The sequence below is a fragment of the Fundidesulfovibrio agrisoli genome, assembly GCF_022808715.1.
GTDB lineage: Bacteria > Desulfobacterota > Desulfovibrionia > Desulfovibrionales > Desulfovibrionaceae > Fundidesulfovibrio > Fundidesulfovibrio agrisoli.
The window spans coordinates 1-55,672 of the sequence record NZ_JAKZKX010000024.1 but is presented as its reverse complement, the minus strand read 5'-3'; the positions used below and the strand labels follow the sequence as shown (position 1 = coordinate 55,672).

Here is a 55,672-nt window from a genome sequence, read left to right as displayed (position 1 = left end):
AGCGGCAATGAGCACCATCACGCAATTCATGGACCTTCACTTCAGACATTTCAACGCCCGCGAGACCCTGGACGCGGCCAGGGACTGGAACGCCCTGCTGGCCGGCGGCGGCAAGATGTTCCTGACCATGGCCGGGGCCATGAGCACGGCGGAGATCGGCATCAGCCTGGCGCGCATGATCCGCCAGGGCAAGGTGCACGCCGTCTGCTGCACCGCGGCCAACCTGGAGGAGGACCTGTTCAACCTCTTCAACCACAACGAATACAAGATGTGCCCCAACTATCGCGACCTCTCCCCCGAGGCCGAGAAGGAGCTCTACGACGCGGGCTTCAACCGCGTCACGGACACCTGCATCCCCGAGGGCGTTCTGCGCCAGGTGCAGCGCGACATCTCCAAGCTGTGGAAGAAGGCCGCCGACGAGAACAAGCCCCAGTTCCCCTTCGAGTTCATCTACGACCTGCTTGACCAGCCCGGCATCGAGAAGCACTTCCAGGTGCCCGCCGAGCACTCCTGGGTGCTGGCCGCCAAGGAAATGGGCCTGACTATCTACACTCCCGGCTGGGAAGACTGCACCCTGGGCAATATCTTCTGCTCCGAGGTGATGCGCGGCAACGTGAAGAGCCACGCCGCCATCCGCCACGGCACCGAGCAGCTCCAGCACCTGGCCAACTGGTACATCAAGATGGCCGAAGAGAAGACCCCCATCGGCTTCTTCCAGATCGGCGGCGGCATCGCGGGCGACTTCCCCATCTGCGTGGTGCCCATGCTCATCCAGGACATGGAGATGGAAGACACCCCCTTCTGGGCCTACTTCTGCCAGATTAGCGACTCCACCACCTCCTACGGCTCGTACTCCGGCGCGGTGCCCAACGAGAAGATCACCTGGGGCAAGCTCGACATCGACACCCCCCGCTACATGATCAACTCCGACGCGGCCATCGTGGCCCCGCTGATCTTCAGCTACGTGCTGGGCGACTAGCGGGAGGGCAACGCCTCCGACCGACGATCGAAGAGGCCGCGCCCGCAAGGGCGCGGCCTTTCTCGTAAGGGCCGGAACCTCGAACCAGAGCGGCGGCAGACCGTGCTGATCAGGAGTGAAAGATGGAACTGCATACCTGGCTGGCGTTCGTGGGTGCTTCTGCGATATTGCTGGTGTTTCCGGGGCCGACAGTGATGCTCGTCTCCGGCTTCGGGCTGGCCTACGGGGCCAGGCGGGCCTGGTGGGCGGCCATCGGGGTCGTGATGGGCGATGCGCTGTCCCTGGGGTGCTCCCTGGCGGGGCTGGGCGTGTTCCTGCAGGCCAGCGCCACGGCCTTCACGGCGCTCAAGCTGGCGGGCGCGGCCTATATGCTCTGGCTGGGATACAGAATGTGGCGGCAGCGGCCGGAAGAGTCCCCCCTCGTGGCGTCCAGCGGCGGAACCGTGGGGATTGGGATCCGCACGCGCATGGTCGGGCAGGCCTTCGCGGTCACGGCGCTCAACCCCAAGTCCATCCTCTTTTTCGTGGCCTTCGTGCCCCAGTTCATCTCGGCCCAGGCTCCGCCTCTGCCGCAGCTGGCCACCATGCTGGCCACCTTTCTCTTCCTGGCCTTCCTCAACACCCTTGCCTACATCTGCCTTGCAGGCAGGCTGCGCCGCGTGGCCTCCAACCCCCGGATGCAGCGCGCCTGCGCGCGCACCGGCGGGGCAGTAATGGTGGGGGCGGGCGTCTGGACGGCGCTGCGGGAGGGGTGAGGTTTCTGCGCCATCCGCGCCGACTTCCTACTGCTTGCGCTCCCTGGTGTAGCCCACCACGCGGACGTTCTTGTTGGGGTTCTTCCTGGCGCGGGCCTCGGCTGGCGATCCCTGAGCCACGTAGACTTCCTCCTTGCGGTCCCGCAGGGGGGTGAAGACCTCGCGCACGAACTGCTTCTCGCTGCCCAGGTAGCCCATGCCTCCGGCCTTCCCGGCGGGGCAGACCGACATGCAGTAGCCGCAGCGGTAGTTCATCTTGTACATGAGGGATTGCCACATGGAGGCGATCTCCCGCTCGTTGAAGCGCTCGCCGAAGGCCGCCATGTCCTTGGAGGCGACCAGCGCGCCCAGCATGTCGGTGAAGCCCACGGAGTTGTCGCGGTAGGCGTGGGTCATGCAGGTCATGAGGTCGAAGGGCTTGTCCCTGCTGATGGCCCCCACCGGGCAAACGGCCGTGCACAGGCCGCAGCGGATGCAGGGGTTCTCCTCCAGGGGGCTGCCGTAGGCGTCGAGCCGGGCGTCCAGCAGCAGGGAGGTCAGGCGCACGAAGTTGCCGAACTCCGGGTGGATGACGAGGCGGTTGATCCCCATGTGCCCGAGACCGGCCTGCACGGCCATGATCTTGTGGCTCACGTGCCAGATCTTTCCGGGGTAGCGGCTCATGTCCATGGGGAAATCCGCCGGGACGGCCACGCCCCGCACCCCGAGCCGGTTCAAGCGGCGCAGCAGCTTGCGCGACACCTCGGCGGCTTCCTCCGAGGCGTTGTGGAACTCCGAGGAGGACATGTTGCGCACCCGGCTGCGCATGTTCTCCGGGTTGAGCGGAAACACCAGGGCCGCCACGGTGCGCGCGCCCGGGAAGACTTGCAGGATGTCCTCGCGCTCGAAGTCCAGCGCGGGGCGCTCCAGTTCCACGAATCCGGCGTCGCCCGCCCCGGCCTCCAGACAGAGGGCCTTGAGGAAGGCGGCCTCCAGCACGGGCGCGTCATCGGTTGCGGCATTGGCCGCCGGCTCGATTACCGTATGGGTGTCCGCTTGCATCTAGGCATCCTCCTCGGGCTGCGCGGGTGCTTCCCCGGCGGCCTCGGTCAATTCCCGCAGGCCGGTGATGAATTCGGCCAGGCGCTCCTTGCCGAAGCGTTCCTCCATGGCCGTCTGGGCCTTCTCCCAGTAGGGCAGCGCCGCAAGCAGGGCGGCTTGGCCCGCCTTGGTGATGCGCACCAGGTGCTCGCGTTTGTCGCGGCCTGGGGCGGTGCTCACCAGCCCCCGTTCCTCCAAAAGCTTCAGGTTGCGGGTCAGGGTGGTGCGCTCCGTGGCCATGATTTCGGCCAGCCTGCTCACGGTCAGTTCGCCTTGGGAGCGTGCCGCCGCCAACAGGGAGAACTGGGTGGCCTTGAGCCCGCTGGGCGCGAGCCAGGCGTCGTAGAGGCGGGTGAGCGCCCGGCTGGCCCGGCGCATGTTGTAGCAGGCGCAGGCCCGGCCGAGTTCGCCGGGGGCGGGGCCGTTGTGCGGGGTGATGTGCTGGTTCATGGCAGCCTCTCGTGAGCGTCGTTGAATGAGTGTATATACACATATTGCGGCGAGTCAACGGTACGGGTGAAGATTCGGCCGCACCGGGGGGCACGCCGATGGGAGGATCGGTGGTCGGGAAGGGCTCAGCGCCCGAAGTAGTGGGTGATGGAGGGGATGATGTCCAGATAGCTCAGGGGCTCGTCTCCCGGGTTCTCCACGCGGAAATGCAGCCCCTCGCGGACCAGCACAGTCGTCCCGGGGGTGAGTTCCGTCTTTCGCTCCCGCTCCAGCAGCAGGCCTTTTCCCGAGAGGATGTGCAACTGGTGCTCCCAGGGGGTCTCGCGCTCCGGGGTGCGGCCGCCCGGGGCCAGCGTGACCAGCCTGGTGCAGAAGCGGGGTGAGCGCTCCAGGTCGTCCCGGGTGAGCCAGCGCATGTTCATGCCCACGGCACCTGGCTCCTCGATGGGAGTTTCAGGAACACCACCTGGCGTCGTCACGGCGCAGAAGGCCTTCTCCGCGTGGAAGCGGGCGATCCTCTCCAGGTTCTCCTCGTCCTCGGCCAGCATCTCTTCGTCTCGCTCCAGGGAGGGCATCGGAAACAGGGGGCCTTCGGTGACGATGGCGCGCAGGATGTCGTCCTCGTCCAGCGGCGAGGGGTTGGGCGCGGGCGCGCCCTTGGCGTAGTGCACGATCACCTTGGAGCGCCTGTCCGGGGCGATGCCCTCGGTCATGGCCCGCACGTGTTCGCGCACCGCCTCGATGCTCCCGATGATTTCGGCCTGCTTGCCGCTGAACTGCGGCAGGAAGCGCAGCTTCCGGGTGCCGAAGTGGGCGTGGAAGTCCTCGCGGGTGAAGTAGCTCACGTCCCCCGGCGTCACGGGGTCGCGCTCGCGGAAGAACTGGGGGTGCGTCTCGCGGATGTAGAGCAGGAAGGCCCGCTTCTGCTCCTCGCTGTCGAAGAAGCTCTCCGTGGAGACGATCACGTTGCGCCGGGCCACGCGCGTAAGCTCCGCCACCACGCGCCCGGGGTCGCGGATGTGCTCGATGGTCTCGATGCAGAGCACCGTGTCGAAGGAGTCGTCCGCGAAGGGCAGGTCCAGGGCGGAACCCAGGGCCACCTCCAGGCCGAAACGCTCGCGGGCGATGGCCAGCGCGCCCTCGTCGATGTCCACGGTGGTCACGGGCGCGCCGAAGAGCGCGCGCATCAGGTGGGACTGGCATCCGTCCGCCCCGCCCACGTTGAGCACGCTGCCCGGGTCCAGAGAGTTGAGCAGCCTGAAGATGCTGAAGGTGCGGGCGTAGTGCACCAGATGCAGGGGGATGGTGTGCCTGTGGCCCCGCATGTAGCCGTAGATGGGGGCGTGCGCCTGCCGGTAGCCCATGCGCTTCCCCTAGAGGGACATGTTGTGTTTCTTGAGCAAGGCGTACAGGTGAGAGCGCGACAGGCCCGAGGTGTCCAGCATGGACTGGAGGTCCTTCCCGGTGTGCAGGATCAGGGCGTCCAGGTATTCGCGCTCCTTGTTCTCCTTGTAGGCCTTGAGCGAGGGCATGTGGCCCTTGGCCAGATCCCGCAGGAGGGGTTCGGGCATGGCCGCGGGCCGGTCGTCCTGCCTGCCTCGCTCGATGTTGGCCTTCATCACCTGCAGGCGGACCTCCGGGGGCAGGTGCTTGGCGTAGAGCGTGGGCTCCATGCCCGAGGCGGCCAGGGCCCGCTCCAGCACGCCGTAGAGTTCGCGCACGTTGCCCGGCCAGGAGTAGGCCATGAGCATCTCGGAGAAGTCCGTGCCCACGCCCTTGGTGGGCAGGCCGTAGCGCTCGCAGAGCGTGTCCAGGTGGTGCAGGGTCAGGGCCTTGATGTCCTCCTTGCGCTCGCGCAGGGGGGGCAGGGTGATGGTGAAGGTCTTCAGGCGGAAGAGCAGGTCCTGCCGGAACTCGCCGCGCGCGGCCATGTCCTCCAGATCGCGGTTGGTGGCAGCGATGAGCCGGAAATCGCTCTGCACCTCCGCGTTGGAGCCCACGGGGCGGAAGCGCTTCTCCTGCAGGACGCGCAGGAAGGCCCGCTGGATGTTCAACGGCATCTCGCCCACCTCGTCCAGGAAGAGCGTGCCGCCGTCGGCCAGCTTGACCAGGCCGGGCCTGTCCTGGTCGGCGCCGGTGAAGGAGCCCTTGCGGTGGCCGAACAGGGTGCTCTCGAGCAGGGTCTCGGTGAGTGAGGCGCAGTCCACGGCCACGAATTCGCCCGTGGCCCGGGGGGAGTTCTGGTGGATGGTGCGGGCCATGAGCTCCTTGCCGGTGCCGGTTTCGCCCATGATGAGCACCGGGCCGGTGAGGCGGCAGGCCTGGGCCACATGGTCCAGGCAGGCCTCCAGCCTGGGGCTGGTGCCCACGATGGCCTCGCGGCGCAGGGCCACGGTGGCCACCTCGATGCCCTTTTCCTTGTGGTACTTGAGCGCCCTGGTCAGCGAGAGCATGGTCTGCTTGATGGGCGCGGGCTTGACCAGGTAGTCCCAAGCGCCGCCCGCGATGGCCATCTCCGCGCCGTCCGGGTCGCCCAGGCCGGTGAGGATGATGACCTCCGGCGGGGAGTCGCCCCGCCTGATCTCGGGCAGGGCGTCCAGGCCGTTGCCGTCGGGCAGGCGGATATCAAGCAGGATGACGTCCACAGGGTTGGCGCGCAGCATGCCAAGGCCCTCGGCCAGGGTGCCAGCCCCCAGGAAGGTGAACCGCATGCGGCGGGAGAGGCTCTGGAACGTGTCGCGGATTTCCGCGTCGTCATCGATTACGAGTATGGTGGACATCAGGTGCGTCCGGCATCGAGGATGTGGCCGATCGCCCGGCCCAGGTCCTCGCCGTTGTAGGGTTTGAGAAGAACGGTGCGGATGTTGCCCGCGCGCTCGGCGGCAGTCAAGGCGCTGCGCCGCCCGGACACCAGGATCACGGGAAGCTGGGGATGGAGCGTTCCCAGGCGTCCGGCGAACTCCACGCCCGAGAGGGTGGGCATGTCGAAGTCCGTGACCACGATCTCCACATCACCGACCGAGTGGGCCAGATAGTCCAGGGCCTCCTGCGCGCCGCTCTTGGCCGTGACCGTGTAGCCCATGAGTTCCAGCACCCGGGGGATGACCTTGAGCTGGTCCTCGTCGTCCTCGACGAAGAGCACGTGCTCGTGGCCCTTGCGCATGGGCGCGGCCGTGGGCAGGGCGATCTTGGCGCGGCTGACCTCCTCCAGCTTGGGCAGGAAGATCTCGAAGCTGGTCCGCTGCCCGGGCTGGCTGGAGACCTTGAGCGCCCCCCGGTGCGACTTGACGATGCCGTGCACCACGGCCAGGCCCAGGCCCGTGCCCTCGCCCTTGGCCTTGGTGGTGAAGAAGGGGTCGAAGATGCGGTCCATGATTTCGGGGGGGATGCCCGGGCCGTTGTCCGTCACGCTGATGCGCAGGTAGCGCCCCGGCTGGATGGAGAACACCTCGGCCCCCACCTCGTCGAAGTCGGTCTCGTCGAGTTCGATGGACATGTGGCCGCCCCTCTCCCGCATGGCCTGGAAGGCGTTGGCGCAGAGGTTCATGACGATCTGGTGCAGCTGGGTGGGGTCGGCGAAGGCCATGGCCGGGTGCACGCTGATGCGCTCGTTGAGCGAGATGGAGCGCGGCAGCGTGGCCGCGAAGATGGCCAGGGCCTCGTGCACCACTTCGGCCACGTCCGTGGCGGTGAAGCCCTCCTGCGTGGGGCGGCTGAAGGAGAGGATCTGCTTCACGAGGCGTGCGCCGCGACGGGCGGCCTTGAGGGTGCGTTCCAGGTCCAGGGCGGTGTCCGAGTCGTCGGAGATGTCCATGAGCGCAAGCTCGGTGGAGTTGATGATGGATGTCAGGATGTTGTTGAAGTCGTGCGCGATGCCGCCCGCCAGGGCGCCGATGGCCTCCATCTTCTGGGACTGGAGCAGCTGCTTCTCCAGGCTCATCTTGGCCGTGACGTCCTCGGCGGTGCCCAGGATGCCCACCACGTTGCCCGCGCCGTCGTAGAGCGGCACGATGGTCATCTCCAGCACCACGGGCTCGCGCCCGGGCAGGTTGAGTATCCACTCCCGGCGGTGGATGGAGTGGCCGGAGGCCAGCACCCTGCGGTTGATCTCCTCCGAGGACTTGGCCTCCTCCTCCGGCAGGAGCTTGTTGAGCCTGCTGCCCACGATCTGCTCAGGGCCCTCCAGGCCGAAGAAGTCCAGGAAGGAGCGGTTCACGCCGATGAAGTTGAGGTTCCTGTCCTTCCAGTAGACGAGCTGCGGGATGTTGTTGAGCACGGTCTGCAGCATCGTCTGGGACTGGCGCAGGGCCTTCTCCGCCTCGCGGCGCAGGGTGATGTCCTGGATGGCCTCCACCACGCCCGCGATCTCGCCTTTGGCGTCGAGGTAGGTGGCCTTGCTGACGATGACGCCGTGGGGGCTGCCCGCCGCGTCGAGCATGTCCGACTCGAAGCTGATGACCCCGGGCCTGGCCAGCAGGTTGCGCTCGGCCGAGTCGAAGCGGGTGGCCAGCGGATGCACCGGGTTGCCAAGCAGTTGGTCGCGCTCCACGCCGAACCACTTCTCGAAGGCCAGGTTGCAGCCGAGGTAGCGGCCGTCCACCCCCTTGTAGGAAAGGGGCAGGGGGATTGTGTCCATGAGGATGCGCAGGAAGGAGAGCTGGTTCTTGATCTGCAGCTCCACCGAGCGCTTCTGCAGGATGGAGGTGACCAGCAGCACCAGGATGAACACCAGGAAGAAGAAGCCCGAGAGGCCGAACCAGACGATGTGCTTGTTGATGGTGTAGAAGCTCAGGGGCTCGTTGATGAGCGTGGACCCGAAGGGCAGTTTGATCTGCGGGATGCCGAAGCGCTTGAGCGCCTTGTAGTCGAACATGTAGGGGTCGTCGAAGGTGTCCACCACCTTGATCTTGGAGGGCGGCTCCCCGGCCAGGACCTGCAGGGCCATGTTGGCGGCCAGCGCGCCCTCGCCCTCGCCGGAGTGCAGCTTGCCGCCGATGATGCCGTGGCCGAGCATGAACTGCCAGGCGCTGTTGATGGCCACGGGCAGTTTGACGGAGAGTATGTCGCAGACGTCCTCCACCGAATAGACCTGCCCGTCGTCGTGCAGGTAGATGGGCACGAGGTAGACCATATCCCGCTCGGTGAGGTTCTTGGTCTCCTCCAGCACCTCGTTGAGGGTGCGCACCGTGATGCACTCCAGCGTGAAGTCGGTCTTGAATTCCGCTGCGGCCCGCAGCAGCTGCTTCTGGATGGCCTGGCCCGTCAGGGAGTAGTCCGTGACCACGATGACGCGGCGCACGTCGGGCAGGAGCTCCCGCACGAGCTTGAAGTTGGCCTTGAAGTCGGGGTTCTCCACCACGCCCGTCATGTTGCGGCGCGAGGCGATCATGGCCGGGTCGAAATCGTTGACGCCGCAGAAGATCACCGGGACGCCCGGGAAAAGCCTGTCCTGGCGCTCCAGCAGGAACTGGAAGGCGTAGTCGTCCGAGGCGATGATCACGTCGGGGGTGATCCCGGCGTACTTGTCGCGGTAGAGCCGCTCCAGGATGTCTCCCACGTCGGAGGTCACGAAGCGCTTGGTGTCCATGAATTCGATCAGCAGGTCGTAGGGCTGGCCGGATTTGTCCAGCGCGGTGCGGATGCCCACGAGCACCTGGTCGGACCAGGCGTAGCCGCTATGGTAGGAATTGAAGTAGAGGATGCGCTTCTTGGCGCCTTCGGCCTGGGCATGAGCCAGGCTGCACCCGAACGCCAACAGGAACAGGACAGTGAGCAGGGGGGATTTCATTGGTGTGCCGCCTGCACAGCCAGTAGACCACCTGCCCCCGGTTTATCAAGCTCCCGCGAGCGCCTCTTCGCCCCGGCAGGCGGCGCAGCCCGTGGCCTCCTCCATGAAGTCCAGGGCCAGGCGCAGGGTGGGCGGATGGTAGAGCATGCTCACGTGGCTGATGGGCGCGGTCTCGGCCTGGACCCAGCCGGGCTGGCCGATCTCCAGCGAGCCGGTGGGCAGGACCATGTTGTCCAGCGGGGAATAGATGTTGAGCTTGGGTACGGCGCGCGGGCAGGGCAGGGCGGCCAGGCGGCGCACCAGTTCGCCCCCGTGGGCCAGGCTGCGGCCCAGGCGGCCCAGGGCCAGCCCGGCCAGGGTGCTGCCCCCGTGGGGGGAGCCCAGGGCCACAAGGGCCAGCACGCGGGAGGCGCAGTCCGGGTCGGCCACGGCGGCCCGGGCCAGCAAGCCGCCCAGGCTGTGGCCCATCAGGGCCACCTGGCCGCCGCTTGTTTCCGAAGCCCGCGCGACGACGCCGCGAAGCTGTTCCGCCAGCTCCCAGAAGTCGTACTTGACGGTGTTGTAGCTCCAGCAGACGATGTTGGCGTAGCCCTGGCGGCGCAGCATCCAGCTGTAGACGTACCAGGCCGAGGCGTTGTGGTACAGGCCGTGGACGAGCACCACCGTGGGTTTTTCGCAATCCGGCCGGAACTTCGGACCCCGGCGCGGCTTCAGGAAGCCCAGCGGGTAGGAGGCGTAGATGAAGAACTGGCTGAAAACGCTGCCCATGAACGCCCGGAGTACGCAGAAGAAGAGCCCGGAGCCGCTGCTGAACGCCGTGCCGTGGGAGTGGTGTGGATCACGCAGGGCTGAACGCCAGTAGAGCGTGTATGAAATACCCGATATAACGGTGCCTGCGGCTAAAATGCACAGGATGAATGTCTGCAGCATGGAGCGCTCCGTCCCTGGGGTGGCCTTCCCGGGCGTTGTCCATGTCGATTAGGCGTTCATTGTTACGGTTTGATGACGAAAATGGCGAACGTGAGACAAATTTTGCTGTCTGGTGAAGTGGAGAGGAGGGGGCTTGCGCGCTTTGTCGAGAAACCAGTTGACCTTCCCGGAGTGTGCGCGTAAAAGCACTCTTCTCGTGAGGGCGGGCGGGTAGCTCAGTTGGAAGAGCATCGGCCTTACAAGCCGGGGGTCACAGGTTCGAGCCCTGTTCCGCCTACCACAGAGAAACGCGCGGGAGTAGTTCAGTTGGTTAGAACGCCGGCCTGTCACGTCGGAGGTCGCGGGTTCAAGTCCCGTCTCTCGCGCCAGTAAACAACAGCCAGATTGGCTGATCGGATTATGAAGGGCCGAGCGCACGCTTGGCCCTTCGCTTTTTGTGCGCTTGGGCCTTCGCCTGCGGTTCGCCCCCTCATTGGCTGTGGCGGCCTGGGGTGGGCCGAGCTACGGTATCAGCCGCGCCGGACCCTACCCCCACAACTCCGCACCGCCCTTGGTGGCCGGTCCCGTCGCCTGCTTGAACTGGGCGCAATACTGCCCCTGCTCGGTCACTGGCCATTCGCAGCGCTTCACGATCCTGCCGCTGCCGTCCGGGAGCATGCGCCCGGAGTGCTCGTCCGGCACGCACGGCGGGTTGAGGCGGCAATAGCCGCGCTGGGTGTGCCCGTCGAAGGGCAGCCAATACAGGCAGTTCCCGCACGTATGGTCTTCCATGGTGTCTCCCTTGTCGTCCTTCCCGGTTGCGGGCCTCGGGGCCGCTGAGAATCGCGTCCCTTAACGAGTAGTGCGGCGGAACGTTGCCTGTGGCAAGCCTTTTCCCGGAATCGGAAGAGCGCGCGGACAGTTTCATGGCTCTTCCGTTGACATGCGGCGGAACCGGGCATAGATGTCGATTCGACGTTTGTCGAAACGTTTTCCGCTCGGCCAGGGAGTCGTAATCGGCGGCGGAGGACCAATGCGGGCGCGCGCCCGCATCCCTGGAGCTGCGTTTATTAAGTTTGAAACTTATCAAATTGTAGAATCAAAAAGGAGCTCGCACATGCAATGGACAACCGCATCCATCCCGGACCAGACCGGCCGCATCGCCATCGTCACCGGGGCCAACAGCGGCATCGGCTATGAAACCGCGAAAGCGCTGGCCGCCAAAGGCGCTCAGGTCGTCCTGGCCTGCCGCGACCCGGAGCGCGGCGAGGAGGCCGCAACCCGGCTGGCGGCTGAAGTTCCTAGCGCACAGGCAGCGTTCATGCCGCTGGACCTGGCCGACCTGGCCACCGTGCGCGCCTTCGCCCAGGCCTTCGGGGAGCGCTTCCCCAGGCTGGACCTGCTGGTGAACAACGCGGGCGTCATGGTGCCGCCCCCCGGCGTCACCGCCGACGGCTTCGAGAGCCAGATGGGCGTGAACCACCTGGGCCACTTCGCGCTCACGGGCCTGCTCTGGCCGCAGCTGATGCTTTCGGACGCCCCGCGTGTGGTGGTGGTCTCCAGCATGGCCCACAAGTGGGGCTGCCTGGACGTCAAGCGCCTGGGCCAGCCCCAGCGCGGCTGTTGCTGCAAGGGCGGCTGCTCCTGCGGCTCTTGGAAGGCCTACGGCGACAGCAAGCTGGCCAACCTGCTGTTCGTGAACGAGCTGGCCTCCGTGGCGCGAGGCGCGAAGCCAGGCATGGTGGTGGCCGCCGCGCACCCGGGCTGGTCCGCCACCAATCTGCAGCGCACCACCCGCCTGCGCCGCCTGAACGGCTGCTTCGCCATGCGCCCCTGGCAAGGGGCGCTGCCCACCTTGTGCGCGGCCACGGACCCGGAGATCGTAAGCGGCGACTTCATCGGGCCGGACGGCTGCCTGCAGGCGCGCGGCTACCCCAAGAAGGTGCGCGGCTCCTGCCGCTCCAGGGATATCGGCCTGGCGCGCGAGTTGTGGGCCGCGTCCGAGCGGCTGACTGGCGTGCGCTTTCCCGGCGAGTGCGCGGGAGCATGATTTTTCATTTTCCCCGCGCAAGGGGCTTGACCTTTTTGGCCAGCCCCTATAAATCACGCTTCCCCGCGACGGTGAAAGCCGACGCGGGGCATGCGCGGGAGTAGTTCAGTTGGTTAGAACGCCGGCCTGTCACGTCGGAGGTCGCGGGTTCAAGTCCCGTCTCTCGCGCCACTGAGCCCACAGGGCCGATGGTAACCCCATCGGCCCTTTTTCTTGCCCTGCGCCCTGGCCGCGCCTATCCTTCCCGGCAAGCTATTCGCGAGCCCAGCCCATGAAAGACAGCGCCCGCTACTGGATCGAACACGACCTGGGCGGCCTGGAGTGCCTCCAGGCCTCCTTCGTGAACCACCGCTTCGCGCCCCACGCCCACGAGGAGTTCGTCATCGGGGTGATCCAGGCCGGGGCCCAGCGCGCCCGCTACCGGGGCGGCGACGAGATCATGCCCGCCGACACCACCTGCGTGATGAACGCGGGCGAGCAGCACACCGGCCACGGCGCCACCGAGGCGGGCTGGAGCTACCGGGTGGTCTACCCGCATCCCGCCATCCTGCAAGGGATAGCCAGCCAGCTTGCCGGGCGGCCCGTGGGCGTGCCCGCCTTCGACGAGTTGGTGATCCGCGACGACGAGCTCACACGCGGCCTCCTGGCCCTGCACGCCGCCCTGGATTCGGGCTGCGCCACGCCCCTGGCCAAGCAGAGCCTGCTCACCTGGGCCTTGGCCCGGCTGATCGGGAGGCACGCCTCGCCCCGTCCCCCCGCGCCCTCCCTGCGCAAGGCCCGACCGGGCATCCAGCGCGCCCGCGATTACCTGGACGCTCACCACGCCCGGGCACCCGGGTTGGATGAGCTGGCCGCCGTGGCCTGCATGAGCCCCTACCACTTCGTGCGCTCCTTCGGGGCCGAGGTGGGCGTGCCACCGCACATCTACCAACTGCAGCGGCGCATCGAGGGGGCCAAGCGCCTGCTGGCGGGCGGGGCCTCCATCGCGGACGTGGCCGCGGCCACCGGCTTCGCGGACCAGAGCCACCTGACCAACCGCTTCAAGGCTGTGGTGGGCGTGACCCCCGGGGCCTTCCGCAAAAAGAGCAAGAATCTGCAAGACGGTTCCGCCGCGAAGGATGCAGAAGCCTCCTGAACACACAGGAGGGTTTCATGCTCCGCGACCGTCTTTCCCTGCGCAACGCCCCGTTCCTTTGGCTGGGCGTGCTCGGCCTGCTCTGGGGGGCCAACTTCCTGTTCATGAAGATCAGCACCGCAAGCCTGGTCGCCTCCCAGGCCGTGTGGCTGCGCCTGGCTTCCGGGGCGCTGGCGCTCACGCCCTTCCTGCCCGCCGCGCTGCGGGCTGCGCGCCGCTCCCCCCGGCTGGCGCTGCACGTCACCGTGATGACCCTGGCGGCCAACGTGTTCACCTTCCACTGCTTCATGGAGGGCACGAAGCGGCTCGATTCCGGCGTGGCCGGGGTGCTCTCCGGCTCGGTGCCGCTGCTCACGGCCATGCTGGCGGCCGCGTTCCTGCCGGAGGAGCGCCTCACCCGCGCCAGGCTGGCCGGGCTTGGCGTCAGCTTCCTGGGCATCGTCTGCATCGTGGCCCCCTGGCGCGGCGTTGCCGCCTCCACCCTGGCCGGAGCGGGCTACATGCTCGCGGGCGGCATGGGCTACGCGGCGGCCTTCGTCTACGCCCGCAGGTTCCTCACGCAGACGGGCGTCCCGCCGCTGAGCCTGGCGGCGCTGCAGATGCTCCTGGCGGCGGTGCTTTATGCGCCCCTGGCCCAGTGGGAGGGCATGTCCCGCGTGGCGGGCTCCTGGCAGTTGCTGGCCTGCGTGGCCCTGGGCCTGGGCGCGCTGGGCTCGGGCGCGGCCTACGTGATCTATTACGGGCTGATCCACGCGGTGGGCGCGGTGGCGGCCTCCTCGGTGTCCTATCTGCCGCCGCTGGCGGCCCTGGCTCTGGGCTGGGCCTTCCTGGGCGAGCCCGTGGGCTGGGGCCAGATCGGGGGCGGGGGCCTGGTGCTTGGGGGCATCTACCTGGTGCGCCGATCTGTGAAAAACGGCACGAACAACGCCTCCGGCGGGGCTCGGATCATTGACAGGGGCGAGGCGCGAACGTAAGCCCTTGGGCTCCCACACGACCCCCAGCAGGAGCGCGAAATGAACAAAACCGTTTATTACATCATCGGCGACGGCATCGGGCCCGAGGTCTTCGCGGCCGCCCGCCCCGTGATCGACGCCGCCGTTTCCAAGGCCTACGGCGATTCCAGGAAGTTCGAGTGGAAGGAGCTTCTGGCCGGCGAGAAGGCCTACAAGCACACCGGCAACTACCTGCCCCAGGAGACCCTGGACACCCTGGCCAGCGCCGAACTGGCCATGAAAGGCCCCCTGGGCACCCCGGTGGGCGGCGGCATCCGCAGCCTGAACGTGACCATGCGCCAGGTGCTGGACCTCTACGCCTGCATCCGGCCCATCAAATACTTCCAGGGCATCGAGTCCCCGGTGAAGCGCCCCGACCTGGTGGACATGATCGTGTTCCGCGAGAACACCGAGGACGTCTACGCGGGCATCGAGTGGGCCTCCGGCACGCCCGAGGCCAAGCGCCTCATCGAGTTCCTGCGCTCCCTGGGCAAGAACGTGGACGAGACCGCCGGCGTGGGCATCAAGCCCATGACCCCGGCCGGGTCCAAGCGCCTGGTGAAGAAGGCCATCGAGCACGCCATCGCCCAGAAGAAGTCCAGCGTGACCCTGGTGCACAAGGGCAACATCATGAAGTTTACCGAGGGCGCGTTCAGGGCCTGGGGCTACGAGCTGGCCGCCGAGGAGTTCGCCGCCCAGGTGATGACCGAGCAGGAGGCCAAGGACGGCGGCGCAAAGCCGGTGATCCTCAAGGACCGCATCGCGGACGCCATGTTCCAGGAGGTGCTCATCCGCCCCGAGCAGTACTCCGTGATCGCCACCACCAACCTGAACGGCGACTACCTCTCCGACGCGCTGGCCGCGCAGGTGGGCGGGCTCGGCCTGGCCCCCGGCGTGAACATGAGCGCCAAGCTGGCCTTCTACGAAGCCACCCACGGCACCGCGCCCACTATCGCGGGCATGGACAAGGCCAACCCCGGCAGCCTGGTGCTTTGCGGCGCCATGATGTGCGAGCACCTGGGCTGGCACGAGGCCGCCCAGAGCATCCACAAGGCCATGGACGCCGCCATCAGCGCCAAGACCGTCACCGTGGACCTGGCCGGTCAGATCCCCGGCAGCACCACCGTGGGCTGCAAGGCCTTCGGCGAGCTGCTGCAGAAGAACCTGTAGGCCCGCGTTCCGAATAGCAAAAAGGCCGGGAGGGCGAGAGCCCTTCCGGCTTTTTTGCGCCCGAAAAAAAAGGAATCCGCCGGGCGGATTCCTTATATGGCGGTTAGAGCCAGGGTGACGGCTAGCGGGGGCCCGCGCCGCGCATGCAGGAGCGCAGCATCAGCTCCTGGAGGATGATGCGTTCGTACTCCAGCGGGGTGACGTTGACGGGCTCGGCGTTTTCGCCCAGGGGGCGGTCGAGCATCTGGGCTTCCTCCCAGAAGTCCAGCAGCTCGTCGTCAGCGAGGGTCTTGAGCTGGTCTTCCAGGGGATATTGGTCGTTGTCGGGAATGTATTGGCCCATAAAGCGTATATGCCTCCGCCGGAAGCTCCCGGCCCCGGCATCCTTATACCACCTGCCGATAATTGCAAGCGCGGGCTGCGCGGGGAGGGCCGCCACATGGGTGTTGCCTCCTCAAACGAATACGGGTAACGCTTCGCCCTGGCGCGGGCCCATCCTGCACGCACGATTCGTGCCTGCCTGCTCGCCTTTGGAGGTATCACAAGGATGGACGAGGTTCAGAAGAAGCAAGACGCGGAACTCATGCAGCTGGTGACTTTCAGCATCGGCGATGAGGAGTTCGGCGTGGATATCCTGAAAGTTCAGGAGATCATCCGCATGATGGAGATCACGCGGGTTCCGCGCGCCCCCGAATTCGTGGAGGGCGTGATCAACCTGCGGGGCAAGGTCATCCCCATCATCGACCTGCGCAGGCGCTTCGGCCTGGAGGCGCGCAGCCACGACAAGAACACCCGGATCATCGTGATCGAGATCAACGGCATGATCGTCGGTTTCGTGGTGGATTCGGTCTCCGAGGTGCTGCGCATACCCTCCAGCACGGTGGAACCGCCGCCGCCCGTGGTCTCCGGCATGGAATCGGAATACATCAGCGGCGTGGGCAAGCTGGAGGACCGGCTGCTCATCCTGCTCGATCTCGACAGACTGCTCTCCCATGAGGAGCAAGAGACGCTCTCCGGGGCGTAAGCGCAAACCCCAACCAACCGAACAGGCCGCCGTCCCGAGAGGACCGGCGGCTTTTCGCCGTTAGGCCCATGGCCAATTTACAACTGCCACTGAACGAACTGCTGTCGGGCAAGGCCCAGTCGCTCAGCGTCTACAAGAGCGGGCCGGGCAGCCTGGTCAGCCTCTGCCGCGACATCCGCGCCAAGGGCAGGCCCGTTGTCGTCCTCGCCCCGGGCGCGGCCGACATGGCCCAGCTCACGGCGCTCATGCAGCTCTATTTCCCCCAGGATGCCCCAGCCGGGCCGGAGCGCCCCTGGGCGGCCCTGCCGTCCTACACGCCCGCGCCCCCGGGAGCGGCGCTCTGGGCCAAACGCTGGGCCTTCCTGCAGGCCTGCGCCAGCGACGTGGAGCCCAGGATTCTCTGCCTCTCCGTGGACAACCTGCTGCCCAAGTGGCCGCCTCCGGCGGCGCTTGCGCACAACGTTCTGGAGCTGCGCGCCGGGGAGGAGATCTCCCCGGAGATGATCCTGGATCAGACCGTGCTCTGGGGCTACAAGCGCGTGGGCATGGCCTCCCTGCCGGGCGACATGGCCCTGCGCGGCGACCTGCTGGACATCTTCCCCCCCGGCTACGACCAGCCCGTGCGCCTGGAGTTCTTCGGCGACACCCTGGAGAGCATCCGCCTGTTCGACGCGGGCTCGCAGCGCTCCCAGGCCCCGCTGGAGCGCGTCTCCATCCTGCCGGTGGCCCCGGCCATCCTCTCGGAGGAGTTCAAGGAGCAGGCCCGCGCCAACTGGGCCAGGCTGGCCCAGACCGGCGAGCTCAACCGCTCGGCCCAGGCCCACATGGAGGACATGCTCCTGCGCGGTGACGGCAACATCTGGCCCGGGCTCTACTACGAGGCCCCCGTGCCCCTGGAGCGCTGGCTGCCCAAGAACGCCGTGTTCGTGCTGCACCAGTCCGCCAGCCTGCGCCCCCGCCTGGAGGAGCAGGAGCTGGCCTGGGTCACGGAGCTGGAGAAGCTGGCCGGGGCGCAGGGCTTCCCCTGGCCCAGGCACCAGCTGGTCTGGCCCGAGGCAATGTCGCGCCGGACCTGGATGGACAGGCCCCAGCTGGTGTTCGAGGATCTGGTCATCGGGCGCGAGAAGCACGGCACCGACCTGCCCGAGCGCCACATCGACAACTTCGCCGACCTGTTCTGGCGCCCCGACGAGGCCCGCCGTCCCTGGAGCACCCTGGTGGCCGGGCTCAAGCAGTGGCAGGAGGAGCGCAGGCAGGTGCTGTTCTCCTTCCACTCGCGCCAATCCCGCAAGAAGTTCCTCAAGCTGGCCGAGCACGAGGGCTTCGCCTTCTCGCAGGAGGCCCCGGCGGGGCGGCCCGGGCTCTACGCCCTGATCTCACCGTTGCGGCGCGGCATGGAGCTGGGCTGGAACAACTGCCTGGTCCTGCCGGAGGACGTGATCCAGCCCGGGGCGAGCAAGGCCGCCCGCCCCAAGCCGGAGAAGGGCTTCAAGGGCCTCACCGCCTTCGACGACCTCAACCTCGGCGACCTGCTGGTGCACCGCGACTACGGCCTCGCCCGCTTCGAGGAGCTGACCCGCCTCTCCGTGGACCAGGCCGCCAACGATTATCTGCTGCTGCTCTTCGACGGCGGGGACAAGCTCTACCTGCCGGTGGACCGCCTGGGCCTGGTGCAGCGCTACAAGGGCCCCGAGGGTACCGACCCCTCCCTGGACCGCCTGGGCGGCGCCCGCTGGAAGACCAGCCGGGAAAAGGCCCGCAAGGCCATCGAGAAGATCGCCCAGGACCTGGTGGAGATGTACGCCTATCGCCGGGTGGCCAAGGGCTACGCCTACGGGCCGGTCAACGAGCTGTACTGGGAGTTCGAGGCCACCTTCGGCTTCGAGGAGACCCCCGACCAGGAGCGCGCCATCTCCGACGTGCTGGAGGACATGGAGCGCCCCGAACCCATGGACCGCCTGGTCTGCGGCGACGTGGGCTTCGGCAAGACCGAGGTGGCCATGCGCGCCGCCTTCCGCGCCGTGCTGGACGGCAAGCAGGTGGCCCTCTTGTGCCCCACCACGGTGCTGGCCGAGCAGCACTACCAGAATTTCGTCAAGCGCCTGGAGGGCTTCCCCGTCAACGTGGGCATGCTCTCGCGCTTCGTGCCGCCCAAGCGGGCCAAGCTGGTCACGGAGCAGGCCGCCAAGGGCGAGCTGGACATCCTCATCGGCACGCACCGCCTGCTCTCGAAGGATGTGAGCTTCCCGCGCCTGGGGCTCATCATCCTCGACGAGGAGCAGCGCTTCGGCGTCAAGCACAAGGAAAAGCTCAAGACCCTCAAGAAGAACGTGGACGCCCTCACCCTCTCGGCCACGCCCATTCCGCGCACCTTGCAGCTTTCGCTCTCCGGCATCCGGGGGCTCTCCGTGATGGAGACCCCGCCCGCCGACCGCAAGGTGGTGGAGACGGCCCTGGTGGAGCGCGACGAGGCCATGCTGGCCAACATCGTGGGCCGTGAGCTGGAGCGGGGCGGGCAGGTGTTCTGGGTGCACAACCGCGTGCACAGCCTGGCCGCCGCAGGGGACTTCGTGCGCAAGATCGCCCCGGGCGCGCGCATCGGCATGGCCCACGGCCAGATGGCCGAGAAGGACCTGGAAGAGTCCATGCACAAGTTCTGGCACGGCGAAATAGACGTGCTGGTCTGCACGGCCATCATCGAATCCGGGCTGGATTTCCCCCGGGCCAACACCCTGGTGGTGGACAACGCCCAGATGTTCGGCCTGGGCCAGCTCTACCAGCTGCGCGGCCGGGTGGGGCGCTCGGAGCGCCAGGCCTACGCCTACTTCGTGGTGCCGTCGCTCGACCGCGTGCCCGAGCTGGCCCGCAAGCGCCTGCAGGTCATCCTGGACATGGACTACCTGGGCGCGGGCTTCCAGATCGCCATGGAGGACCTGCGCCTGCGCGGCGCGGGCAACATCCTGGGCGAGGCCCAGTCCGGGCACATCGCCAAGATCGGCCTGGACCTCTTCCTGGAGATGCTCGACGAGGAGGTCCGCCGGGTCAAGGGCGAGCCGCCCCGCGAGGAGGTGGAGACCGAGCTCAACCTGGGCATCCCCGCGCGCATCCCCGAGACCTACGTGCCCGACTCCAAGGAGCGGCTGCGCCTCTACAAGCGGATGACCACGGCCCAGGGCGAGGCCGAGCTGGCCGAGGTGCTGGCCGACATCCGCGACCTCTGGGGCCATCCGCCCGAGGAAGTGGAGAACTTCGCCGCCGTGCTGGGCCTCAAGCGCATCCTGACCAAACTCGGCGTGCGCAAGGCGGACGTCCACCCCGCCAAGCTGGCCCTCACCTGGGACGCCCAGGCCGCCTCGCTCTCGCCCGAGGCCCTGCTGGCCTGGATCGCGCCGCGCCAGGGCTGGGTGAAGCTGCTGCCGCCCGCCAAGCTGGACCTCCGCCTGCCCCAGGAGGGCGCCGTGCGCGAGAACCTGCTCTACGCGGCCAAAGAGCTTGCGGGGCTGGCTCCGTGATGCGCGGCCTTCTGCTGGCGGGCCTCCTGCTGGCGGCCGTGAGCCTCGCCGGGTGCGGCGGCGAGCCCATGGAGCCGGGCGTGGTGGCCCTGGTCAACGGCAGGCCCGTGAGCCTGAAGACCCTGGAGTTCGTGCACGGGCTCAAGCTCTACGTCCAGCCCGGAGGGGAGGGGGAGGAGCTCAAGCGGCTGAGGAGCGAATACGGGCAGGCACTGGCCGTGCTGGTGGTGGATTCACTGGTGGCCCAGGAGCTCGAAAAACGCGGCCTGGAGCCGGGCGAGGCCGACGTGCTGCGCGCCGAGACCGCCCTGCGCGACGGCTACCCCGGCAACGCCTTCGAGCTGACCATGGCCGAGGAGGGGGTGGAGCCGGCCATCTGGCGGGAGAGGCTGCGCGCCCGCCTGGCCATGGACACGCTCATCGCCCAGGTGCTGCGGCCGCGCGTGGTGATCGCGCCCATCGAGGTGCAGGCCTACTACAAGGAGCACTCCAGGGAGTTCGCCCAGCCGGCCGCCGTTAAATTCCTGCGGATCGAATCAAAGAACGCCGAGAGCCTGAAAAAAGCCTTGGAGGCGGCGGCCAAGGCCAAGGACCCCGTGGACCTGCTCACCGTCTTCGACGACGTCTCCATCCAGACCCAGGCGGGCACCGTGGAGAGCCTGCCCCGCAAATGGCGGGACACACTGGCCGGGCTCAAGCCCGGGCAGGCGGGTCCCATGGCTGCGGGCGGAGCGGGGTTCCAGGCTCTTTTGCTGCTGGAGCGCTCCGAACCCCGGGTGGAGGGCGTGGCGCAAGTCTATCCCCTGGTGGAAAAGCGCCTTGCCGAGGCCAAACTGGCCGCGGAGTTCTCCGCCTGGCTGGAAAAAGCCCTCTCCGGCGCGGTGCTGCAGATAAGCCCGGCCCTTGTTCCCGAAAAAGGCGGCGGCTAGAGGCCGCCTCGTTGCATAGGCAAACAAAACAGCATACAAGGGGCTCGCCGCAAGGCCGGTCCCGACTCCGGCCATCCAGCCTTCTTGGAGGATACCATTGTCCCTGTTCCCCCGTCTGCTTGCCGCCGTGCTGCTGTCCGTCTCCCTGGTTGCAACCGCCAACGCCGCCCAACAGGTGGTGGACAAGGTGGTGGCGCAGGTTAACGGCGAGATGATAACCCTCTTCGAACTCAACGAGCGCGTGCGCCTCTACGTCACCCAGGTGGAGAAGAAGCCGTACGACCCCAACTCGTCCGTCAACAAGGAGCTGCAGTCGCGCATCCTGGCCTCCATGGTGGAGGATATCCTGCTGCGCCAGGAAGCCGTCAGGATGAAGGTCAACATCTCCGACGCCGAGGTTGAGGCCCGCATCAAGGAAATGCGGGAGAAGGGAAAGATCAGCGAGGAGCAGTTCGTCCAGCAGTTGCGCCTGGAGGGAATGTCCCGCAAGCAGTTCGCCGACAGCATCAAGAAGGACATCCTCAAGAAGCAGCTCCTGGGCTACATGGTGCAGCGCAAGGTGCTGGTCAGCGAGGACGAGATCCGCAAATACTACGACGAGAACAAGGGCGACCTGCGCGTGCAGACCGGCCAGCGCGTGGGCCTCATCATGGTGGCCAAGATGGACGAGGCCAAGGCCCTGCGCCAGCGCATCGCCAGCGGCCAGATCAGCTTCGCCGACGCCGCGCGCAAACACTCCATCGGCCCCGGCGCCGACCAGGGCGGCGACATCGGCAAGGTCGAACTCAAGGACCTCGCGCCCGAACTGCGCCAGGCCCTGCAGGACACCCAGCCCGGCGGCGTGAGCCAGCCCGTGCTGCTCGACGGCAAGCCCGTGCTGCTGACCGTCGGCGGCGATGCCGCCGCCCAGGCTCCGGCGGCCTCCAGCGTGCCCTCCCTGGAGAGCATGCACGACGAGATCCAGGAGCGCATCTACCGCGTCAAGCTGGAGAAGCAGTTCACCGAGTACATGGACAAGCTGCGCGCCAAGTCCGTCATCAAAATCAATCTTTGATCCAACTGAGGCTGTTGTAAGGACTACCAATGACCCTCGAGGAAATGGGCGCGCTGCTGCGCCAGGAGCGGGAACGCCTGGGCATCAGCCTGGAGCAGGCCGCCACCGAGATCAAGATCAGCAAAAAGTACCTGGTCGCCCTTGAGGAAGGGCGCACCAAGGAACTGCCGCATCCCGTTTACGCCAAGGGATTCGTCAAGAATTACGCCAAGCTGGTTGGCCTTGATCCCGAGGAGATGGGCCGGGTGCTCTCCAACCATTACCGCGCCGACGACGACCATGTGCGCGAGGCTCCCCAGCGGCTGGAGCCGCGCGACATCCCCGCCCCGCTGAAGGAGCGCAAGCTGTCCGTGCCGTCCATCGCCACGGGCTCCGGTTTCCGGCCCTCGCTCTGGCTCGGGGTGCCGCTGCTGCTGGTGTTCGGCGGGCTGGTCTGGTTTTTCTTCTTCTCGAACTTCAAGGTGAGCCTCCCCCTGGAGGAGTTTCAGAAACTGTTCAGCTCCCCCGAGAAGGCCGCGCAGCAACCCGCACCGCAGGCCGCGCCCCAGGCCGCGCCCCAGTCCCCGACGGCTCCGAAGCCCGCGGACTCCGCCAAGCAGGCCCCGCAGAAGCCCGAAGCCGAGGCCAAGCCCCAGCCCGCCACGGGCGAGGGTGCCCCCGCGCGCGACGTGCTGGCCACCGGCAGCTCCGCGCCCAAGGCCCCCGCCGCGCAGCAGAGCGCCGCTCCCGGGCAGGACGTCTCCCCCGCGGCCCTGGCCGCGGAGGCCAACTTCGGCACGTCCGGCAAGCAGGGCGTGGAGTTGAACGCCACCCAGCCCGCGCGCCTGGAGGTCACCCTCGAGGACGGCCAGACCCGCACGTTCTCCCTGCTCAAGGGGCAGCGCCTGGCCCTGCGCTTCAACGACAAGGTCACCGTGCGCTTTCTGAACGCCGGGGCCGTCGCGGCCAAGCTCAACGGCAAGGACTATCCGCTGGAAGGCGGCAAGCTCGAAGGGCGGACCGTCACCTTCCCCTAGCGCATGGAATCCACGGAAAAAGCCCTGGTGCTCAAGGTCGGGCGGTTCAGGGAGGTGGACGCCTGGGTGCGGCTTTTCTCGCCGCGCAAGGGTGTGTTCAACGCCTTCGCCTTTGGCGGCTCCGTGAGCCGCAGGCGCTTCCTGGGCTGCCTGGACCCGTTCAACGTAGTGAATTTCAAGGTGAAGTCCCAGGGGGGCACAGGCTACACCTACCTGCTGGAAGGCTCGCTCATCGCGTCCCACCCGCGCCTGCGCCAGGACGGCGAACGCCTGGGCATGGCCGTCAACTGCCTGAAATTTCTGGATGCCGCTCACCTGGGGCTCCCCGGAAGCGAGGCGGCCTACGACCTGCTGCTTTCCACCCTGGCCGCCATGGAGGGCTGCGAATCGGTGAACAGGCTCATGCCGCTGTTCTTCCGGGCGCGCATGGCCTTCGACCAGGGCTTCAAGCCGGACCTGCACTCCTGCGCCCGCTGCGGCGTGCCGCTGGACGAGGCCCAGTCCACCAGGATGTTGGTGGAGCAGGGCAGGCTGTATTGTCGCGACTGCGCCCAGTACGGCAAGGGCGCGCAGGCGCACCTGGGTCGCGGGTCGCTCGAAGTGCTGCGGTGCGTGGCCGAGGGCGCGGCGGAGCAGTGGGCCGGCATGGCGCTGGACCCGCAGGCGCGCATGGAGTGCGGGCGCGCCCTTGACCTTTTCGTTGAATACCACCTGGGCTTGACCTGGGACCACGGCTCGTTTAGGCGCATCTGACGCCTTTTACTCCAGAGGAGTCCGCATGCATTTCCAAGACGTCATACTCACCCTGCAGAGCTACTGGGCCAAACAGGGTTGCCTGATCGTCCAGCCCTACGACCTGGAAGTGGGGGCCGGAACCTTCAATCCTTCCACGTTCTTCCGCGTCATCGGCCCCGAACCCTGGAGGGTCGCCTACGTGGAGCCCTCGCGCCGCCCCACGGACGGCCGCTACGGCGAGAACCCCAACCGCCTGCAGCACTACTACCAGTTCCAGGTGATCCTGAAGCCCTCGCCGGACAATGTGCAGAGCCTCTACCTTGAAAGCCTGCGCGCGCTGGGCATCCCCCCCGAGGCCCACGACATCCGCTTCGTGGAGGACGACTGGGAGTCCCCCACGCTGGGCGCCTCCGGCCTGGGCTGGGAAGTCTGGCTCAACGGCATGGAGGTCACGCAGTTCACCTACTTCCAGCAGGTGGGCGGCATCGAGCTTTCGCCCGTGTCCGTGGAGATCACCTACGGCCTTGAACGCATCTCCATGTACCTGCAGGAGAAGGAGTCCGTGTACGACCTCTCCTGGAACGGGCAGGTCACCTACGGGCAGGTGCACCATCAGGGCGAGGTGGAGCATTCGAAGTACAACTTCGAGCTGGCCGACGCCAAGATGCTCTTGAACTTCTTCAACTCCTGCGAAGCCGAGTGCAAGCGCCTCTGCGAGGAAGGGCTGCCCTGGCCCGCCTATGACTACTGCCTGCGCTGCTCGCACACGTTCAACATGCTCCAGGCGCGGGGCGCCATCTCCATCACGGAGCGCACCGGCTACATCGCCCGCGTGCGCGCCCTGGCCTCGGCCCTGGCCCGGCTCTACTCCGAGCAGCGCCGCGACATGGGCTACCCCCTCCTGCAACGCTAAAGGAAGCCATCATGCCCGTCTTTCTACTTGAAATCGGCTTCGAGGAGATGCCTTCGCGCTTCCTCGCCCCGCTTTCCGACGAATTCCGCCAGGCCGTGGCCGCCCAGTTGGAGCAGTGCAAGCTCGGCTTCACGGGCCTGCGCGCCTGGGTGACGCCCCGCCGCCTGGCCGTGATGGTCGAAGGCCTCGACGCCGAGCAGCGCCGCGAGGAGGAGGTGGTCACCGGCCCGCCGGTCAAGGCCGCCTACGACGCCTCCGGCAACCCCACCCCCGCCGCCCTGGGCTTCGCCAAGGGGCAGGGCGCGGACATGTCCGCCCTGTTCACCGTGGACACCCCCAAAGGCCAGTACCTGGCCCTGCGCAAGAGCACCGGGGGCGTCAAGGCCGCGGACCTGCTGCCCGCCGCCTGCCTGGCTGCCATCAAGGCGCTGAACTTCCCCAAGAAGATGCACTGGGGCAGCCTGGACTACACCTTCGGGCGGCCCATCCGCTGGATCGTGGCCCTGCTCGACGGCGATGTGGTTCCCTTCGAGGTTGCCAGCGTGCCCTCCGGTCGCACCACCTGGGGCCACCGCGTCATGGGCACCGGACCCTGGGAGCTGGCAACCCCGGCCGACTACCTGCCCACGCTGGAGAACAAGGCCGCCGTGGTGGCCGACCCGGCCAAGCGCCGCGAGCTCATCCTCGAGCAGTGCGAGAAGGCCGCCGCGGCCGTTGGGGGCAAGCCCATCATCGGCGAGAGGCTCCTGGAGGAGGTCTGCGGGCTGGTGGAATACCCGCTGGTCATCCTGGGCAACTTCGACAAGCGCTACCTGGAGCTGCCCCGGCAGGTGCTGCTGACCAGCATGGAGAGCCACCAGAAGAGCTTCGGCGTGGAGAACGCCCAGGGCGAGCTGCTGCCGCACTTCCTGACCACGGCGGGGCTCAAGCCCACCGACGTGGCCCTGGTGCGCAAAGGCTGGGAGCGCGTGCTCAAGGCCCGCCTGGAGGACGCCCGCTTCTTCTGGGAGACCGACCTGGCCTCCAGCTTCGAGACCTGGCTGGCCAAGCTCGAATCCGTGACCTTCCTGGCTCCGCTGGGCTCCATGGGCGAGAAGTCCCGCCGCATCGAGAGCCTGTGCGCGGCCCTGGCCCGCGAGGTTGACCACGCGCTCTCCGCGCCGCTGATCCAGGCCGGGCGCATCTGCAAGGCCGACCTTGTCTCCGAGATGGTGGGCGAATTCGCCGACCTCCAGGGCGTCATGGGCGGCGTGTACGCCCGCCGCAAGGGCGAGGACGAGGCCGTGGCCCAGGCCGTGGCCGAGCAGTACCTGCCCCTGGGGCCTGAGAGCCCCGTGCCCTCCAGCAAGGCCGGAGCGCTGCTGGCCGTGGCCGACAAGATCGACACCCTGGCTGGCTGCTTCGGCCTGGACATGATCCCCACCGGCGCGGCCGACCCCTACGCCCTGCGCAGGCAGGCCCTGGGCATCTGCCGCATCCTGGTGGAGCGCGGCCTTCGCGTGAGCCTGGCCTGGCTGGTGGAGCGAGCCTTCGAGGGCTACGACGGAGTGCGCTGGAAGCTCGAACCCGCCGAGGCCAAGGCCAAGCTGCTGGAGTTCTTCGGCTCCCGCATCAAGGCCCAGTACCTGGGCAAGGGCCTGCGCCCGCAGGTGGTTGACGCCGCCATCGGCGCGGGCTTCGACGACGTGTGGGCCCTGGACGCCCGCATGGCCGCCCTGGCGCGCTTCAGCGAGGGCGACGGCTTCGACCAGGCCGTGCTGGCCTTCAAGCGCGCGGCCAACATCATCCGCAAGCAGGCCGCGAGCGATGCCCTGGACGGCGTGGTGGACAAGGCCAAGCTGGTGGAGCCCGCCGAGGTGGCCCTGGCAGCCCTGCTGGAGGAGACTGCCGGACGCTTCGAGGAGCTCTGGAAGAACGACGATTTCGACGCCCTGTTCGGGCTCCTGGCGGAATTGCGCCCCGGTGTGGACGCCTTCTTCGACGGGGTGATGGTGATGTGCGAGGACGAAGGGCTGCGCAAAAGCCGCCTGAATATTCTGAAATCGCTGGTGGACCGGCTGGGCAGGCTCGCGGACTTCGCCGCGTTGCAGGTTTAGACGAAATCACTTGACAGCTTAACAGATCGCATCTATCAAGTCCGTCTTTGAACTTGATGCGAGGAGGGAGATCCCTTGGCCAATCATAAGTCCGCTTTGAAGAGGCACCGTCAGAGCCTTATCGCCCGTGCGCGCAACCGCGCCATGAAAACCCGTGTGCGCAACGCCGTCAAGGCCGTGCGCCTGGCCGTCGAGCAGAAGGATGCCGCCGCCGCCCAGGAGGCCCTCAAGGCCGCCACGATGATTCTCGACAAGGCCGCCTCCAAGAAGATTCTTCACTGGAAGACCGCCGCGCGCAACGTCTCCAGGCTGAATCTCGCCGTGAACAAGATCACGGCCTAGTTGCCCGCCATACCGACAACAAGCCCGCCGGCTATTCGCCGTGCGGGCTTTTCGTCGTTCTTGAAGGGGGAAGGGCGGAGGGAGGAGGGAGCAGGAGCCTCCGGCGGCCAGGGGCGCTGCCCCTGGACCCCGCCAAAGGGAGTTCCTCCCTTCGGTATCCCTTCCGGCTTCGCGTTGATGGCTGGCCGCTCCGGGAGGATGCGACACGGCATTGGCGGCAGCCCTGCTTTGTCGGGCTGAGGCGACACGAGCCGTACCGCAGGCCGGTGCAAGGTCTTGCTGCGCCGAGCCCGTGGAGTGCGCCCCCGGAGAGTGGCGTTGCCGCGCTAGCTCAGGCAGGCCAGTTGCCCCACCGGCCAGGGGCAGTGGCAGCAGGGCACGCGCGAGCCGATGCAGTCCTCCTCGAAGGGGGAACTGGCCGAGGTGATGTCGCTGCAGGGGCCGCCGTTGCAACTGGCGCAGTGTGGATATTCGTAGGCCAGGGCCTGGTCGCGGAAGTCCTTGTAGCCGGCCTCGTTCCAGATGTCCTCCAGGCGGGCCTGCCTGATGGAGCCGAAGAACGCAGCGCGCACGTGCTTGGTCTCGCCGCCCATGATGCAGCGGTAGTTGCGCCACAGGAAGTGGCACGGCGCAACCTGGCCCGAACGGCTGATGAAGGTGGCGCCTTCCTCCATGAAGTCGCAGCGTCTCTCCTGCCGTGCCGAGAGCGGCGGCAGGTTGATCTCCATGTCCAGCTCCCGCGCCACGGCGCGCGCGCCCTCGAAGGCTCGCTCCAGGTCGGCCCTGTCGGTGCGGTCCCAGTCGAAGAGGCTGCGAACGTTCATCCACACGCCGTTGGCGTTGGCGTCGCGCTGCATGAGCTTCACCAGGTGCACCAGGCGCTTGTCTCCATCGGATTTGTCCACCCGCCAGAGCACGTTGTAGTAGTCGTCGAAATTCAGCCCTTCCCCGGCCGCGATGGCCTTCCACTTTGAGAAGTAGCGGGCGGCCTCTTCGGGGTTGGGGTTGAACAGCGAGTGGTCCTCCGCCTCGCGGGTGTATGGGAACAGGTGCGACACGATGACGAAGCGCGCCCCGTGGTCACCCGCCCAGCGCACCATCTCGGGCAGGCGAGGGGCGTTCTCGCGCATGAGCACGATCTGCGCGCCCACCCGGATCGGGCGTCCGGCGCGCTCGCCGGCCAGGCGCAGGGCCTCGTAGGCGTCGGCCAGGGACTGCAGCCGCACCGCGCCGTGCAGGGATTCGCCGTCCGCGTCGTCGAGGGAGTCGATCGAAATGCATATCGTGTCCAGCCCTGCGGTAGCCAGCTCCAGGGCCAGCTCCTTGGTCAGGAGCAGCCCGTTGGACTGCATGGCGATCTCCGCGTCAGGGCTCATGACCTGGCGCGCGGCCGCGATCATGGCGGGAAGGTCGCGGTGCAGCAGGGGCTCGCCGATGCCGGCGAACACCAGCTTGCCGCAACCGGCCAGGTCGGGCAGCAGGCGCTGGAAATCCTCAAACGGCATGTCTCCGTCGGGGACCGGGGAATCGGTGACGGCCTTGATGCACATGCGGCAGCGCATGTTGCAGCGGGTGGTGGGCTCCACATGGACGATGCGGGGGCTGACGGCGTGCGGCATGGACGAACCTCGCGGGCTGATGATGATCGCCCATTGATGATAGTGCGCCTGCCGGGGTTAAGCAAGAGGGCGGGGATATTCCTCAGTTGACAGGAAACAGCAGTCCCGGGCCGTTGTGCCAGAATTGTGAAGTGAACCCCTTCAGGATGATTTCCAATTTTCCGCCGGGTTCATCAGGCACGCTGATGTCATACCATGCCGACTAAGGAGTCCAATGGCTGTCGTCGAAACCCTTGGCCAAGGTGAAAATCGGCTGCCGCCTGCCGTCGGCGGACAGCCAGAACACGCTCACGCTGTCGCTTGCCTTCTCCAGTCGCGGGTAGATTCTGAACCGGGTGACGCCCGCGCCCGGGGCGACCGTCAATGTGGCCGGGATTTCGCTGTCGGACGGCGTGAAGGCGCTCCAGCCTTTGTCGTTGGTTTCCAGGTCCTTGATGTTGACGGCCTCCGGCTCCCCGTTGCGGAGTGCCGTAGACGCGGCCCAGCCCATGCCGTCGGCAGGGCGCCACAGCACGATTTCAGGGAAGAGTGCGTCCAACTCCTCGCTGGAGGCGGCCCGGCTGGTTCCTGCAGCCTGCTGTACGGCGGGAATGGCCATCAACTGTCGGTAAACCTCGCGGGCCAGCAGGTAATAGCCGTAGCGGGTCAGGTGCAGGTCGTCCGCCCAGACCCTGCGGGTCTTGGCTCGATCCGAGAGGATGGGGTCGAAGGTGTCCTGCGCGTTGTCGAAGGGGACGTGGTTCCTGGCGGCTAGCGAGGCGTTGATGACGGGCAGGGCCGTGCGTCCGAAGGCCAGCAACTCGGCCAGGTCCTGATTCCCGTCCGTCAGGTAGGATGCGGCCGGGTCCTTGCCGGACTTCAGCGGATCGCTGACCAGCACGGCCAGCACATTGTCGCGCCGGGCGGCGTCAAGGGCTTTCTGCAGATTGCGTTCGTAACCCACGACGTTGCGGAATGTTTCGGGGATGGTGTATTCCCGTGTATACACCTTTCGATGCAAGGCTTGGGCTGCATCGAGATCGTTCAGCCCGTCCATGATGATGTACATGTCCGGGTCGAAGAGTCGCAGCCGAGTGGCGACTTGCAGGTAGGTGTGCAGAGAGTTGTAGCCGAAAACGCCCGCGTTGATCGTTTCGATGCGTTTGCCGCCGGGTGATCTGGTGCGCTCGAACATCGCCTGCAGGAGTGCGGGGTAGGAATACATGTCCGTTTCGACGCCCGCACCGTAGGTGGTGGAGCCGCCCAAGCAGATGATTCTGAAAGTGTCGGAAGGCTTGCGCAGGCTGAAGTCCGGTCCGGTGAACCCGTAGGCGTTGTGCCGGAAGCCGTGGAGGGCCTTGTCCTTGATCTCGTTGCTTTGCCTGAGGCGGAACCCCAGAGTGGGCGAGGTGGTGGCGGCGGGGTCGTGCTTGAAGGCGTGGATGTCGAGAAGCCTGGTATTGATGCTTTCGCGCATCAGCAGCCCGGTGGCTGTGGCCAGCAAGAGGACCGAGAAAAGGGCGGCGAAGAAGCGGTTCATCATCTGATGGATTGGTGTTGCGGCGCCAAATGCCGGATGCGGTTTACATCATGTTCAATCGTGTCCGGCCTGTCTCTAACCTCTGGCGGCATCCCAGGCAACGCAAATTATTAGGATACCAAGCCTTCGAGAAAGTGCTTCAGACGCGGAACCGTGGGGCTCGAGCAGAAGACGGGGCGCGGCGCCGCAGCGGGCGGGACAGACGCCCTTCGTGGCCCTTTGGTTCGCTCCGTTGGGCGGGGCGGGAATCAGGGCGTATGCTTCGGCATCCGCTTGCCTGGCGATCCTCCAGGTGCTCGAGGTAAAGCCGTGCTAGGCGAGGATCTCCGCCATCTGGGCGCGGAAGAGGGTGCTGCCGCCCATGGCCGGGTGGCGCACGGTGCGGAAGGCCAGCCCGGGGAAGAGCGCCCCCAGGGAGTGCTCTGCCTTGCGGCCCACGGCCACCACCAGGTGGGGGCGGAAGATGTCCAGAACTTCGGCCAGGAAGGGTTTGCCCAGCTCCAGCTCTTTGGTGCGCGGGGTGCGGTTGGTGCGCGGCTTGCCAGGCAGGTGCGGGTGCAGGGGGAGGGCGTTCCAGAGCAGGGGGATGACGCCGTGGGCGTCGGCCACGCCCCAAACGTAGCGGCCGCTGGGCTCGAACACGTCGCCCTGGCGGAACATGGTCTCCCGGTGGGAGGCGAAGAACGGATTGGCGTTGGTGGCCAGCGTCTCCGGGCTGGTGAAGGGCATGCCGGTCAGGGCGCAGCCCCGGTGCCCGGCGGCCTCGCCGATGAGCGCCAGCTTCACGGGCTGGCGGGCCAGGAAGAGCAGGAACTGGCGCATGTTGCCCGCGAGGCGCGCGTCCTGGAAGGGATTGAACAGGTCAGGGGCCTGTGGCACGGCGGCCAGGCGGGCCAGCAGGGCGTCTATGCGGGCGGCTTTGCTCATTGGATGTAAAAAAGCCCCGGAACCCGGCGGGCCGGGCTCCGGGGCTAGGTAGCGGATGCGTTAGGCCAGCTGGGCCAGCAGCTTTTCCTTGATGTCGTTGATGGCGCCTTCGCCGTCGAGCTCGATGTACTTGGTCACGCCCTTGGCGGCCAGGTCCTTGTAGAAGTAGGCGGCGGCCAGGGTGCCGGTGTTGGTGTCGTAGTAGATGTCGTGACGCTTGCCGATGGCGGCCTCGTCCTGGTCGTCGGAGCGGGCGGAGAGATCGCCGCCGCAGACGCGGCACTTGTCGCCGTTGGGCTTGATGGCGTCGATGAAGATGTTGTTGGGGTGGTTGGGGTCGTTCTTGCAGATGCGGCGGCCCATGATGCGGTTCTTGGCGATTTCGCGGGGCAGCAGGATCTCGATCACGTAGTCGAGCTTCATGCCTTCGGCCTGCAGGGCCTCCCACAGCTTCTGGGCCTGCACGGTGTTGCGGGGGAAGCCGTCCAGCAGCCAGCCGCCCTGACCTTTGGTCTTCAGGGTCTCGAGGACCATGGGGATGGTGATTTCGTCGGGGACCAGGTCGCCGCGGTCGATATACGCCTTGGCCTTCTTGCCCAGCTCGGTGCCGCCGCCGATGTGCTCGCGGAAGATGCCGCCGGACTCGATGTGAGCCAGATTGTATTTCTGCTTAACCAGGGAACCCTGAGTTCCCTTGCCGCTGCCGTTGGGCCCGAAGGTCAGGATATTCACGCGCCGCCTCCTTGTTTAAAAAGTAACAATCGGTGCTCTCTATCCCTCGGGCGGGGAAGTGTCAACGGCGGCGGCCCCGGAACCTGGAATGAAAACGATGCCATCGCGCGTCACCATGGCCTGCTTGCCGCCGGGGAACTGGAAGTCCTTGCCGAGGGAGCGAGCCGCCCAGGCCTCGTCCAGGGCGCGCAGTGGCGCGGCCAGGGGCTGGCCTGGCCCGAGCGACTCCACGACGCGCTTGTAGAGGCGCAGGCGCAGGGCCTTGGGGAGGTTTTTGAGGGTGTCGCCGGGCAGGAGGCGCTCTCCCGTGGCCGTGTCCGGCTCCGGGATCAGCGGCGACACGGCGTCATGGACGAAAGACTCGTCGATGCGCGCCTGGGTCCAGAGTTCGGCCACGGTCCCCAGAAAGTGCGGATTTTCACGAATGAACAACGGCACGAAATCCTTGCGGACCCGGTTCCGCAGGAAAGCGCGGTCCTCGTTGCTGGGGTCGTCGCGCCAGGCCAGGCCCCATTCGTTCAGGAAGCGGCGCAGCTGCTCCTTGGGCAGGGTGAGCAGGGGGCGCAGGATGCGCCGCTGCGGGTCCCAGGCGGGCATGCCGCCCAGGGCGGGCCAGCCCGCGCCGCGGAGCAGTCGCATGATGACGTCTTCGGCCAGTTCGTCCAGCTGGTGCGCGGTGAGCACCGCGAAGGAGCCGGTCTCGCGGCGCAGTTCCTCCAGCCAGGCGTAGCGCGCCCTGCGGCCGGCGTCCTCCAGGCCGGTGTGCCGGCTGGCGGCCTCGGCGCGGATGTCGGCGGCCTTGACCACGCAGCTGATGTCCAGCGCGGCGCAGGTCTCGGCGCAGTGGGCGGCGTCTTGTGCTGAGTCGGGGCGCAGGCCGTGGTCCAGGTGGGCGGCGTGCAGGGTCAGGCCCAGGCGCGGGCCGAGGATCGAGAGCATGGCGGCCAGGGCCGTGGAGTCCAGCCCGCCGGATACGGCGAGCACCACGCTTTGGCCGCGCAGCTCCTGCCCGGCGAGGTCAAGCAGTGTGCGCTCCACGCGCAGGCAGAGATGGGCGGACCAGGGGGAGAGGGCGGAGAGCCCGCCGGGCAGGGCCATGTGCTCAGAGCAGCCCGTGCTGCTGGAAATGACGGGCGTATTCCTGGTCGAAGCCGGTGACGTGCTCCTCGAACCAGCGCTGCAGGAAAATCAGCAGGTCGTTGGACAGCTCGGCCCTGTCGCCCAGGTAGTCAAGCTCGAAGTGGAGCAGCTTCTCGATGAAGGCCTCGTGCTGGGCCACGTGCGCCTCCAGGCCGGGGAAGCCGATGCGGTTCATCAGGCGTTCCTCGGTGCTGAAGTGCTCGCGCACGTAGTCGTTGAGCTCGCGGATGACGCGGGCCAGGATTTCCTTGCCTTCCCCGGCGGCGTGGGCCCGTTCCAGGTCGGCCAGCAGCTCGACCAGGCGCATGTGCTGCTGGTCGATCTCCTTGTGGTTCACGCTCAGGCTGTCGGACCAGACGAAGATGGTCATGGCGCGCTCCTAGACGGCGATGTCGAGCTCGCGCACGAGCACGTCCAGGCTGTCGATCATGTGCTCGCGCATGGCCGCGTTGGCGTATGCCACGCAGGAGCAGCGCAGAATCTGCCTGGCCCGCACCAGAAGCTCCAGGCGAATCCAGCCGTCGCCGGTCTCCAGGGGCAGGAAGAACGGCCCGCAGGATTCCAAGTGCTCACGCTGCTCCGGCCCCAGAAATTCCTCGGGGATGGGCACATAGTACATGCCCTTGATGGAGCCGGTCCAGCCCTTCTGCACCAGGCGCGCCTCGACCTTCTCCACGTCTTCGCGGGTGAGTTCGTCAATCTGGTATACGCGCATGGCTACTCCTTGGCGGCTGGTTTGCGGTCCATGTGGGCATCGGGGGGCACCACCTCGTCGTCGAGGTCGAACATGCGCCGGGCCAGGTCCAGGAAGCGTTCGCCGCCGTCCTCCTCCTGGGAGCGCCGTTTCAGGAACAACAGGGGCGGGTGGTAGAGCTTGTGCGCCAGGGACAGGGCCAGCTTCTCCACGGCGTCCTGCACACTCTGGGGGCAGTCGGGGCCGAGGCGCTTGAGAGTGCGGCGCAGCTCCTTGCGGGCGATGGCTTCGCCCTGGCCCAGCAGGTCCACGATGGTGGGCTGCAGGTCCAGGGATTTGAGCCACTGGCCGAACTTCTCCGACTCGGAGCGGATGATGTCCCGGGCCTTTTCGGCCTCGGTGGCGCGCTGGGCCTTGTTCTCCTCCACCACGTCCTTCAGGTCGTCGATGTCGTAGAGGTAGACGTTGTCCAGGCTGTTGATGTCCGGGTCGATGTCGCGGGGCACCGCGATGTCGATGAAGAACATGGGCTTGAACTTGCGCTTCTTGAGCACGTCCTTGATGTCGCGGGCCCGGATGATGGGCTCGGGGGAGCCGGTGGAGCTGATGACGATGTCCACCTCGGGCAGGCGGTCGATGAGCTCGGCGAAGGCCAGGGGCCTGCCCTTGAAGCGGGCGGCCAGCTCCTCCGCGCGGGACAAGGTCCGGTTGACCACGCTGAGCGACTTGACGCCCGCGCCCACCAGGTGCGTGGCGGCCAGTTCGGCCATTTCGCCGGCGCCGATGAGCATGGCCTTCTTGTCGCCCATCTCGCCGAAGATGTGCTTGGCCAGCTCCACCGCGGCGTAGCTGATGGAGACGGCGCTGGTGCCGATGCCCGTCTCCGTGCGCACGCGCTTGGCCGTGGAGAAGGCCTTGTGCAGCAGGCGGTTGACCACCACCTTGGTCTGGCCCTTGTCCACGGCGTTCTTGTAGGCCTGCTTGAGCTGCCCCAGGATCTGGGGTTCGCCAAGCACCATGGAGTCGAGCCCGGCGGCCACCTGGAACAGGTGCTCCACGGCCTCAAGCCCGCGCCGATGGTACACGTGGGGCGCCAGCTCCGAGGGGCTGCGGCCGCTGGACTCCGCCCAGCAGCGGATGACCTTCTCCCCCGCGCCGGAGCCCAGGGGTGCCACAACCAGGATCTCGACCCGGTTGCAGGTGGAGAGCACCAGCAGTTCGTCCACGGCCTTGCCCAGGCTTTCGACGCACTCCTCGAAGCTCACCTGCTCCTTGAGGGAAAAACACTCCCGCACGTTCACGTCCGCCGTGCGGTGGTTGAGACCGAGAATATGGATGTCGTGCTGCATCAGGCGAAACTGTGGTGCGTCTTTACGAAGAAGTTGATGCCGAGCATGGAGGCCAGGCTGAGCCCGAACACCCATATGGCCAGCCAGGCCGTCTTTCTGCCGCGCCAGCCCAGGGCCACGCGCTGGTGGAACAGGAAGGCGAACAGAAGCCAGATGAACACGGCGGTGATCTCCTTGGGGTCCCAGGAGAAGTAGCGCTTCCAGGTGAGCCCGGCCCAGAGGAAGCCGGAGAGCAGGCCCACGGTGTACAGGGGGAAGCCGAAGGTCACGGCCAGGCGGTTGGCGTTGTCCAGCTTGTCCAGCGAGGGGAGCGCGGCCCATACGCCGTTGAGCTTCTCCTTGCTTTTGATGCGCCGCTCCAGCTTGAGGTAGGCGGCTCCGGCGGCCCCGGCCATGGCCATGAGCCCAAGCGAGCAGAACAGCGTACCGATGTGCAGCCCGAAGAACAGCCCCGCCAGGGAGGGCGGCAGGGGCAGGCGCGCCGAATTGACGCCCAGCGAGCCCAGGAGAATGATGAAGGCCAGCGGCGTGGCGATGAGCCCCAGGAAGGAGAGTTTGAGCCGCACCCAGAGCACGAAGAGGATCAGCAGCAGGCTCCAGGAGAACAGGCTCAGGTAGAACTCCCCGCTGGCCAGGGCCAGGGAGGGGTTGGCGAAGAGCCGCAGGGCCAGGCTCACCGTGTGGCAGGCGAAACCAGCGCCGGAGGCGATGCCCCCGAAGGTGTTCGGGCGGTGCTTGCCGGTGAAGATGCCGCAGATGTGCCCGCCGCTGCCCACCAGATAGAGGGTCAGCGCTGCGTAGAGGGCGAGTTCAGCTGAGTCCATCCAGTAGCTCCGGGATGCTGCCGTGCAGCTCGGAAGGAATGTGCGCGGTGAGGATTTCCGCCGTGGCGGGCATGTCGCGCCGCTCCAGGGCGTCCAGCAGGCCCGATTCTACCAGGCTGCGGAAGATGGCCCCGTTGCGCGGCGAGCCCAGGCCCAGCTCCAGCACCAGGGGGCGCAGCCTGCTCATGAGCATGAGCGCGGCGGCGTACTCGCTGCCGAAGGTCTCGGACATCTCCTTGCGGATCTTGCGGGCCATGGCCGGGGAGGCCCCGCCAGTGGAGATGGCCACGGTCAGGTCGCCCTGGGTGTAGAGCGCGGGAACGATGAAGCTGCACTTCTCGGGCTGGTCCACGATGTTGCAGAGCAGGTCCCTGGCTTCGCAGGCCCGGCTGATGCGCCAGTTGAGCTCCTCGTTGGAGGTGGAGGCGATCACCAGGAAGCGGCCGTCCAGGTCGGCCTCCTCGAAGGAGCGCTGCTCGAAGCTCACGTTGGGCAGGGCCAGGACCTCCTGGAGCTCGGCGTCCGGGGGGCTGGTGTCCAGCACGAGGATTTCCTTGGCCCCGCAGGCGGCCAGGGTACCTATTTTGCGGCGGCCGACCTCGCCCGCGCCGACCACGAGGCAGCGCTTGCGGGTGAGGTCCGCGTAGAGTGGGTAGTAACGCATGGGCAGAGAGCCTAGCACAACCCGGCCCGCCAGCAAACCCACTTTCTTTCCCCCCGGCCTTGGGCTACCCTGGGCGTATGAAACCCGTGCTCGTCATGCAGCTGGCCCGCTTCGGGGATTTGCTTCAGACCAAGCGGCTGGTGGCGGGCCTGGAGCAGTCCGGGCGGCCCGTGCACCTGCTGGTGGACGCATCCCTGGCGGGCCTGGCGGGCCTGGTCTATCCCCGGGCGACGGTGCACGCCGTGGCGGCCCACTCCCGGCCGGACCTGGCCGCCCTGCAACAGGGAGTGCGCGAGTTGGCCGAGGCCGGGTTCCGGCGGGTCTACAACCTCAACTATTCGGGCCTCAGCGCCGCCCTGAGCACCGCCTTCGACCCGGAGACCGTGCGCGGCCACCGCCTGGAGCAAGGCCAGCTTAAGCGTGACCCCTGGGCGGCGATGGCCTTCCGCTGGACGCGCAGGCGCAGGCAGGCCGGGGTGAACCTGGCGGATTTCTGGGCGGGCTACGCCCCACCGCTGGCCGAGGCATCCACGGTGAACCCCGCAGCCGGGCCCAAGGGCGGCGGCCTGGGCGTGGCCCTGGCCGGGCGCGACCCGAGGCGCTCCCCCCCGCCGCGCGTGCTGGCCGGGGTGATCCAGGCCCTGCTGCCCACGCTGGGCACAGCCGGGGTGACGCTCTTGGGCACCGCCGCCGAGCGGCCCGCCGCCAAGGAGCTCACGGCCCTGCTGCCGGAACGCGTGGCCCGGCTGGTCACGGACCTCACCGGCCGCACCAATCTGGAGCAACTTGTGGACACTGTGGCCGGGCTCGACCGCCTGCTCACCCCGGACACCGGGATCATGCACCTGGCCGCGCACCTGGGCGTGCCCGTGACGGCCCTGTTCCTCTCCAACGCCTGGTGCCACGAGACAGGCCCTTACGGCCTGGGGCACACGGTCTGGCAGGCCACCCTGGACTGCGCCCCCTGCCTGGAATCCGCCCCGTGCCCAAACGAGGTGGCCTGCCTGGAGCCCTTCGCCTCCCGCGAATTCCTGCGGCTGGTTTCTGGCAAGTCTGGTGTGGAGCCGCCCGCCGGGCTCACTGGCTTCCGCACCGGCTTCGACGCCCTGGGCGCGTGCTGCGAGCCCTTCTGCGGCGCGGACCCGGGAAGGGGCGAACGCCTGGCCTTGCGCGCCTTCGCGGCCCGCAGCTTGGGCCTCGGCGGCGACGGCTACCAGCCCGCGCCAGCCCTCGCCGAGGACATGGTGGCGGACCCGGACTTCATGCTCCCCAAACATCAAGCACTTCTTGAGACATTATGAACCGATCCCTGCGCGTGCTCGTTGTCCTGCCCATGTACGGGGGCTCGCTGCCCATCGGCCGCTACTGCGCCCGAGCCCTTACGGGGCTGGGCCACTGCGTCGAGGTGTTCGACGCCCCGGAGTTTTACGGAGCGTTCTCCGCGCTCAAGGGGCTGCGCGTCACCTCCGAGCGGCTGGAGCACCTGGAGCACGCCTTCCTGCAGGTGGTGGCCCAGGCCATCCTGGCCAAGGCGGACACCTTCCGGCCCGACCTCGTGCTGGCCCTGGCCCAGGCCCCGCTCTCGCGCCAGGCCCTCAAGCGGCTGCGCCAGATGGGCATCCCCTCGGTGATGTGGTTCGTGGAGGATTTCCGGCTCTTCACCTACTGGGAGTCCTACGCGGCCCATTACGACGCCTTCGCCGTGATCCAGAAGGAGCCCCTGCTCACCAAGCTGGCCGCCGCCGGGCAGCCCAACGCCCTGTACCTGCCCCTGGCGGCGGACCCGGATTTTCATGCGCCGCTTGAGCTTTCATCCGTGGAGAAGCGCGTCTACGGCTCGGAGGTCTCCTTCCTGGGGGCGGGCTACCCCAACCGGCGCGTGGCCTTCAAGGAGCTGGTCTCCTACGGGCTCAAGATCTGGGGCTCGGACTGGGAGGGGGAGGACGTGCTCCAGGCCTACGTGCAGCGCGGCGGGGAGCGCGTGAGCCCCGAGGACGCGGTGAAGATCTTCAACGCCACGGCCGTGAACCTCAACCTGCACTCCAGCATTTCCGCCAGGGACCTGGTCAGCGGCGGGGACTTCGTGAACCCGCGCACCTTCGAGCTGGCCATGTGCGGGGCCTTCCAACTGGTGGACGAGCGCAGCCTCATGGGCGAGCTGTTCGCCCCGGGGGAGCTGGCCACCTTCGGCTCCATGCTGGAGCTGCACGAATCCCTGCGGCACTTCCTGGCCCACCCCGAGGAGCGCGACGCCTACGCGGAGCGGGCTCGCAACCGCGCCCTGGCCGAGCACACCTATCAGGCCAGGATGCGCACGCTGCTCGAATTCCTGGAGTCGCGCCTGGAGGGCTGGCCCCGGTCAGCCGAAGGCGGGAACGCCCTGGACGCCCTGCCCGAGGAACACCGCGAGGCCGCCGCCAGGCTGCTCGGCGAGTTGGGGCTCAGCCCCGAGGCCCCCTTCGCTGACCTCGTTTGGGCCTTGAGGGCCAAGGCGGGCAAACTCTCGCCGGTGGAGACGGCCATCCTCTTCCTGGATGAGTGGCGCAAGCAGTACGGAGGCGGCGCGGGCTGAACGGACGGGCCGGCTCCAGCCGCATCTTTCCGCGCTTCCATGGTAACTGCGTTGACTTGCTTCGGGACATAAGAAAAAGATTCGGATGATCCCGCCCGGCCCGATCGGGCGGGGGAAACCAGTTTCCGGTCGTTCACGGGACATACCGCGCGGCCATGGCGCCGCGCCCAAGGAGCGCGCCATCCTGATCCTCGCCATCATCCTGCTGGTCCTGGCCCTGCACGCCGTGCTGCTGCCCGGGGTGCGCAAGCGCCTGCCCGTCTCGCTGGAGGCCCTGGCGGCCGGGATTCTCGTGCTCGACTCATTGCTGCTGGGGTTTTTGCTCCTGGAGCTTTACTTCTCCCACTTCTACGACCAGTCAGACGGCTTCAACCTGACCCGCGCCGGGAAGAAGTGGTTCGAGCGCCACTGGCAGCCCATCAACAAGCTGGGCTACCGCGACATGGAAGTGACGCCGCCGGGGCCAGGCCAGCGCGTGCTGGTTGTGCTGGGCGACTCCTTTGCGGCCGGGCACGGGGTCAAGCAGGCCGGGGACCGCTTCTCCGACGTGGCCGCCCGCGCGCTGGGCGAGGCCTGGCGCGTGTACAACGTCTCCAAGATCGGCTGGGACACCCCTGACGAGATCAAGGCCCTCGAGGAGTTCCCGGTGAAGCCCGACGTTGTGGTCTTCTCCTATTACGTCAACGACATCTTCGCCGCCGCCCGGCAGGTGGGTTACCCGGCGAACTTTGCGGTGAACCTGCCCAAGGGCCTGACCAAGACCCTGCTGGAGAACTCGGCCCTGGCCGACTACCTCTACTGGCGCATGGAGCGCTGGGGCGGCAACCTGACAGGCGGAGGCGACACCTTCTGGGCCTCGCTCCAGGGGGCCTACGCCGACCCGGCGGTCTGGGGGGCGCACAACGCCGAACTGACGGAGCTGGCCCGCTACTGCCGGGAGAACCACATCGCGCTGGTGGCGGTGGTCTTCCCCATGTTGCAGGCCCCGGGCCAGAGCGCGCCCATCACGGCCAAGGTCGCCGGAGCACTGACGGAGCAGGGGGCCGCCGTGTTGGACCTGAGCCCGGTGTTCACAGGGACGCCTCCGTCCGACCTTGTGGTTGGCTCCCTGGACGCCCACCCCAACGAGGCAACGCACAAGAGGGTGGGGGAGATGATCGTCCCCATGGTGCGGGAGCTGGAGAAGACGGAGCTGGCGCGAAAGGCCGTGCAGTAGCGCGGGGAGCGGGCGGCGCACGAAAAAAAAAGGGGGCCGATTGGCCCCCTTCCGCGTTTTGCCGCCTGAAATACGCCTACATCCCGAGCGAAGCCAGCAGATCGTCCACGGAGGCCTGGCTGGAGTCCATCTGTGGCCCCTTGAGCTCGCTGACCTTGCGGTCGGCCTCGGCCTCGATGAGGTCGATGTCTTTTTCGGGGGCCTCCTCGTGGGCCTTCAGCTTGAAGCCCGTGGAGAGGTAGAGGTCCAGCACGATGGCCTCAACGTTCTTGATGGCCCCGATGATGCGCTTGATGCGCTGGCCGGTGAGATCCTGGAAGGAGAGGGTGGTCATGATGCTCATGAGGTCCTCGTTGAGGGCGTCGCTCATGGAGCGCAGCTCGGCCAACTGCTCCTTGGTGACGCCGCCGGACTTCAGGCTGTGCAGGATCTTGTTGGACTCGGCCTGCATCTCCAGGTGCTTCTCCACCACGTCCATGATCTCGCCGGTGGCCTGCTCGGTGGTGGCCAGGATCTTGTCCAACTGGTCGGCGGCTTCGCTGAAGAGTTGGTCCGCGCGCTTCTTCTCCTTGGTGATCTCGGCGCCGCCTTCGTCCTGCCGGGCGCTGGACAGCTCCTTGTAGATGGACTGAAGCCCCGTGCGCATGTTGTCGCTCAGGCGCTTGTAGAACTCGCTCTGCAAAAGCGAGCGGGTGAGTGTCTTGGACAGCTCGGTCTCAACGGCCTGGGTGATGGACGCCTTGAGGTTGTCCACCATCTCGTCCATGAGCTTGTCCATGATGTTTTCGATCGCCGCCTCGCTCTGAACCATGCCTGGCTACTCCCACATCTTGACGCGCAGCTCGTCGCGCTGGGTTTGGAACACGAATTGAACGATGGACTCCAGGTCGCGGTCGCGAACGCGGGTGAAGTCCACGGCCCAACCGGGCTCGCCGCCAACATCCTCGTTGCGGACAACCTGCCCGATGATCCCGGCCATGCGGATCGGCACCTGGGTCAGGGTGATGACGCATTCGATCATCTGGCCCACTTCCAGCGGCAGGGAGCTGGTCAGTTTGACCCCGGCGCCGGAAATCTCGCCGATCCGCACCGGGTAGGGGAAGTCGTCCAGGAGGTTGTCCTGGCTGTGCACGGAGATGAGCATGTCCAGCTTGCGGTCGATGCCGGCCAGGGCGTTCACCAGGGCCTCGTTCACCCCCGCGCTCTTGAGCTCCATCACGGAGACCGAGGTGCTGGTGATGGGGGCCTCGCGGAAGAGCTGGAGCTCCTTGTCGGAGGCGAGCAGCCTGATCCTGCCGCGCAGGTTGGTGGGGATGCGCAGGAACGTGCGTTTGTCTTCATCCATGCCGGACTCCCGGGAACGCGCGCTAGATGGTGCCGTTCTCCAACTGGGTCTCCATGGCCTTCACCGGGCAGACCTTCACGCACAGGCCGCAGGCCACGCACTTCTCGGGGTCGAAGGTGACCTTCCAGGTGGCCCTGTCCACGGAGAGGGCGCGGGGGCGGCACAGCGCGGTGCACACGCCGCAGTGCATGCAGGAGGCCTCGTCCTTGCGGATCTTCTGGCCCACGGGCGTGATCTTGACGCCGTGCTCCTTGAGGTAGTCCATGGCGTCGCTCACGGCCTTCTCCAGGCCGTTGATCTCCAGGATCATCTCGCCGACCTCGCGGGGCGTGATGTGCGCCTTGAGGATGTTGAAGCAGAGGTCGTAGAGCTTGATGATGTTGCACACCACGGGCTTGCCGGAGGTCTCCGGGGAGAAGCTCAGGTGCACGATCTTTCTGATCTCGTTCATTGCTGGGTACCTTAGATGAGGCTCTTGGCCCGGCGGGCTTCAGCCGAGTCGGGGAATTTCTTGACCAGGTCCTGGAAGATCATCTTGGCGGCCTCTTTCTTGTTCAGCTTCTGAAAGGCCATGCCCTGCTTGAGCATGGCCGCGGGCGCCTTGTTGCTCTTGGGGAACTTCTCGATGACTTCCTGGTAGTTGAGCACGGCCTGGGGCATGTCGCCCTTTTGGAAGTAGGCCTCGCCCATCCAGAAGTAGGCGTTGGGGGCCAGGGTGTGCTTGGGGTAGTTCTTGGCCACGTCGCCCCACATGGAGGCGGCCTTGTCGTACTCCTTGGCCTGGAAGGCCTGCATGCCCTTGGCGTAGATGGCCTCGGCCGGGTCCGTGTTGGTGGCGGCGGGCACGTCGGTGGGCTTGCCCGGGGCCTTGCCCTGGACCGGAGCCTGCGCCTGGGCCTGGGGCTGCTGCGGTGCGGCCTGCTGCATGGCGGGCTGGCCCTGGTCGGTCGCGGGGGCCTGCTGCGCGGCGGGCACCTGGCCGTCGATCTCCACGCCGAGCTGGGAGGCCACCTGCTTCAGGTTGCCCTCCAGCTTCTGGATGCGCCTGGAGAGCTCCGGCAGGGAGTTCGCGCCTCCGCCTCCGCCGTCGCCGGAGGTCAGGGAGCGCACCTGGAGGTTCAATTCCTCCACCTGGGCGGAGAGCTGCTGCACGCGGGAGCGCAGGCCGTCCACCTCGGCCAGGGCGTTGGCCTGGGCCTGGGCGTTGGGGTCCACGGGTTTGCCCTTCACCGGGGCGTCGGAGCTTCCGGCGCATCCCGAGAGCATGAGCAGGGCGGCCAGGGCGGCGATATGCTTACGGCTCATTTGATTGACTTTCCTCTTTTCTTGCCCACGAAGAGGTAGATGACGGCTCCGACCACGGGCACGAAGACCACCAGGCACAGCCAGACCATCTTTTCCTGTATTGTGGGGAACTCGCGATAGAAGGCGTGGGTGATCGCCCAGAAGTTGAGCACCAGCGGCAGGGCCAGCGCGACGTAGAACCAGATGGGGAACCCCCCGACGAGTGTTGTCAGGCTCATAGGTGCGTCCTTGCTATATCCAGGCGGCCGGTTTGGCAAGGCCGCGAGGGGTTTGGCTTCAGGGCCTCTTGCGTTCGTAGAGTGAGAATATAAGGAACAGTGAACCGAGCGTGATGGCTATGTCGGCCACGTTGAAGGCCGGCCAGTGGTAGGAGCCGATGTAGAAATCGAGGAAGTCGGTCACCTCGCCCGCGCGGATGCGGTCCACCATGTTGCCGAGCGCCCCGCCGAGGATCAGGCCCAGCGCGGTCACGAAGAGGGTGTCCTTGGGGTGGGCCTTGGTGAGCAGGTTGGCGATGATGACCACGGCCAGGGCCGAGGCCCCCAGGAAGAAATATGTCTGCCAGTTGCCGCCCGTGTCATTGAGGAAGCCGAACGCCGCACCCTTGTTGAGCGTGTGCACCAGATTGAAGAACCCGGGGATGACCTCGCGCCCGGTGAAAAGGGTGATGTGCTTCTGCACCAGGTATTTCGAGGCCTGGTCCAGCAGGGTGACTACGGCGGCGAGGCTCGCGGCGAGCAGGTAGTGTGGCTTCACGTGGCTTCCTTGTGGTTCGTAAGCGGCTGCGCATCCCAATATGCTAGCTGGCCGGGAAGTCAATCGCCGGGCGGGGCCTCAAACATCTTGCCGGGGGGCGGCTATTTGCGTACATCCACCCGCGAGGCGAAGCCCACGATTTTACAAAATCGCGCAGTGTCCGGGCCTCGCGCGCCCACCCAACCTCAACAACCCTTCCCAAGTCATGCCCAAACGCACGGACCTTAAGAAAATTCTGATCATCGGCTCCGGCCCCATCGTCATCGGCCAGGCCTGCGAATTCGACTATTCCGGTTCCCAGGCCGCCAAGGCTTTGAAGGAGGAGGGCTACGAGGTCATCCTCGTCAACTCCAACCCCGCCACGATCATGACCGACCCCGGCCTGGCCGACCGGACATACGTGGAGCCCATCGACCCCGAGATCGTGGCCAAGATCATCGAGCGGGAGCGCCCCGACGCCCTGCTGCCCACCCTGGGCGGCCAGACCGGCCTGAACACCGCCGTGGCCCTGGCCGAATCCGGCGTGCTGGACACGTTCGGCGTGGAGCTCATCGGCGCCAACCTGGCCGTGATCAAGAAGGCCGAGAGCCGCCAGGAGTTCCGCGAGGCCATGGACAAGATCGGCCTCAAGACTCCAAAGAGCGGCATCGCCCGCACCATGGACGACGTGCGCCACTGGGGCCGCCAGATCCCCTTCCCGATCATCATCCGGCCCGCCTTCACCATGGGCGGGTCCGGCGGCGGCGTGGCCTACAACATGGAAGACCTGGAGGCCATCTCAGCCCGGGGCCTGGCCCTTTCCATGAAGTCAGAGATCATGCTGGAGCAGTCCGTGCTCGGCTGGAAGGAGTTCGAACTGGAGGTGATGCGCGACGTGGCCGACAACTGCGTCATCATCTGCTCCATCGAGAACATCGACGCCATGGGCGTGCACACCGGCGACTCCATCACCGTGGCCCCGGCCCAGACGCTCACCGACGACGAATACCAGAAGATGCGCGACGCGGCCCTGGCCATCATGCGCGAGATCGGCGTCGAGACCGGCGGCTCCAACGTGCAGTTCGCCGTGAACCCGGCCGACGGCGAGATGGTCATCATCGAGATGAACCCCCGCGTGTCGCGCTCCTCGGCGCTGGCCTCCAAGGCCACGGGCTTCCCCATCGCCAAGATCGCGGCCAAGCTGGCCGTGGGCTACACCCTGGACGAGATCCCCAATGACATCACCAGGGAGACCATGGCCTCCTTCGAGCCCACCATCGACTACGTGGTCACGAAGATCCCGCGGTTCACCTTCGAGAAGTTCCCCGGCGCCGAGGACTACCTCACCACTGCCATGAAGAGCGTGGGCGAGGCCATGAGCATCGGCCGCAACTTCAAGGAGTCGCTCCAGAAGGGCATGCGCTCCCTGGAAGTGGGCATGCCCGGCCTCTCCAAGGAGTTCGACCGCTGCAACTGGGACAAGGAAGCCATCCTGGCCTCGCTGCGCAAGCCCAACTCCCGCAGGCTCTTCGACGTGCGCTCCGCCATGCTCTGCGGCATGACCGACGAGGAGATCCACGACGCCACCTGGATCGACCCCTGGTTCCTGCGCCAGATCCGCGAGATCGTGGACGTGGAGGCCGAGCTGCACTCCTTCGCGCTTGAGGAGTCCGTCAGCGCCTCCAACCCCAAGCTGGCCCCGGTGATGCGCAAGGCCAAGCAGTTCGGCTTCTCCGACCGGCAACTCGCCGCGCTCTGGAAGAAGGAGGAGCTCGACATCCGCTCCATCCGCCAGAAGCTCGAAGTGCAGCCCACCTACTACCTGGTGGACACCTGCGCCGCCGAGTTCGAGGCCTACACCCCGTACTTCTACTCCACCTACGAGTCCGGCAAGGAGACCGCTCCTTCCGAGAAGCGCAAGGTGGTGATCCTCGGCGGCGGCCCCAACCGCATCGGCCAGGGCATCGAGTTCGACTACTGCTGCGTGCACGCCTCCTACGCTTTGAAGGAGCTCGGCATCGAGTCCATCATGGTCAACTCCAACCCGGAGACCGTGTCCACGGACTACGACACCTCGGACAAGCTCTACTTCGAGCCCCTGACCTTCGAGGACGTGCTGAACATCATCGAGACCGAAAAGCCCGAGGGCGTCATCGTGCAGTTCGGCGGACAGACCCCGCTGAACCTGGCCGTGCCGCTCATGCGCGCGGGCGTGCCCATCCTGGGCACCTCGCCCGACTCCATCGACCGCGCGGAGGACCGCGAGCGCTTCCAGGCCCTGCTGCGCAAGCTGGGCCTCAAGCAGCCGCCCAACGGCACGGCCTTCTCCTTCGAGCAGGCCCGCGACATCGCCAAGGAGATCACCTACCCCGTGGTGGTCCGCCCCTCCTACGTGCTGGGCGGCCGGGCCATGGAGGTGGTCTACGACGAGGAGGCCCTGGCCAGCTACTTCAAGCGCACGGTGCAGGTCTCCCCGGAGCATCCCATCCTCATCGACAAGTTCCTGGAGAACGCGGTCGAGGTGGACGTGGACGCCCTCTGCGACGGCACGGACACCTACGTGGCCGGCATCATGGAGCACATCGAGGAGGCGGGCATCCACTCCGGCGACTCGGCCTGCGTGCTGCCCCCGCACACCCTCGACCCGGCCCTCGTCAAGGAGATCGAGCGCCAGACCGAGGCCCTGGCCGTGGAGCTGAACGTGGTGGGCCTGATGAACATCCAGTTCGCCATCAAGGACGGCGTGATCTTCATCCTGGAGGTCAACCCCCGGGCCTCGCGCACCTCGCCCTTCGTGTCCAAGGCCACGGGCGTGCCCCTGGCCAACCTGGCCACCAAGGTGATGATGGGCCAGACCCTCAAGGATCTCGACCCCTGGAACAAGCGCAAGACCGGGCACATCTCCGTGAAGGAGTCGGTGTTCCCGTTCAACCGCTTCCCCGGCGTGGACGTGCTGCTCGGGCCCGAGATGCGCTCCACCGGCGAAGTCATGGGCGTGGACGCCAGCTTCGGCCTGGCCTTCATGAAGAGCCAGCTCGCCGCCGGCCAGCGCCTGCCCATGGAGGGCACGGTGTTCATCTCCGTCAACGACGCCGACAAGGACGCCGTGGTTCCCGTGGCCAAGCTCTTCGAGGAGCTTGGTTTCAAGATCGTGGCCACCGGCGGCACCGCCGCCCACCTGAGCGCCAGCGGGGTCAAGGCCGAGAAGGTGCTCAAGGTCTACGAGGGCAGGCCCAACGCCGCCGACCACGTTATCAACGGGCAGATCCAGCTGATGATCAACACCGTCTCCGGCAAGAAGACCGTGCAGGACTCCTCCCAGCTGCGCCAGACCACCCTGATGTACGGCGTGCCGTACACCACCACGGTGGCGGGCGCGCGGGCCATGGCCCAGGCCATCAAGGAAATGAAGGGACACGGCCTCGGCGTGAAGAGCCTTCAGGAACACTACGCCTAGTAGCGCAAGCAAGCGCCCCGGCCGCCCGCAAGGACGGCCGGGGCTTTTTAGTTGACTCGGAAGGAAGGAGCATTATCTCCTCACTTTCAGCTTACGGCAGGTAGCAAGCACATGAAGAAAGAGTATTGCGGACTGTTCGGCATCTACGGCCACCCCGAGGCCGCTCGCATGACCTATTTCGGCCTCTACGCCCTCCAGCACAGGGGGCAGGAGTCGGCCGGCATCGTCACCTGGGACGGCGAGCAGATCCGCGAGCAGAAGGGCATGGGCCTGGTGGCCGACGTGTTCAACGAGCGCCACCTCGGCAAGGAGCTCAAGGGCAACATCGCCGTGGGCCACATCCGCTACTCCACCACCGGGGCCTCGCTGCTGCGCAACGCGCAGCCCTTCCTGGTGCGCTTCGGGGACTGGCGCCTGGCCATCGCCCACAACGGCAACCTGGTGAACACCCTGGAGTTGCGCGCGGAACTGGAGGCCTCCGGCTCCATCTTCCAGACCACCATGGACTCCGAAATCTTCGTGCACCTCATCGCCAAGCACCTCAACGGCGGCACCATCGAGGACGCCGTCATCAAGGCCTGCCAGCGCGTGAAGGGCTCCTACTCCCTGCTGATCCTGGCCAACGACAAGCTCATCGCCGTGCGCGACCCCCACGGCATCCGCCCGTTGTGCCTGGGCCGCCTGGACGACGCCTACGTGATCTCCTCCGAGACCTGCGCCTTCGACCTCATCGAGGCCGAATACCTGCGCACCGTGGAGGCGGGCGAGATGCTGGTGGTGCAGGGCAACTGCCTGCGCACCTTCCGCATCGGCGAGCCCAAGCCCGCCAAGCGCTGCATCTTCGAGCTGGTCTACTTCGCCAGGCCCGACTCCGTGGTCTTCGGCGAGGTGGTCTACTCCTGCCGCAAGCAGATGGGCAAGACCCTGGCCCAGGAGGCCCCGGTGGACGCCGACTACGTGATGCCCTTCCCCGATTCGGGCGTCTACGCGGCGGTGGGCTACGCCCAGCAGTCCGGCCTGCCCTTCGAGGTGGCCATGGTGCGCAACCACTACGTGGGGCGCACCTTCATCCAGCCCTCGCAGTCCATGCGTGACTTCTCCGTGCGCGTGAAGCTGAACCCCGTGCGCTCGCTCATCAAGAACAAGCGCATCATCATCGTGGAAGACTCCATCGTGCGCGGCACCACCATCCGCACCCGCGTGAAGAAGCTCAGGGAGCTGGGCGCGCGCGAGATCCACATGCGCGTGAGCTGCCCGCCCATCAAGTTCCCCTGCTTCTACGGCATCGACTTCTCCTCCAAGGGCGAACTCATCGCGGCCAACCACGCCGTGGAGGACATCGCCCGCTACATCGGGCTGGACAGCCTGCACTACCTCTCCATCGGCGGCCTGCTGGACTCCGTGGGCGCGGACAGGGAGCACCACAAGTACTGCCTGGCCTGCTTCGACGGGAATTACGTGATCCCGCCGTGCGCCGAGGGCGGCAAGCTCTGCATGGACGAGCAGAACGCCCTGACCTGGTAGGCCGCGTTGCTCAGGGCCATCATGGACAGCGTGGCCGCCGCGGCGGCCACGGTGAAACTCAAACCGCTGCTCAAGGATTATTGCGACATGCTGCGCGTGGAGTTGGATTCGAAGGGCAAGGTGCTGGTTCTGGAAGGCACCCCCAAGGGAGAGGCCGAGGCCATCCGCGTGGAGCTGGTGGGCTACAGCCTGGAGCGCGAGGACGGCAAACCCGTGCTGCGCTTCGAGGAACTGCGCGTGAGCAGGGAGTGGATGCAGAAGCTGGCGGAAACCTTCCTGAAGGACAATCGCATCGAGCTGCCGGCGGAGACCCCGCTGGAGCTGGTGAAGGCCTTCACCTAGACGGATTGTTGAGGATATTCGCGAATTGACGCGGCCACGGCGGAAGCTATGGCCGCGTTTTTTGTTGATGCGCACTGGAAGCCCGGTTCGGATGTTGTCAACTTGATGTCATAGCGATACCATGGTGGCATCATGCATCCGGGAGGCACCGCCATGAGCGTCGCCAGCACGTTGCGCACGGACAGCGCCACATTGGCCAGGTTGGACGAAGTGGCCAAGCAGATGGGCAGAAGCCGCAACTGGGCCCTGAACAAGGCCATCGAGGATTTCATCGCCTACCACGAGTGGTATCTCGCCAAGGTGCGGGAGGGGGTCGAAGCGGCGGAAGCGGGGCGTTTCGCGCCCCAGGATGAGGTCGATTCCGCCTTCAGGGAGTTCGGGGCCTAGCCATGCCAATGTGGACCGTTCATGCCCTGGACGATTTACGCGCCCAGTTGGCTTACATCGCCCAGGACAACCCCGAAGCCGCCCGGCGGACGGCGATCAAAATCAAGGTGTCCTGCGCCGGACTGGACCAGTTTCCCCGTGTTGGCCGTGAAGGCGCGGTCCAGGATACGCGGGAACTCGTGATTCCGGGCACGGCGTTTGTCTGCGTGTACCGCCTCGCCAAGGGCCGGGTGGAAATTCTGCGACTCCTGCACACGCGCATGATGTGGCCGGAGTAAAGACAGCCTTCATCCCTCAATCTCTCTGCGCGCCAGCTCCAGCACCATGGTGAACGGCACGCGTTCGAACAGCCCGAACGCCTCATGGGTCTTGAGCCGCATGGTGGCGGGCGAGGATATCCCGCATAGGAACTTGGCCATGCGCCGGGGCGTGCCCAGTTGCGACAGCCGCTCCCGGATCAGGGCGGCGACCCGCTCCATGGCCTGCCCTTTGGGGCGGCGCACGTTCAGCGGAGCGGGGTGGGCGGGCGCGTCGCCCAGGCAGGGGCCGCAGTGCCCGCAGTCTCCCATTTCCTCCCCGAAGTGCCCGGCCAGTTCCCGCGTGAGGCAGCCCGAGGTGGCGGCCAGGGCCAGCATCCTGCCCACGCGCTCCACATCCCTCGTCTCCCGCTGGTTGAAGCGCCGGGCCAGCTCCGCAGCCAGCGCCGCCCTGTCCCTGTCAGGCGCGAGCACGCGGAAACGCTGCTTCACGCCGCTGGTCTTGAGCGCGACATGCCCCTGGGCGTGCAGGTACTCCAGCGCGCTGACCACCCGCTCCCTGGGCTCCTCCAGGGCCTTCGCCGCCTCGTCCACGTCGATGGCGAAATATTTCCGGCGCTTGACCAGCTTGGCCAGCACCCGGCGCAGAAACTCCTGCCGCTGGGCGTCGAAGAGGGGGAGGAACTCCGCCGAGGGCTTGAGCGGCTCCACCAGATAGCTGGAATAGACGTGCCCCACGGAGCGCAGCACCCCGGCCAACTCCAGGTAGGTCAGCAGCGTGCGCACCACCAGGGGCCGGATGTCGTGCCGGTTGGAGAGATCGTAGACGGAGATGTCCTGCTGCGCCTCCCCGCCGAGGATCTCGTCCAGCGCGGCCGCGATGGAGCCCTCGTCCGGGGTGTCGCCCAGCACGAAGTTCTCCAGGGTCACGGTGTCCTGGCGGCAGACCAGCAGTTCGCACACGGCAGGTGCGCCGTCCCGCCCGGCCCGGCCGATCTCCTGGGCGTAGCTCTCCACGCACTTGGGCAGGTTGTAGTGGTACACGGCGCGGATGTCGGCCTTGTCCACCCCCATGCCGAAGGCGATGGTGGCCACCACGATCATGTCGGCGGAGGCCATGAAGGCGTCCTGCACGGCGTCGCGGTCTTCGTTCTCCATGCCCGCGTGGTAAGCCTTGGCCTGGAAGCCGTTGCGGCTCAGATACTCCGCCACGGATTCGGCCGTCTTCTGCAAGGTGACGTAGACGATGGCCGGGCCGCGCGGCCGCGAGGCCAGGCGGTCGAGCAGGGTGCGCCTGCGGCTGCCGGGCGTGACGGCCGTGGCGCGCAGCTCCAGGTTGGGGCGGTGGAAGCCGGTCCGCACGACGTCCTCGGGGGCGATGGCGAAGGCGCGGGCGATGTCCTGCGCGGTGGCCTGGTCCGCCGTGGCCGTGAGCGCCAGCACCCTCGGGATGCCGAGATCCCGCACCAGGTCCGCGATCTTGAGGTAGTCGGGCCGGAAGTTGTGGCCCCATTCGCTGATGCAGTGGGCCTCGTCCACCGCCAGCAGGGAGATCTTCACCCCGCGCAGGTGCTGCAGGAAACGCTCGTTGGCCAGCCGTTCGGGCGAGATGTAGAGGAGCTTGAGCCTGCCGCCGCGCAGGTCGTCCAGCACGGCGCGGGCCTGGGCCGCGTCCAGGCTGGAGTCGTAGCGGGCGGCCGCGATGCCCTTGGCGGTGAGGAAGTCGAGCTGGTCCTTCATCAGGGCGATGAGCGGCGAGATGACCACCGTCACGCCCGAGAGGCACAGCGCGGGCAGCTGATAGCAGAGGCTCTTGCCCGCGCCGGTGGGGAACACGGCGAGCACGCTGCGCCCGCCGAGCAGGCGTTGCACCGCCTCGGCCTGGCCGGGGCGGAACCCCGGAAAGCCGAACACGCTGCCGAGCATGGCCCGGGCGGATCGTTCGGGCGGGGCGCTGGTCATAGTGGGAGCCTCCGGCAGCGGATCATGGCCGGAGGATGTCATGTGCAAGCGGATTGTGTAAAGTCAAAATTTACGGTTTCGGGCCCACCTGATCCAGGGGCAGCCCCATGGCCCGCTCGATGCGCGCGCGCACCGTCTCGGCGCGCCTCTGCCCGTTCTCCAGGCTGGCCAGCTTCTCCGCGTTGCCCTCCCAGGTCTTGAGCCAGATGGCGTAGCGGTCCTCCACGCTCACCCGGGTGGTGCGGCGGTAGCTTTTGTCCGCCATGTAGACCACCTCGGCGGCGCTTACGGGTTCGGGCTCCTGGGGCGTACGCCCGGCCAGGCGGGTGTGCACCTCGGCCACGGCGGCCACCTCGGGGTAGCCCAGGCCGCGCAGCAACTCGCCCGCGGCGCGGTCATGGTCGGGCTGGCCCTTGCACATGTCGTGGAGCAGGGCGGCCGACTCCACGAGGCCCCGGTCCAGCACGTGGCCGCGCTCGGCCAGCCTGTCCCTGATGGCCAGGGCGAGCTCGGCCACGGCGACGCTGTGGGCTATGCGCTCCGGCTTGGATTGATGTTGTTCGAGCAGGGCCAGGGCCTCCGTCCTGGAGGGGGTGCGCATGGTCGTACCGGCCTGGTTGGAGTTGTCTACGAGCATGTTCTAGACCAGCAGGGCTTTGGCGAAGTCCTCGCCGGAGAAGGGCCGCATGTCCTCCATCTTTTCGCCCAGCCCCACGAAGGTGATGGGGATGGCGTGCTCCAGGGCGATGCCCACCACCACGCCGCCCTTGGCCGTACCGTCGAGCTTGGTGAGCACGATCTCGTCCACGCCCACGGCCTCGTGGAACAGCTTGGTCTGGGAGAGGGCGTTCTGGCCGGTGGTGGCGTCCACCACCAGGATGGTGCGGTGGGGCGCCCCGGGGTGCTTCTTGCCGAGCACCCGCTCGATCTTCTTCAGCTCTTCCATGAGGTTTATCTTGGTGTGCAGGCGGCCCGCGGTGTCCAGGAGCATGAGGTCGTAGCCGTTGGCCAGGCAGTGGTCCATGGCCTCGAAGGCCACGGCCGCCGGGTCCGCGCCCTCGCCCTTGGAGAAGAAGCCCGCGCCCACGCGCCCGGCCCAGATCTGCAGCTGCTCGATGGCGGCGGCTCGGAAGGTGTCGCCCGCCACGATGAGCACCTTGCGGCCCTGCATCTGCGCCCGGTAGGCCAGCTTGGCGATGGAGGTGGTCTTGCCCACGCCGTTGACGCCCACCATCATCACCACCTCGGGCGGGTTCACGGCCTTGATGGTCTTGGGGGCCTTGAAGATCTGGGCCAGCTCCTCGCGCAAGATGTCCTTGAAGCCGGAGGGGTCGGTCACGCCGGCCTTGCGGGCCCGGTTCTTGAGCTGGGAGAGCAGCTTGGCCGCGGGCTCGAAGCCCACGTCGGCCATGATGAGGATCTCCTCCAGCTCGTCCCAGAAGTCGTCGTCCATCTTGGAGTGGGAGGAGAGCAGCCCGTCGATGCGCGCCGCGATCTGTTCGCGGGTCTTGGCCAGGCCTTCGGAGAGCTTGATGAACAGGCGGCTGCGCTCGTCCTCCTCGTCCTCCAGGTCCAGGGCAAGGGCCAGGCGGTACTGCAGCTCGGAGCGGAATTCCTCCACCTCCTCGTAGCCCATGTTGGCGAGCCACTTCTCGAAGGAGGCGATGAACTCGTCGGCCTCGGCCGCAGGGGCTTCGAGGCAGTTGAACAGGAAGCGCAGACGCGCCCAGAGTTCGGGGCCGCCGCGATCGACGCCCTGGAGCACGATGCCCAGCCACACCGAGAGCTTGGGCTCGGCCTGGCGCAAGGTCAGGGTCAGTTCGGACTGCCAGGCGGGAGCCGCGCCGGGCTCGGGCGTGGGGCAGGCGGCGGATGCGGCCTGTTCTTCCCGTTCGGGAGCCCCGGCAGGCGCGGGGCTTTCCGGCTCCGGCCCCAGCTCTGGCGCTGGCGCGGCCTGTTCCCCGGCGGGAGCTTCGGAGGCTTCCCTGCTTTCAGGAGCCTTCTCTTCGGGCGTCTGTTCTTCGGGCTTCTTGCGGCCGATCCAGGAGCTGAGCTTGGAGAAAAAACCCATGAGCCATCCTTATAAGATTTACTGTGCGCACCTCTCCTAACCCAGCGGGCCTTCCCAGACAAGGGCGCAGACGCCTCTTGCCCGCATACTCCCGATTGGATTAGAATGTCGGGATGAAACGTACCAAGATCGCTCAACTGCTCGCGGCCGAAGGGCCCGCTCCCCGTGTGCTGGTGAAGGGCTGGGTGCGCACCCGGCGCGATTCGAAGGAATTCTCCTTCCTGGAAATCAACGACGGCTCCTGCCTGGGCAACATCCAGGCCGTGGTGGACGCCGGCATCCCCGGGTACGACTCCGTGAAGGAGATGGGCACCGGGGCCTCCGTGGCCGTGGAGGGCGAGCTCGTTCCCTCCCCCGGCAAGGGCCAGGCCTGGGAGATCAAGGCCACGTCGGTCGCGCTCATCGGCGCCTCCGACCAGGACACCTTCCCCTTGCAGAAGAAGCGGCACTCCGACGAATTCCTGCGCACCATAGCGCATCTGCGGCCCCGCACCAACAAGTTCGGCGCGCTCTTCCGCATCCGCTCCGAGCTGGCCCTGGCCGTGCACCGCTACTTCCAGGAGCGCGGCTTCTTCTACCTGCACTCGCCCCTTATCACCGGGGCGGACTGCGAGGGCGCGGGCGAGATGCTGCGCGTCACCACCCTGACCCCGGGCCAGATGCTCGGCCCCGAGGGAATCAAGGCCGACTTCTTCGGCAAGGAGGCCTTCCTGACGGTCTCCGGCCAGCTCTCGGCCGAGCCTTTCGCCCTGGCCCTGGGCGACGTGTACACCTTCGGCCCCACATTCCGCGCCGAGCCCTCCGACACGGCCCGCCACGCGGCCGAGTTCTGGATGGTGGAGCCCGAGATGGCCTTCGCCGACCTGACCGACGACATGGACCTGGGCGAAGACCTGCTCAAGTACTGCATCAAGGCGGTCATGGAGAACCGCCCCTCCGACCTGGAGTTGTTCGCCAAGTGGGTGGACACCGGCCTGGCCGAGCGCCTGGACAAGCTCGTGGGCGAGCCCTTCGAACGCATCTCCTACACCGAGGCCATCGACATACTCACCAAGGCCAAGAAATCCTTCGAGTATCCCGTGGGCTGGGGCAAGGACATCCAGACCGAGCACGAGCGCTATCTGGCCGAGGAGCACTTCGGCAAGCCAGTGATCGTTTATGACTACCCCAAGGATATCAAGGCGTTCTACATGCGCCAGAACGACGACGGCAAGACCGTGGGCGCCATGGACGTGCTGGTGCCCCGCATCGGCGAGATCATCGGCGGCAGCGCCCGCGAGGAGCGCATGGACAGGCTCCAGGCCCGCATCGACGAGCTGGGCCTCTCCTGCGAGAGCTACGGCTGGTACCTGGACACCCGCCGCTTCGGCACGGCCCCCCACGCCGGTTTCGGCCTGGGCTTCGAGCGCCTGGTCATGCTGGTCACGGGTGTGACCAACATCCGAGACGTCATCGCCTTCCCCAGGACGTACAAGCACTTGGAATTCTAAACGGCTTCAATTCCGGGAGACTGTTTCCTTGAAAGGGGGGAGGGCGAAAGCCTTCCCCTCTTGCGTTTCTGTGCTATATTACAATGTGCGGCTCAGATACCCTTCTTCAATAGGACGCACCGGGGAGCCTGGGGTGCGCCCTGGGGAAGGGCAAATTCGCTGCGGCGTGAAGCATAGTGATGCAGAGGTCTTGCGCCTCTTGCCCCGCCTCGAATCATAAAAAAGTTCCGCAGGTTGCGGAAAAGCTGTTGACGCGGGGCCCTGGTCCGGCTAGACAGCCTCTCCCGCTGCGGGAGGGCCTGACGGCCACCTGGGGCGGGTTTGAAAAATTGACAACAAGACGCGAAAGGCGGTTGACACGGCAGTCGGGCTTCGGTAGGAAGTTCGGCCCGCTGCGGGAAGGGTGGAGACGCCCTGGCCGGAGCGGAACGTGTCGAAAACTTCGCAGAAAGTTGTTGACGCGGAGGACGGAAGCCCATAGGTTGCCGCCTCGCCCGACGGAGCCGAGTGCTTCGGCGGGGATTGAAAAACGAAGATTGAGCGTCGACGAAATAAGTCGTTGACACCGCGGGCCGGGCGGCGTAGATACGCTTCCCCGCGCTTGAAAACGCG

51 protein-coding genes and 3 tRNA genes are annotated in these 55,672 nt (G+C 66.9%); 27 read left to right on the top strand and 27 right to left on the bottom strand.

Going from position 1 to position 55,672, the window contains the following annotated elements:
* Nucleotides 1–7 precede the first annotated feature (7 nt).
* Nucleotides 8–979, top strand: coding sequence for a deoxyhypusine synthase family protein (locus MLE27_RS15035; RefSeq protein ID WP_243312924.1), 972 nt, complete (start codon nt 8–10; stop codon nt 977–979).
* Nucleotides 980–1,101: 122 nt separating this feature from the next.
* A complete protein-coding gene (locus MLE27_RS15030) occupies nt 1,102–1,734 on the top strand; it encodes a LysE family translocator (protein ID WP_243312923.1) in 633 nt (210 codons plus the stop codon).
* Nucleotides 1,735–1,761: 27 nt separating this feature from the next.
* On the opposite strand, the gene MLE27_RS15025 is transcribed toward MLE27_RS15030, so the two are convergent.
* From MLE27_RS15025 to MLE27_RS15000, 6 genes are all read right to left on the bottom strand, one after another.
* Entirely contained in the window at nt 1,762–2,775 is a 1,014-nt protein-coding gene (locus tag MLE27_RS15025) for a 4Fe-4S binding protein (protein WP_243312920.1), read from the bottom strand.
* Nucleotides 2,776–3,264, bottom strand: coding sequence for a MarR family winged helix-turn-helix transcriptional regulator (locus MLE27_RS15020; RefSeq protein ID WP_243312918.1), 489 nt, complete (start codon nt 3,262–3,264; stop codon nt 2,776–2,778).
* 125 nt (nt 3,265–3,389) lie between these two features.
* Entirely contained in the window at nt 3,390–4,628 is a 1,239-nt protein-coding gene (locus MLE27_RS15015; protein WP_243312915.1) for a methyltransferase domain-containing protein, read from the bottom strand.
* A 9-nt stretch (nt 4,629–4,637) separates the two neighbouring features.
* Nucleotides 4,638–6,044, bottom strand: coding sequence for a sigma-54-dependent transcriptional regulator (locus MLE27_RS15010; protein ID WP_243312913.1), 1,407 nt, complete (start codon nt 6,042–6,044; stop codon nt 4,638–4,640).
* Nucleotides 6,044–9,052, bottom strand: a complete 3,009-nt coding sequence (locus MLE27_RS15005; RefSeq protein ID WP_243312911.1) for an ABC transporter substrate binding protein — start codon at nt 9,050–9,052, stop codon at nt 6,044–6,046. Before MLE27_RS15005 ends, MLE27_RS15010 begins: the two co-directional genes overlap by 1 nt.
* A 45-nt stretch (nt 9,053–9,097) precedes the next feature.
* Nucleotides 9,098–9,982: an esterase/lipase family protein gene (locus tag MLE27_RS15000; protein ID WP_243312909.1), complete on the bottom strand. Its 885-nt coding sequence runs from the start codon at nt 9,980–9,982 to the stop codon at nt 9,098–9,100.
* Nucleotides 9,983–10,186: 204 nt separating this feature from the next.
* Here MLE27_RS15000 and MLE27_RS14995 point away from each other — a divergent pair.
* Both MLE27_RS14995 and MLE27_RS14990 read left to right on the top strand, forming a co-directional pair.
* A tRNA-Val gene (locus MLE27_RS14995) sits at nt 10,187–10,262 on the top strand.
* Nucleotides 10,263–10,273: 11 nt separating this feature from the next.
* A tRNA-Asp gene (locus MLE27_RS14990) sits at nt 10,274–10,350 on the top strand.
* A 157-nt stretch (nt 10,351–10,507) separates the two neighbouring features.
* Here the strand turns inward: MLE27_RS14990 and MLE27_RS14985 are convergent.
* Nucleotides 10,508–10,753 carry a hypothetical protein gene (locus tag MLE27_RS14985; RefSeq protein WP_243312907.1) on the bottom strand — a complete coding sequence of 82 codons (246 nt, stop codon included), beginning with the start codon at nt 10,751–10,753 and terminating at the stop codon, nt 10,508–10,510.
* A gap of 325 nt (nt 10,754–11,078) precedes the next feature.
* Between MLE27_RS14985 and MLE27_RS14980 the strand changes: the two genes are divergently transcribed.
* The 5 genes from MLE27_RS14980 to icd all read left to right on the top strand — a co-directional run bounded on the left by MLE27_RS14980 (nt 11,079) and on the right by icd (nt 15,308).
* Nucleotides 11,079–12,011 carry an oxidoreductase gene (locus MLE27_RS14980; protein ID WP_243312905.1) on the top strand — a complete coding sequence of 311 codons (933 nt, stop codon included), beginning with the start codon at nt 11,079–11,081 and terminating at the stop codon, nt 12,009–12,011.
* A gap of 94 nt (nt 12,012–12,105) precedes the next feature.
* Nucleotides 12,106–12,182: transfer RNA gene (locus MLE27_RS14975), tRNA-Asp, on the top strand.
* 100 nt (nt 12,183–12,282) lie between these two features.
* On the top strand, nt 12,283–13,146 hold the full coding sequence (locus tag MLE27_RS14970) for an AraC family transcriptional regulator (RefSeq protein ID WP_243312903.1): 864 nt from the start codon (nt 12,283–12,285) through the stop codon (nt 13,144–13,146).
* 17 nt (nt 13,147–13,163) lie between these two features.
* Entirely contained in the window at nt 13,164–14,120 is a 957-nt protein-coding gene (locus MLE27_RS14965; protein WP_243312902.1) for a DMT family transporter, read from the top strand.
* A 39-nt stretch (nt 14,121–14,159) separates the two neighbouring features.
* Nucleotides 14,160–15,308: an NADP-dependent isocitrate dehydrogenase gene (gene icd / locus MLE27_RS14960; protein WP_243312901.1), complete on the top strand. Its 1,149-nt coding sequence runs from the start codon at nt 14,160–14,162 to the stop codon at nt 15,306–15,308.
* 121 nt (nt 15,309–15,429) lie between these two features.
* Here icd and MLE27_RS14955 read toward each other — a convergent pair whose 3' ends face one another.
* Complete coding sequence (locus MLE27_RS14955; RefSeq protein ID WP_243312899.1) at nt 15,430–15,651, bottom strand: hypothetical protein; 222 nt, start codon at nt 15,649–15,651, stop codon at nt 15,430–15,432.
* 204 nt (nt 15,652–15,855) lie between these two features.
* Between MLE27_RS14955 and MLE27_RS14950 the strand changes: the two genes are divergently transcribed.
* From MLE27_RS14950 to rpsT, 9 genes are all read left to right on the top strand, one after another.
* A complete protein-coding gene (locus MLE27_RS14950; protein WP_243312896.1) occupies nt 15,856–16,332 on the top strand; it encodes a chemotaxis protein CheW in 477 nt (158 codons plus the stop codon).
* A 68-nt stretch (nt 16,333–16,400) separates the two neighbouring features.
* Entirely contained in the window at nt 16,401–19,844 is a 3,444-nt protein-coding gene (gene mfd / locus MLE27_RS14945; protein WP_243312895.1) for a transcription-repair coupling factor, read from the top strand.
* Nucleotides 19,844–20,773, top strand: coding sequence for a peptidyl-prolyl cis-trans isomerase (locus MLE27_RS14940; protein ID WP_243312933.1), 930 nt, complete (start codon nt 19,844–19,846; stop codon nt 20,771–20,773). The genes mfd and MLE27_RS14940 overlap by 1 nt, the downstream gene beginning before the upstream one ends.
* A 97-nt stretch (nt 20,774–20,870) precedes the next feature.
* Entirely contained in the window at nt 20,871–21,827 is a 957-nt protein-coding gene (locus MLE27_RS14935; protein ID WP_243312894.1) for a SurA N-terminal domain-containing protein, read from the top strand.
* Between the two features lie 29 nt (nt 21,828–21,856).
* Nucleotides 21,857–22,843: a helix-turn-helix domain-containing protein gene (locus MLE27_RS14930; RefSeq protein WP_243312893.1), complete on the top strand. Its 987-nt coding sequence runs from the start codon at nt 21,857–21,859 to the stop codon at nt 22,841–22,843.
* 3 nt (nt 22,844–22,846) lie between these two features.
* Nucleotides 22,847–23,596, top strand: coding sequence for a DNA repair protein RecO (recO, locus tag MLE27_RS14925; RefSeq protein ID WP_243312892.1), 750 nt, complete (start codon nt 22,847–22,849; stop codon nt 23,594–23,596).
* A gap of 25 nt (nt 23,597–23,621) precedes the next feature.
* The gene (gene glyQ, locus MLE27_RS14920) at nt 23,622–24,491 is read left to right on the top strand and encodes a glycine--tRNA ligase subunit alpha (protein WP_243312891.1); all 870 of its coding nucleotides are present in this window, start codon (nt 23,622–23,624) and stop codon (nt 24,489–24,491) included.
* Between the two features lie 11 nt (nt 24,492–24,502).
* On the top strand, nt 24,503–26,587 hold the full coding sequence (glyS, locus tag MLE27_RS14915) for a glycine--tRNA ligase subunit beta (protein ID WP_243312890.1): 2,085 nt from the start codon (nt 24,503–24,505) through the stop codon (nt 26,585–26,587).
* Between the two features lie 75 nt (nt 26,588–26,662).
* The gene (rpsT, locus tag MLE27_RS14910; protein ID WP_243312889.1) at nt 26,663–26,929 is read left to right on the top strand and encodes a 30S ribosomal protein S20; all 267 of its coding nucleotides are present in this window, start codon (nt 26,663–26,665) and stop codon (nt 26,927–26,929) included.
* 326 nt (nt 26,930–27,255) lie between these two features.
* On the opposite strand, the gene MLE27_RS14905 is transcribed toward rpsT, so the two are convergent.
* The 10 genes from MLE27_RS14905 to MLE27_RS14860 form a co-directional block, all read right to left on the bottom strand.
* A complete protein-coding gene (locus tag MLE27_RS14905; protein WP_243312888.1) occupies nt 27,256–28,548 on the bottom strand; it encodes a radical SAM/SPASM family putative metalloenzyme maturase in 1,293 nt (430 codons plus the stop codon).
* A gap of 202 nt (nt 28,549–28,750) precedes the next feature.
* On the bottom strand, nt 28,751–30,004 hold the full coding sequence (locus MLE27_RS14900) for an SGNH/GDSL hydrolase family protein (protein ID WP_243312887.1): 1,254 nt from the start codon (nt 30,002–30,004) through the stop codon (nt 28,751–28,753).
* A gap of 375 nt (nt 30,005–30,379) precedes the next feature.
* Nucleotides 30,380–30,994 carry a uracil-DNA glycosylase gene (locus tag MLE27_RS14895; RefSeq protein WP_243312886.1) on the bottom strand — a complete coding sequence of 205 codons (615 nt, stop codon included), beginning with the start codon at nt 30,992–30,994 and terminating at the stop codon, nt 30,380–30,382.
* Between the two features lie 60 nt (nt 30,995–31,054).
* Nucleotides 31,055–31,726, bottom strand: coding sequence for an adenylate kinase (locus MLE27_RS14890; protein WP_243312885.1), 672 nt, complete (start codon nt 31,724–31,726; stop codon nt 31,055–31,057).
* A gap of 39 nt (nt 31,727–31,765) precedes the next feature.
* Complete coding sequence (tilS, locus tag MLE27_RS14885) at nt 31,766–32,824, bottom strand: tRNA lysidine(34) synthetase TilS (protein ID WP_243312884.1); 1,059 nt, start codon at nt 32,822–32,824, stop codon at nt 31,766–31,768.
* A 4-nt stretch (nt 32,825–32,828) separates the two neighbouring features.
* On the bottom strand, nt 32,829–33,236 hold the full coding sequence (locus MLE27_RS14880; RefSeq protein WP_243312883.1) for a bacteriohemerythrin: 408 nt from the start codon (nt 33,234–33,236) through the stop codon (nt 32,829–32,831).
* Nucleotides 33,237–33,245: 9 nt separating this feature from the next.
* Entirely contained in the window at nt 33,246–33,581 is a 336-nt protein-coding gene (locus tag MLE27_RS14875; protein WP_243312882.1) for a hypothetical protein, read from the bottom strand.
* Nucleotides 33,582–33,583: 2 nt separating this feature from the next.
* Nucleotides 33,584–34,909 (bottom strand): glutamyl-tRNA reductase, encoded by a 1,326-nt coding sequence (gene hemA / locus MLE27_RS14870; RefSeq protein WP_243312881.1) that lies wholly within the window; start codon nt 34,907–34,909, stop codon nt 33,584–33,586.
* Nucleotides 34,909–35,733, bottom strand: coding sequence for a cytochrome c biogenesis protein CcsA (gene ccsA / locus MLE27_RS14865; protein ID WP_243312880.1), 825 nt, complete (start codon nt 35,731–35,733; stop codon nt 34,909–34,911). Before ccsA ends, hemA begins: the two co-directional genes overlap by 1 nt.
* Nucleotides 35,720–36,397 carry a precorrin-2 dehydrogenase/sirohydrochlorin ferrochelatase family protein gene (locus tag MLE27_RS14860; RefSeq protein ID WP_243312879.1) on the bottom strand — a complete coding sequence of 226 codons (678 nt, stop codon included), beginning with the start codon at nt 36,395–36,397 and terminating at the stop codon, nt 35,720–35,722. The genes ccsA and MLE27_RS14860 overlap by 14 nt, the downstream gene beginning before the upstream one ends.
* Nucleotides 36,398–36,474: 77 nt before the next feature.
* Between MLE27_RS14860 and MLE27_RS14855 the strand changes: the two genes are divergently transcribed.
* The 3 genes from MLE27_RS14855 to MLE27_RS14845 all read left to right on the top strand — a co-directional run bounded on the left by MLE27_RS14855 (nt 36,475) and on the right by MLE27_RS14845 (nt 40,185).
* Complete coding sequence (locus tag MLE27_RS14855; protein ID WP_243312878.1) at nt 36,475–37,698, top strand: glycosyltransferase family 9 protein; 1,224 nt, start codon at nt 36,475–36,477, stop codon at nt 37,696–37,698.
* Nucleotides 37,695–38,969, top strand: coding sequence for a CgeB family protein (locus MLE27_RS14850; protein WP_243312877.1), 1,275 nt, complete (start codon nt 37,695–37,697; stop codon nt 38,967–38,969). Before MLE27_RS14855 ends, MLE27_RS14850 begins: the two co-directional genes overlap by 4 nt.
* Before the next feature lie 85 nt (nt 38,970–39,054).
* Nucleotides 39,055–40,185 (top strand): SGNH/GDSL hydrolase family protein, encoded by a 1,131-nt coding sequence (locus MLE27_RS14845; RefSeq protein ID WP_243312876.1) that lies wholly within the window; start codon nt 39,055–39,057, stop codon nt 40,183–40,185.
* Nucleotides 40,186–40,261: 76 nt separating this feature from the next.
* On the opposite strand, the gene MLE27_RS14840 is transcribed toward MLE27_RS14845, so the two are convergent.
* From MLE27_RS14840 to lspA, 6 genes are read right to left on the bottom strand one after another with little or no spacing between them, the layout of a single operon-like run.
* Nucleotides 40,262–40,996, bottom strand: a complete 735-nt coding sequence (locus MLE27_RS14840) for a protein phosphatase CheZ (RefSeq protein WP_243312875.1) — start codon at nt 40,994–40,996, stop codon at nt 40,262–40,264.
* A 6-nt stretch (nt 40,997–41,002) separates the two neighbouring features.
* A complete protein-coding gene (locus MLE27_RS14835) occupies nt 41,003–41,530 on the bottom strand; it encodes a PilZ domain-containing protein (RefSeq protein WP_243312874.1) in 528 nt (175 codons plus the stop codon).
* 22 nt (nt 41,531–41,552) lie between these two features.
* Nucleotides 41,553–41,981, bottom strand: a complete 429-nt coding sequence (locus tag MLE27_RS14830; protein WP_243312873.1) for an NIL domain-containing protein — start codon at nt 41,979–41,981, stop codon at nt 41,553–41,555.
* 11 nt (nt 41,982–41,992) lie between these two features.
* Complete coding sequence (gene ybgF / locus MLE27_RS14825) at nt 41,993–42,835, bottom strand: tol-pal system protein YbgF (RefSeq protein ID WP_243312872.1); 843 nt, start codon at nt 42,833–42,835, stop codon at nt 41,993–41,995.
* Nucleotides 42,832–43,053: a PLDc N-terminal domain-containing protein gene (locus MLE27_RS14820; RefSeq protein ID WP_243312871.1), complete on the bottom strand. Its 222-nt coding sequence runs from the start codon at nt 43,051–43,053 to the stop codon at nt 42,832–42,834. The genes ybgF and MLE27_RS14820 overlap by 4 nt, the downstream gene beginning before the upstream one ends.
* A gap of 58 nt (nt 43,054–43,111) precedes the next feature.
* Nucleotides 43,112–43,591: a signal peptidase II gene (lspA, locus tag MLE27_RS14815; protein ID WP_243312870.1), complete on the bottom strand. Its 480-nt coding sequence runs from the start codon at nt 43,589–43,591 to the stop codon at nt 43,112–43,114.
* Between the two features lie 205 nt (nt 43,592–43,796).
* Here lspA and carB point away from each other — a divergent pair, with 205 nt between their 5' ends.
* The 5 genes from carB to MLE27_RS14790 all read left to right on the top strand — a co-directional run bounded on the left by carB (nt 43,797) and on the right by MLE27_RS14790 (nt 49,558).
* Complete coding sequence (gene carB / locus MLE27_RS14810; RefSeq protein WP_243312869.1) at nt 43,797–47,027, top strand: carbamoyl-phosphate synthase large subunit; 3,231 nt, start codon at nt 43,797–43,799, stop codon at nt 47,025–47,027.
* Nucleotides 47,028–47,138: 111 nt separating this feature from the next.
* Complete coding sequence (gene purF, locus MLE27_RS14805; protein ID WP_243312868.1) at nt 47,139–48,551, top strand: amidophosphoribosyltransferase; 1,413 nt, start codon at nt 47,139–47,141, stop codon at nt 48,549–48,551.
* 6 nt (nt 48,552–48,557) lie between these two features.
* The gene (locus MLE27_RS14800) at nt 48,558–48,893 is read left to right on the top strand and encodes a hypothetical protein (protein ID WP_243312867.1); all 336 of its coding nucleotides are present in this window, start codon (nt 48,558–48,560) and stop codon (nt 48,891–48,893) included.
* A gap of 153 nt (nt 48,894–49,046) precedes the next feature.
* Complete coding sequence (locus tag MLE27_RS14795; RefSeq protein WP_243312866.1) at nt 49,047–49,280, top strand: CopG family ribbon-helix-helix protein; 234 nt, start codon at nt 49,047–49,049, stop codon at nt 49,278–49,280.
* A gap of 2 nt (nt 49,281–49,282) precedes the next feature.
* Nucleotides 49,283–49,558 carry a type II toxin-antitoxin system RelE/ParE family toxin gene (locus MLE27_RS14790; protein ID WP_243312865.1) on the top strand — a complete coding sequence of 92 codons (276 nt, stop codon included), beginning with the start codon at nt 49,283–49,285 and terminating at the stop codon, nt 49,556–49,558.
* A gap of 9 nt (nt 49,559–49,567) precedes the next feature.
* Here MLE27_RS14790 and MLE27_RS14785 read toward each other — a convergent pair whose 3' ends face one another.
* The 3 genes from MLE27_RS14785 to ftsY form a co-directional block, all read right to left on the bottom strand.
* Nucleotides 49,568–51,499 carry a RecQ family ATP-dependent DNA helicase gene (locus MLE27_RS14785; protein WP_243312864.1) on the bottom strand — a complete coding sequence of 644 codons (1,932 nt, stop codon included), beginning with the start codon at nt 51,497–51,499 and terminating at the stop codon, nt 49,568–49,570.
* A gap of 70 nt (nt 51,500–51,569) precedes the next feature.
* Nucleotides 51,570–52,136, bottom strand: a complete 567-nt coding sequence (locus MLE27_RS14780) for an HD domain-containing protein (RefSeq protein ID WP_243312863.1) — start codon at nt 52,134–52,136, stop codon at nt 51,570–51,572.
* 3 nt (nt 52,137–52,139) lie between these two features.
* Complete coding sequence (ftsY, locus tag MLE27_RS14775) at nt 52,140–53,570, bottom strand: signal recognition particle-docking protein FtsY (protein ID WP_341482541.1); 1,431 nt, start codon at nt 53,568–53,570, stop codon at nt 52,140–52,142.
* A 113-nt stretch (nt 53,571–53,683) separates the two neighbouring features.
* Here ftsY and asnS point away from each other — a divergent pair, with 113 nt between their 5' ends.
* Entirely contained in the window at nt 53,684–55,060 is a 1,377-nt protein-coding gene (gene asnS / locus MLE27_RS14770) for an asparagine--tRNA ligase (protein ID WP_243312862.1), read from the top strand.
* The last annotated feature ends 612 nt before the right edge of the window (nt 55,061–55,672 follow it).

What these genes read in the sequence shown, in the direction of transcription:
- MLE27_RS15035 (WP_243312924.1), top strand. Translation starts at nt 8, where the DNA reads ATGAGCACCATCACGCAATTCATGGACCTTCACTTCAGACATTTCAAC.
- MLE27_RS15030 (WP_243312923.1), top strand. Translation starts at nt 1,102, where the DNA reads ATGGAACTGCATACCTGGCTGGCGTTCGTGGGTGCTTCTGCGATATTG.
- MLE27_RS15025 (WP_243312920.1), bottom strand. Translation starts at nt 2,775, where the DNA reads ATGCAAGCGGACACCCATACGGTAATCGAGCCGGCGGCCAATGCCGCA.
- MLE27_RS15020 (WP_243312918.1), bottom strand. Translation starts at nt 3,264, where the DNA reads ATGAACCAGCACATCACCCCGCACAACGGCCCCGCCCCCGGCGAACTC.
- MLE27_RS15015 (WP_243312915.1), bottom strand. Translation starts at nt 4,628, where the DNA reads ATGGGCTACCGGCAGGCGCACGCCCCCATCTACGGCTACATGCGGGGC.
- MLE27_RS15010 (WP_243312913.1), bottom strand. Translation starts at nt 6,044, where the DNA reads ATGTCCACCATACTCGTAATCGATGACGACGCGGAAATCCGCGACACG.
- MLE27_RS15005 (WP_243312911.1), bottom strand. Translation starts at nt 9,052, where the DNA reads ATGAAATCCCCCCTGCTCACTGTCCTGTTCCTGTTGGCGTTCGGGTGC.
- MLE27_RS15000 (WP_243312909.1), bottom strand. Translation starts at nt 9,982, where the DNA reads ATGCTGCAGACATTCATCCTGTGCATTTTAGCCGCAGGCACCGTTATA.
- MLE27_RS14985 (WP_243312907.1), bottom strand. Translation starts at nt 10,753, where the DNA reads ATGGAAGACCATACGTGCGGGAACTGCCTGTATTGGCTGCCCTTCGAC.
- MLE27_RS14980 (WP_243312905.1), top strand. Translation starts at nt 11,079, where the DNA reads ATGCAATGGACAACCGCATCCATCCCGGACCAGACCGGCCGCATCGCC.
- MLE27_RS14970 (WP_243312903.1), top strand. Translation starts at nt 12,283, where the DNA reads ATGAAAGACAGCGCCCGCTACTGGATCGAACACGACCTGGGCGGCCTG.
- MLE27_RS14965 (WP_243312902.1), top strand. Translation starts at nt 13,164, where the DNA reads ATGCTCCGCGACCGTCTTTCCCTGCGCAACGCCCCGTTCCTTTGGCTG.
- icd (WP_243312901.1), top strand. Translation starts at nt 14,160, where the DNA reads ATGAACAAAACCGTTTATTACATCATCGGCGACGGCATCGGGCCCGAG.
- MLE27_RS14955 (WP_243312899.1), bottom strand. Translation starts at nt 15,651, where the DNA reads ATGGGCCAATACATTCCCGACAACGACCAATATCCCCTGGAAGACCAG.
- MLE27_RS14950 (WP_243312896.1), top strand. Translation starts at nt 15,856, where the DNA reads ATGGACGAGGTTCAGAAGAAGCAAGACGCGGAACTCATGCAGCTGGTG.
- mfd (WP_243312895.1), top strand. Translation starts at nt 16,401, where the DNA reads ATGGCCAATTTACAACTGCCACTGAACGAACTGCTGTCGGGCAAGGCC.
- MLE27_RS14940 (WP_243312933.1), top strand. Translation starts at nt 19,844, where the DNA reads ATGCGCGGCCTTCTGCTGGCGGGCCTCCTGCTGGCGGCCGTGAGCCTC.
- MLE27_RS14930 (WP_243312893.1), top strand. Translation starts at nt 21,857, where the DNA reads ATGACCCTCGAGGAAATGGGCGCGCTGCTGCGCCAGGAGCGGGAACGC.
- recO (WP_243312892.1), top strand. Translation starts at nt 22,847, where the DNA reads ATGGAATCCACGGAAAAAGCCCTGGTGCTCAAGGTCGGGCGGTTCAGG.
- glyQ (WP_243312891.1), top strand. Translation starts at nt 23,622, where the DNA reads ATGCATTTCCAAGACGTCATACTCACCCTGCAGAGCTACTGGGCCAAA.
- glyS (WP_243312890.1), top strand. Translation starts at nt 24,503, where the DNA reads ATGCCCGTCTTTCTACTTGAAATCGGCTTCGAGGAGATGCCTTCGCGC.
- MLE27_RS14905 (WP_243312888.1), bottom strand. Translation starts at nt 28,548, where the DNA reads ATGCCGCACGCCGTCAGCCCCCGCATCGTCCATGTGGAGCCCACCACC.
- MLE27_RS14900 (WP_243312887.1), bottom strand. Translation starts at nt 30,004, where the DNA reads ATGCGCGAAAGCATCAATACCAGGCTTCTCGACATCCACGCCTTCAAG.
- MLE27_RS14895 (WP_243312886.1), bottom strand. Translation starts at nt 30,994, where the DNA reads ATGAGCAAAGCCGCCCGCATAGACGCCCTGCTGGCCCGCCTGGCCGCC.
- tilS (WP_243312884.1), bottom strand. Translation starts at nt 32,824, where the DNA reads ATGGCCCTGCCCGGCGGGCTCTCCGCCCTCTCCCCCTGGTCCGCCCAT.
- MLE27_RS14880 (WP_243312883.1), bottom strand. Translation starts at nt 33,236, where the DNA reads ATGACCATCTTCGTCTGGTCCGACAGCCTGAGCGTGAACCACAAGGAG.
- MLE27_RS14875 (WP_243312882.1), bottom strand. Translation starts at nt 33,581, where the DNA reads ATGCGCGTATACCAGATTGACGAACTCACCCGCGAAGACGTGGAGAAG.
- hemA (WP_243312881.1), bottom strand. Translation starts at nt 34,909, where the DNA reads ATGCAGCACGACATCCATATTCTCGGTCTCAACCACCGCACGGCGGAC.
- ccsA (WP_243312880.1), bottom strand. Translation starts at nt 35,733, where the DNA reads ATGGACTCAGCTGAACTCGCCCTCTACGCAGCGCTGACCCTCTATCTG.
- MLE27_RS14860 (WP_243312879.1), bottom strand. Translation starts at nt 36,397, where the DNA reads ATGCGTTACTACCCACTCTACGCGGACCTCACCCGCAAGCGCTGCCTC.
- MLE27_RS14855 (WP_243312878.1), top strand. Translation starts at nt 36,475, where the DNA reads ATGAAACCCGTGCTCGTCATGCAGCTGGCCCGCTTCGGGGATTTGCTT.
- MLE27_RS14850 (WP_243312877.1), top strand. Translation starts at nt 37,695, where the DNA reads ATGAACCGATCCCTGCGCGTGCTCGTTGTCCTGCCCATGTACGGGGGC.
- MLE27_RS14845 (WP_243312876.1), top strand. Translation starts at nt 39,055, where the DNA reads ATGATCCCGCCCGGCCCGATCGGGCGGGGGAAACCAGTTTCCGGTCGT.
- MLE27_RS14840 (WP_243312875.1), bottom strand. Translation starts at nt 40,996, where the DNA reads ATGGTTCAGAGCGAGGCGGCGATCGAAAACATCATGGACAAGCTCATG.
- MLE27_RS14835 (WP_243312874.1), bottom strand. Translation starts at nt 41,530, where the DNA reads ATGGATGAAGACAAACGCACGTTCCTGCGCATCCCCACCAACCTGCGC.
- MLE27_RS14830 (WP_243312873.1), bottom strand. Translation starts at nt 41,981, where the DNA reads ATGAACGAGATCAGAAAGATCGTGCACCTGAGCTTCTCCCCGGAGACC.
- ybgF (WP_243312872.1), bottom strand. Translation starts at nt 42,835, where the DNA reads ATGAGCCGTAAGCATATCGCCGCCCTGGCCGCCCTGCTCATGCTCTCG.
- MLE27_RS14820 (WP_243312871.1), bottom strand. Translation starts at nt 43,053, where the DNA reads ATGAGCCTGACAACACTCGTCGGGGGGTTCCCCATCTGGTTCTACGTC.
- carB (WP_243312869.1), top strand. Translation starts at nt 43,797, where the DNA reads ATGCCCAAACGCACGGACCTTAAGAAAATTCTGATCATCGGCTCCGGC.
- purF (WP_243312868.1), top strand. Translation starts at nt 47,139, where the DNA reads ATGAAGAAAGAGTATTGCGGACTGTTCGGCATCTACGGCCACCCCGAG.
- MLE27_RS14795 (WP_243312866.1), top strand. Translation starts at nt 49,047, where the DNA reads ATGAGCGTCGCCAGCACGTTGCGCACGGACAGCGCCACATTGGCCAGG.
- MLE27_RS14790 (WP_243312865.1), top strand. Translation starts at nt 49,283, where the DNA reads ATGCCAATGTGGACCGTTCATGCCCTGGACGATTTACGCGCCCAGTTG.
- MLE27_RS14785 (WP_243312864.1), bottom strand. Translation starts at nt 51,499, where the DNA reads ATGACCAGCGCCCCGCCCGAACGATCCGCCCGGGCCATGCTCGGCAGC.
- MLE27_RS14780 (WP_243312863.1), bottom strand. Translation starts at nt 52,136, where the DNA reads ATGCTCGTAGACAACTCCAACCAGGCCGGTACGACCATGCGCACCCCC.
- ftsY (WP_341482541.1), bottom strand. Translation starts at nt 53,570, where the DNA reads ATGGGTTTTTTCTCCAAGCTCAGCTCCTGGATCGGCCGCAAGAAGCCC.
- asnS (WP_243312862.1), top strand. Translation starts at nt 53,684, where the DNA reads ATGAAACGTACCAAGATCGCTCAACTGCTCGCGGCCGAAGGGCCCGCT.